The sequence below is a fragment of the Geodermatophilus sp. SYSU D01180 genome, from assembly GCF_054050415.1.
In genome coordinates this window covers 57,672-111,810 of record NZ_JBJGZH010000010.1, presented here as the reverse complement: position 1 = coordinate 111,810, position 54,139 = coordinate 57,672, and the positions used below count along the sequence as shown (strand labels likewise).

General features: G+C 77.0%; 63 protein-coding genes, 1 tRNA gene and 1 riboswitch (2 of these 65 only partly in view). Of the genes, 38 read left to right on the top strand and 26 right to left on the bottom strand.

Annotation, left to right across the window (positions count from 1 at the left end):
- Positions 1-547, top strand: the 3' portion of a protein-coding gene (locus tag ACI8AA_RS11730) for a cobalt-precorrin-5B (C(1))-methyltransferase (RefSeq protein ID WP_457044588.1). The gene continues 536 nt to the left of window position 1, outside the view; 547 of the gene's 1,083 nt are visible here — the last part of the coding sequence; its start codon lies beyond the left edge, outside the window; its stop codon occupies positions 545-547.
- On the opposite strand, the gene cobM is transcribed toward ACI8AA_RS11730, so the two are convergent.
- Genes cobM through def form a run of 3 tightly spaced genes read right to left on the bottom strand, consistent with a single transcriptional unit; the run spans position 544 to position 3,135 of the window.
- Entirely contained in the window at positions 544-1,287 is a 744-nt protein-coding gene (gene cobM / locus ACI8AA_RS11725) for a precorrin-4 C(11)-methyltransferase (RefSeq protein ID WP_457044587.1), read from the bottom strand. The two genes, ACI8AA_RS11730 and cobM, sit on opposite strands and share 4 nt — an antisense overlap.
- 40 nt (positions 1,288-1,327) lie before the next feature.
- Positions 1,328-2,581: a precorrin-6y C5,15-methyltransferase (decarboxylating) subunit CbiE gene (gene cbiE, locus ACI8AA_RS11720; RefSeq protein WP_457044586.1), complete on the bottom strand. Its 1,254-nt coding sequence runs from the start codon at positions 2,579-2,581 to the stop codon at positions 1,328-1,330.
- The gene (def, locus tag ACI8AA_RS11715) at positions 2,578-3,135 is read right to left on the bottom strand and encodes a peptide deformylase (protein ID WP_457044585.1); all 558 of its coding nucleotides are present in this window, start codon (positions 3,133-3,135) and stop codon (positions 2,578-2,580) included. Before def ends, cbiE begins: the two co-directional genes overlap by 4 nt.
- A gap of 40 nt (positions 3,136-3,175) precedes the next feature.
- On the opposite strand from def, the gene ACI8AA_RS11710 reads away from it, so the two are divergent.
- The 5 genes from ACI8AA_RS11710 (at position 3,176) to ACI8AA_RS11690 (ending at position 9,030) form a co-directional block, all read left to right on the top strand.
- On the top strand, positions 3,176-4,123 hold the full coding sequence (locus ACI8AA_RS11710; protein ID WP_457044584.1) for a cobalamin biosynthesis protein: 948 nt from the start codon (positions 3,176-3,178) through the stop codon (positions 4,121-4,123).
- 265 nt (positions 4,124-4,388) lie between these two features.
- Complete coding sequence (yczR, locus tag ACI8AA_RS11705; protein ID WP_457044583.1) at positions 4,389-5,834, top strand: MocR-like transcription factor YczR; 1,446 nt, start codon at positions 4,389-4,391, stop codon at positions 5,832-5,834.
- Between the two features lie 278 nt (positions 5,835-6,112).
- The gene (locus ACI8AA_RS11700; protein ID WP_457044582.1) at positions 6,113-6,745 is read left to right on the top strand and encodes an ANTAR domain-containing protein; all 633 of its coding nucleotides are present in this window, start codon (positions 6,113-6,115) and stop codon (positions 6,743-6,745) included.
- Positions 6,746-6,862: 117 nt separating this feature from the next.
- Complete coding sequence (locus ACI8AA_RS11695; RefSeq protein ID WP_457044581.1) at positions 6,863-7,528, top strand: lysophospholipid acyltransferase family protein; 666 nt, start codon at positions 6,863-6,865, stop codon at positions 7,526-7,528.
- Positions 7,525-9,030 (top strand): cobyric acid synthase, encoded by a 1,506-nt coding sequence (locus ACI8AA_RS11690; RefSeq protein WP_457044580.1) that lies wholly within the window; start codon positions 7,525-7,527, stop codon positions 9,028-9,030. Before ACI8AA_RS11695 ends, ACI8AA_RS11690 begins: the two co-directional genes overlap by 4 nt.
- A 95-nt stretch (positions 9,031-9,125) precedes the next feature.
- Here the strand turns inward: ACI8AA_RS11690 and ACI8AA_RS11685 are convergent, their stop codons facing one another.
- Both ACI8AA_RS11685 and ACI8AA_RS11680 read right to left on the bottom strand, forming a co-directional pair.
- Positions 9,126-9,641, bottom strand: coding sequence for a cupin domain-containing protein (locus ACI8AA_RS11685; RefSeq protein WP_457044579.1), 516 nt, complete (start codon positions 9,639-9,641; stop codon positions 9,126-9,128).
- 146 nt (positions 9,642-9,787) lie between these two features.
- Complete coding sequence (locus tag ACI8AA_RS11680) at positions 9,788-10,186, bottom strand: acyl-CoA thioesterase (RefSeq protein WP_457044578.1); 399 nt, start codon at positions 10,184-10,186, stop codon at positions 9,788-9,790.
- Positions 10,187-10,218: 32 nt separating this feature from the next.
- On the opposite strand from ACI8AA_RS11680, the gene ACI8AA_RS11675 reads away from it, so the two are divergent.
- Positions 10,219-10,815: an MSMEG_1061 family FMN-dependent PPOX-type flavoprotein gene (locus ACI8AA_RS11675; RefSeq protein ID WP_457044577.1), complete on the top strand. Its 597-nt coding sequence runs from the start codon at positions 10,219-10,221 to the stop codon at positions 10,813-10,815.
- Between the two features lie 34 nt (positions 10,816-10,849).
- Complete coding sequence (locus ACI8AA_RS11670; protein ID WP_457044576.1) at positions 10,850-11,275, top strand: VOC family protein; 426 nt, start codon at positions 10,850-10,852, stop codon at positions 11,273-11,275.
- Between the two features lie 4 nt (positions 11,276-11,279).
- On the opposite strand, the gene ACI8AA_RS11665 is transcribed toward ACI8AA_RS11670, so the two are convergent.
- On the bottom strand, positions 11,280-11,474 hold the full coding sequence (locus ACI8AA_RS11665) for a hypothetical protein (RefSeq protein WP_457044575.1): 195 nt from the start codon (positions 11,472-11,474) through the stop codon (positions 11,280-11,282).
- 158 nt (positions 11,475-11,632) lie between these two features.
- On the opposite strand from ACI8AA_RS11665, the gene ACI8AA_RS11660 reads away from it, so the two are divergent.
- A complete protein-coding gene (locus tag ACI8AA_RS11660; RefSeq protein WP_457044574.1) occupies positions 11,633-12,139 on the top strand; it encodes a type II toxin-antitoxin system PemK/MazF family toxin in 507 nt (168 codons plus the stop codon).
- Positions 12,140-12,146: 7 nt separating this feature from the next.
- On the opposite strand, the gene ACI8AA_RS11655 is transcribed toward ACI8AA_RS11660, so the two are convergent.
- From ACI8AA_RS11655 to ACI8AA_RS11640, 4 genes are read right to left on the bottom strand one after another with little or no spacing between them, the layout of a single operon-like run.
- Positions 12,147-12,434, bottom strand: coding sequence for a hypothetical protein (locus tag ACI8AA_RS11655; protein WP_457044573.1), 288 nt, complete (start codon positions 12,432-12,434; stop codon positions 12,147-12,149).
- Positions 12,435-12,465: 31 nt separating this feature from the next.
- A complete protein-coding gene (locus tag ACI8AA_RS11650) occupies positions 12,466-13,533 on the bottom strand; it encodes an AbrB family transcriptional regulator (RefSeq protein WP_457044572.1) in 1,068 nt (355 codons plus the stop codon).
- Positions 13,530-13,823 (bottom strand): transcriptional regulator, encoded by a 294-nt coding sequence (locus tag ACI8AA_RS11645; protein WP_457044571.1) that lies wholly within the window; start codon positions 13,821-13,823, stop codon positions 13,530-13,532. Before ACI8AA_RS11645 ends, ACI8AA_RS11650 begins: the two co-directional genes overlap by 4 nt.
- Positions 13,820-14,266 (bottom strand): hypothetical protein, encoded by a 447-nt coding sequence (locus ACI8AA_RS11640; RefSeq protein ID WP_457044570.1) that lies wholly within the window; start codon positions 14,264-14,266, stop codon positions 13,820-13,822. The genes ACI8AA_RS11645 and ACI8AA_RS11640 overlap by 4 nt, the downstream gene beginning before the upstream one ends.
- Before the next feature lie 104 nt (positions 14,267-14,370).
- A riboswitch (cobalamin riboswitch) is annotated at positions 14,371-14,454 on the top strand.
- A gap of 61 nt (positions 14,455-14,515) precedes the next feature.
- Here ACI8AA_RS11640 and ACI8AA_RS11635 point away from each other — a divergent pair.
- From ACI8AA_RS11635 to ACI8AA_RS11570, 14 genes are read left to right on the top strand one after another with little or no spacing between them, the layout of a single operon-like run.
- Entirely contained in the window at positions 14,516-16,510 is a 1,995-nt protein-coding gene (locus ACI8AA_RS11635) for a putative cobaltochelatase (protein ID WP_457044569.1), read from the top strand.
- Positions 16,511-16,512: 2 nt separating this feature from the next.
- Complete coding sequence (cobO, locus tag ACI8AA_RS11630; protein ID WP_457044568.1) at positions 16,513-17,127, top strand: cob(I)yrinic acid a,c-diamide adenosyltransferase; 615 nt, start codon at positions 16,513-16,515, stop codon at positions 17,125-17,127.
- Between the two features lie 46 nt (positions 17,128-17,173).
- Positions 17,174-18,556 (top strand): cobyrinate a,c-diamide synthase, encoded by a 1,383-nt coding sequence (locus ACI8AA_RS11625; protein ID WP_457044567.1) that lies wholly within the window; start codon positions 17,174-17,176, stop codon positions 18,554-18,556.
- A complete protein-coding gene (locus tag ACI8AA_RS11620; protein ID WP_457044566.1) occupies positions 18,543-19,229 on the top strand; it encodes an energy-coupling factor ABC transporter permease in 687 nt (228 codons plus the stop codon). Before ACI8AA_RS11625 ends, ACI8AA_RS11620 begins: the two co-directional genes overlap by 14 nt.
- Positions 19,226-19,540 (top strand): energy-coupling factor ABC transporter substrate-binding protein, encoded by a 315-nt coding sequence (locus ACI8AA_RS11615; protein WP_456938091.1) that lies wholly within the window; start codon positions 19,226-19,228, stop codon positions 19,538-19,540. The genes ACI8AA_RS11620 and ACI8AA_RS11615 overlap by 4 nt, the downstream gene beginning before the upstream one ends.
- Positions 19,537-20,271: a cobalt ECF transporter T component CbiQ gene (gene cbiQ, locus ACI8AA_RS11610; protein WP_457044565.1), complete on the top strand. Its 735-nt coding sequence runs from the start codon at positions 19,537-19,539 to the stop codon at positions 20,269-20,271. The genes ACI8AA_RS11615 and cbiQ overlap by 4 nt, the downstream gene beginning before the upstream one ends.
- Positions 20,268-21,119 (top strand): energy-coupling factor ABC transporter ATP-binding protein, encoded by an 852-nt coding sequence (locus ACI8AA_RS11605; RefSeq protein WP_457044564.1) that lies wholly within the window; start codon positions 20,268-20,270, stop codon positions 21,117-21,119. Before cbiQ ends, ACI8AA_RS11605 begins: the two co-directional genes overlap by 4 nt.
- A complete protein-coding gene (locus tag ACI8AA_RS11600) occupies positions 21,110-21,457 on the top strand; it encodes a cobalamin biosynthesis protein (RefSeq protein ID WP_457044563.1) in 348 nt (115 codons plus the stop codon). Before ACI8AA_RS11605 ends, ACI8AA_RS11600 begins: the two co-directional genes overlap by 10 nt.
- Positions 21,454-22,572: an Rv2231c family pyridoxal phosphate-dependent protein CobC gene (cobC, locus tag ACI8AA_RS11595; RefSeq protein WP_457044562.1), complete on the top strand. Its 1,119-nt coding sequence runs from the start codon at positions 21,454-21,456 to the stop codon at positions 22,570-22,572. The genes ACI8AA_RS11600 and cobC overlap by 4 nt, the downstream gene beginning before the upstream one ends.
- Positions 22,569-23,816 (top strand): uroporphyrinogen-III C-methyltransferase, encoded by a 1,248-nt coding sequence (cobA, locus tag ACI8AA_RS11590; protein WP_457044561.1) that lies wholly within the window; start codon positions 22,569-22,571, stop codon positions 23,814-23,816. The genes cobC and cobA overlap by 4 nt, the downstream gene beginning before the upstream one ends.
- A 3-nt stretch (positions 23,817-23,819) precedes the next feature.
- The gene (locus ACI8AA_RS11585; RefSeq protein WP_457044560.1) at positions 23,820-24,527 is read left to right on the top strand and encodes an SGNH/GDSL hydrolase family protein; all 708 of its coding nucleotides are present in this window, start codon (positions 23,820-23,822) and stop codon (positions 24,525-24,527) included.
- Between the two features lie 49 nt (positions 24,528-24,576).
- On the top strand, positions 24,577-25,506 hold the full coding sequence (locus ACI8AA_RS11580; protein WP_457044559.1) for an ABC transporter ATP-binding protein: 930 nt from the start codon (positions 24,577-24,579) through the stop codon (positions 25,504-25,506).
- A complete protein-coding gene (locus ACI8AA_RS11575; protein ID WP_457044558.1) occupies positions 25,503-26,357 on the top strand; it encodes an ABC transporter permease in 855 nt (284 codons plus the stop codon). The genes ACI8AA_RS11580 and ACI8AA_RS11575 overlap by 4 nt, the downstream gene beginning before the upstream one ends.
- Positions 26,354-26,635 carry a helix-turn-helix transcriptional regulator gene (locus ACI8AA_RS11570; protein ID WP_457044557.1) on the top strand — a complete coding sequence of 94 codons (282 nt, stop codon included), beginning with the start codon at positions 26,354-26,356 and terminating at the stop codon, positions 26,633-26,635. Before ACI8AA_RS11575 ends, ACI8AA_RS11570 begins: the two co-directional genes overlap by 4 nt.
- Here ACI8AA_RS11570 and ACI8AA_RS11565 read toward each other — a convergent pair.
- The 4 genes from ACI8AA_RS11565 to soxR all read right to left on the bottom strand — a co-directional run bounded on the left by ACI8AA_RS11565 (position 26,632) and on the right by soxR (position 29,678).
- On the bottom strand, positions 26,632-27,312 hold the full coding sequence (locus ACI8AA_RS11565; protein WP_457044556.1) for a class F sortase: 681 nt from the start codon (positions 27,310-27,312) through the stop codon (positions 26,632-26,634). The two genes, ACI8AA_RS11570 and ACI8AA_RS11565, sit on opposite strands and share 4 nt — an antisense overlap.
- Positions 27,296-28,138 (bottom strand): hypothetical protein, encoded by an 843-nt coding sequence (locus tag ACI8AA_RS11560; protein ID WP_457044555.1) that lies wholly within the window; start codon positions 28,136-28,138, stop codon positions 27,296-27,298. The genes ACI8AA_RS11565 and ACI8AA_RS11560 overlap by 17 nt, the downstream gene beginning before the upstream one ends.
- A 141-nt stretch (positions 28,139-28,279) precedes the next feature.
- Entirely contained in the window at positions 28,280-29,131 is an 852-nt protein-coding gene (gene ygiD, locus ACI8AA_RS11555) for a 4,5-DOPA-extradiol-dioxygenase (protein ID WP_387987394.1), read from the bottom strand.
- A gap of 79 nt (positions 29,132-29,210) precedes the next feature.
- Entirely contained in the window at positions 29,211-29,678 is a 468-nt protein-coding gene (soxR, locus tag ACI8AA_RS11550) for a redox-sensitive transcriptional activator SoxR (RefSeq protein ID WP_457044554.1), read from the bottom strand.
- 46 nt (positions 29,679-29,724) lie between these two features.
- Between soxR and ACI8AA_RS11545 the strand changes: the two genes are divergently transcribed.
- The gene (locus tag ACI8AA_RS11545; protein ID WP_457044553.1) at positions 29,725-30,471 is read left to right on the top strand and encodes an SDR family NAD(P)-dependent oxidoreductase; all 747 of its coding nucleotides are present in this window, start codon (positions 29,725-29,727) and stop codon (positions 30,469-30,471) included.
- Complete coding sequence (locus ACI8AA_RS11540; RefSeq protein WP_457044552.1) at positions 30,468-31,493, top strand: S-adenosylmethionine:tRNA ribosyltransferase-isomerase; 1,026 nt, start codon at positions 30,468-30,470, stop codon at positions 31,491-31,493. Before ACI8AA_RS11545 ends, ACI8AA_RS11540 begins: the two co-directional genes overlap by 4 nt.
- Here the strand turns inward: ACI8AA_RS11540 and ACI8AA_RS11535 are convergent.
- The gene (locus ACI8AA_RS11535) at positions 31,448-32,167 is read right to left on the bottom strand and encodes a response regulator transcription factor (RefSeq protein WP_457044551.1); all 720 of its coding nucleotides are present in this window, start codon (positions 32,165-32,167) and stop codon (positions 31,448-31,450) included. The genes ACI8AA_RS11540 and ACI8AA_RS11535 overlap by 46 nt on opposite strands.
- Positions 32,164-33,381, bottom strand: coding sequence for a sensor histidine kinase (locus ACI8AA_RS11530; RefSeq protein WP_457044550.1), 1,218 nt, complete (start codon positions 33,379-33,381; stop codon positions 32,164-32,166). The genes ACI8AA_RS11535 and ACI8AA_RS11530 overlap by 4 nt, the downstream gene beginning before the upstream one ends.
- A gap of 288 nt (positions 33,382-33,669) precedes the next feature.
- On the opposite strand from ACI8AA_RS11530, the gene ACI8AA_RS11525 reads away from it, so the two are divergent.
- The 3 genes from ACI8AA_RS11525 (at position 33,670) to ACI8AA_RS11515 (ending at position 36,879) form a co-directional block, all read left to right on the top strand.
- On the top strand, positions 33,670-34,161 hold the full coding sequence (locus ACI8AA_RS11525) for a hypothetical protein (protein ID WP_457044549.1): 492 nt from the start codon (positions 33,670-33,672) through the stop codon (positions 34,159-34,161).
- 109 nt (positions 34,162-34,270) lie between these two features.
- Positions 34,271-35,419: a GTPase HflX gene (gene hflX / locus ACI8AA_RS11520; RefSeq protein WP_457044548.1), complete on the top strand. Its 1,149-nt coding sequence runs from the start codon at positions 34,271-34,273 to the stop codon at positions 35,417-35,419.
- A gap of 110 nt (positions 35,420-35,529) precedes the next feature.
- Positions 35,530-36,879 carry an esterase gene (locus ACI8AA_RS11515; RefSeq protein ID WP_457044547.1) on the top strand — a complete coding sequence of 450 codons (1,350 nt, stop codon included), beginning with the start codon at positions 35,530-35,532 and terminating at the stop codon, positions 36,877-36,879.
- Between the two features lie 84 nt (positions 36,880-36,963).
- Here the strand turns inward: ACI8AA_RS11515 and ACI8AA_RS11510 are convergent, their stop codons facing one another.
- On the bottom strand, positions 36,964-37,671 hold the full coding sequence (locus tag ACI8AA_RS11510) for a (2Fe-2S)-binding protein (RefSeq protein ID WP_457044546.1): 708 nt from the start codon (positions 37,669-37,671) through the stop codon (positions 36,964-36,966).
- Positions 37,672-37,793: 122 nt separating this feature from the next.
- On the opposite strand from ACI8AA_RS11510, the gene acs reads away from it, so the two are divergent.
- From acs to ACI8AA_RS11495, 3 genes are all read left to right on the top strand, one after another.
- Entirely contained in the window at positions 37,794-39,746 is a 1,953-nt protein-coding gene (gene acs / locus ACI8AA_RS11505) for an acetate--CoA ligase (RefSeq protein ID WP_457044545.1), read from the top strand.
- A 156-nt stretch (positions 39,747-39,902) separates the two neighbouring features.
- Entirely contained in the window at positions 39,903-40,406 is a 504-nt protein-coding gene (locus ACI8AA_RS11500) for a phage holin family protein (RefSeq protein ID WP_457044544.1), read from the top strand.
- A 140-nt stretch (positions 40,407-40,546) separates the two neighbouring features.
- Positions 40,547-41,347, top strand: coding sequence for an alpha/beta fold hydrolase (locus ACI8AA_RS11495; protein WP_457044543.1), 801 nt, complete (start codon positions 40,547-40,549; stop codon positions 41,345-41,347).
- Positions 41,348-41,440: 93 nt separating this feature from the next.
- On the opposite strand, the gene ACI8AA_RS11490 is transcribed toward ACI8AA_RS11495, so the two are convergent.
- Genes ACI8AA_RS11490 through nth form a run of 5 tightly spaced genes read right to left on the bottom strand, consistent with a single transcriptional unit; the run spans position 41,441 to position 45,223 of the window.
- Positions 41,441-42,622: a MarP family serine protease gene (locus ACI8AA_RS11490; protein WP_457044542.1), complete on the bottom strand. Its 1,182-nt coding sequence runs from the start codon at positions 42,620-42,622 to the stop codon at positions 41,441-41,443.
- A 3-nt stretch (positions 42,623-42,625) separates the two neighbouring features.
- On the bottom strand, positions 42,626-43,093 hold the full coding sequence (locus ACI8AA_RS11485; RefSeq protein WP_457044541.1) for a cupredoxin domain-containing protein: 468 nt from the start codon (positions 43,091-43,093) through the stop codon (positions 42,626-42,628).
- Positions 43,090-43,860 carry an NUDIX hydrolase gene (locus tag ACI8AA_RS11480; protein WP_457044540.1) on the bottom strand — a complete coding sequence of 257 codons (771 nt, stop codon included), beginning with the start codon at positions 43,858-43,860 and terminating at the stop codon, positions 43,090-43,092. The genes ACI8AA_RS11485 and ACI8AA_RS11480 overlap by 4 nt, the downstream gene beginning before the upstream one ends.
- Positions 43,857-44,444, bottom strand: a complete 588-nt coding sequence (locus tag ACI8AA_RS11475; RefSeq protein WP_457044539.1) for a TlpA family protein disulfide reductase — start codon at positions 44,442-44,444, stop codon at positions 43,857-43,859. The genes ACI8AA_RS11480 and ACI8AA_RS11475 overlap by 4 nt, the downstream gene beginning before the upstream one ends.
- Positions 44,441-45,223 (bottom strand): endonuclease III, encoded by a 783-nt coding sequence (gene nth / locus ACI8AA_RS11470; RefSeq protein WP_457044538.1) that lies wholly within the window; start codon positions 45,221-45,223, stop codon positions 44,441-44,443. The genes ACI8AA_RS11475 and nth overlap by 4 nt, the downstream gene beginning before the upstream one ends.
- Positions 45,224-45,317: 94 nt before the next feature.
- On the opposite strand from nth, the gene ACI8AA_RS11465 reads away from it, so the two are divergent.
- A complete protein-coding gene (locus ACI8AA_RS11465; RefSeq protein ID WP_456928388.1) occupies positions 45,318-45,557 on the top strand; it encodes a hypothetical protein in 240 nt (79 codons plus the stop codon).
- Between the two features lie 192 nt (positions 45,558-45,749).
- Positions 45,750-46,427 (top strand): Crp/Fnr family transcriptional regulator, encoded by a 678-nt coding sequence (locus ACI8AA_RS11460; protein ID WP_456928387.1) that lies wholly within the window; start codon positions 45,750-45,752, stop codon positions 46,425-46,427.
- Between the two features lie 60 nt (positions 46,428-46,487).
- Here the strand turns inward: ACI8AA_RS11460 and ACI8AA_RS11455 are convergent, their stop codons facing one another.
- Genes ACI8AA_RS11455 through ACI8AA_RS11445 form a run of 3 tightly spaced genes read right to left on the bottom strand, consistent with a single transcriptional unit; the run spans position 46,488 to position 47,939 of the window.
- Positions 46,488-47,279 carry an NUDIX hydrolase gene (locus tag ACI8AA_RS11455; RefSeq protein ID WP_457044537.1) on the bottom strand — a complete coding sequence of 264 codons (792 nt, stop codon included), beginning with the start codon at positions 47,277-47,279 and terminating at the stop codon, positions 46,488-46,490.
- Positions 47,276-47,755, bottom strand: a complete 480-nt coding sequence (locus ACI8AA_RS11450; RefSeq protein ID WP_457044536.1) for a RidA family protein — start codon at positions 47,753-47,755, stop codon at positions 47,276-47,278. The genes ACI8AA_RS11455 and ACI8AA_RS11450 overlap by 4 nt, the downstream gene beginning before the upstream one ends.
- A gap of 10 nt (positions 47,756-47,765) precedes the next feature.
- Positions 47,766-47,939: a hypothetical protein gene (locus ACI8AA_RS11445; protein WP_456942940.1), complete on the bottom strand. Its 174-nt coding sequence runs from the start codon at positions 47,937-47,939 to the stop codon at positions 47,766-47,768.
- Between the two features lie 95 nt (positions 47,940-48,034).
- Between ACI8AA_RS11445 and ACI8AA_RS11440 the strand changes: the two genes are divergently transcribed.
- The 3 genes from ACI8AA_RS11440 to ACI8AA_RS11430 are packed head-to-tail and all read left to right on the top strand — an operon-like array spanning position 48,035 to position 52,519.
- The gene (locus tag ACI8AA_RS11440) at positions 48,035-49,024 is read left to right on the top strand and encodes an ArsA-related P-loop ATPase (protein ID WP_457044535.1); all 990 of its coding nucleotides are present in this window, start codon (positions 48,035-48,037) and stop codon (positions 49,022-49,024) included.
- A complete protein-coding gene (locus tag ACI8AA_RS11435) occupies positions 49,021-50,253 on the top strand; it encodes an ArsA family ATPase (RefSeq protein ID WP_457044534.1) in 1,233 nt (410 codons plus the stop codon). Before ACI8AA_RS11440 ends, ACI8AA_RS11435 begins: the two co-directional genes overlap by 4 nt.
- A 40-nt stretch (positions 50,254-50,293) precedes the next feature.
- Complete coding sequence (locus ACI8AA_RS11430) at positions 50,294-52,519, top strand: transglycosylase domain-containing protein (RefSeq protein ID WP_457044533.1); 2,226 nt, start codon at positions 50,294-50,296, stop codon at positions 52,517-52,519.
- Between the two features lie 40 nt (positions 52,520-52,559).
- Here ACI8AA_RS11430 and ACI8AA_RS11425 read toward each other — a convergent pair whose 3' ends face one another.
- Complete coding sequence (locus tag ACI8AA_RS11425; RefSeq protein ID WP_457044532.1) at positions 52,560-53,012, bottom strand: GatB/YqeY domain-containing protein; 453 nt, start codon at positions 53,010-53,012, stop codon at positions 52,560-52,562.
- Between the two features lie 74 nt (positions 53,013-53,086).
- Between ACI8AA_RS11425 and ACI8AA_RS11420 the strand changes: the two genes are divergently transcribed.
- Both ACI8AA_RS11420 and ACI8AA_RS11415 read left to right on the top strand, forming a co-directional pair.
- A complete protein-coding gene (locus tag ACI8AA_RS11420) occupies positions 53,087-53,998 on the top strand; it encodes a metallophosphoesterase (protein WP_457044531.1) in 912 nt (303 codons plus the stop codon).
- A gap of 91 nt (positions 53,999-54,089) precedes the next feature.
- A tRNA-Pro gene (locus ACI8AA_RS11415) sits at positions 54,090-54,139 on the top strand (it continues 24 nt past the right edge of the window).

Genomic DNA, 54,139 nt, shown 5'->3' with positions numbered 1-54,139 from the left:
CGGCGTCGTCGTGCCCTACTCCTGCTCGTCGTGGATTGACTCGATCCGCCGCGGCATCGACGTCGCCCGCGCCGCCGGGCACGCGCACGTGGCCGGGTGCACCGGGTCGACCAGCGAGAAGACCGTGCAGGAGCTCTACGGCCTGCCCGAGGACGCGCTGCTGGACATGGGCGACTTCGCCGGCGCGGTGCTCAAGTACCTGCGCCGCCACCCGGTGCCGCGGCTGACCGTCGCCGGCGGCATCGGCAAGCTGGCCAAGCTCGCCGACGGCCACCTCGACCTGCACTCGGGCCGCTCGCAGGTGTCCTTCGACTCGCTCGCCGCCCGGGTGGCCGGCGCGGGCGGCTCCCCCGACCTGGTCGCCGGCGTGCGGGGGGCGAACACGGCGCTCGACGCGCTGCGCCAGTGCCAGGCGGCCGGGCTGCCGCTGGGCGACCTGGTGGCCGCCGGCGCCCGGGAGACGGCGCTCGGCGTGCTGCGGGGAGCCCCGGTCGCGGTCGACGTCGTGGTGATCGACCGCGCCGGCGCGGTGGTCGGACGCGCCTAGCCGCGGCATCTCGTCGTCGAGTAGAGGTGGCTGTCGGGGAACTGCCCCGCGGTGAGCACCGGGCCCACGACCACGATCGCGGTCCGCCTCACCCCCGCGGCCTCGACCTGGCCGGCGATGTCGGCGAGCGTGCCGCGCAGCACCAGCTCGTCGTCGCGGCTGGCCCGGGCGACGACGGCGACCGGGCCGTCGTCGCCGTAGTGCTCGGCCAGCTGCGGCGCCAGCTCGGCCATCCGCTGCACGGCCAGGTGCAGCACCAGCGTCGCGCCGGTGGCGGCGTAGGCGGCCAGCTCCTCCCCCGGCGGCATCGGCGTGGACCGGGCGCTGGTGCGGGTCAGGACGACGGTCTGCCCCACCCCGGGCACGGTCAGCTCCCGCTTGAGCGCGGCGGCCGCGGCGGCGAACGCCGGCACCCCCGGGACGACGTCGTAGGGCACGCCCGCGGCGTCGAGCCGGCGCATCTGCTCGGCCATCGCGCTGTAGACCGAGGGGTCGCCGGAGTGCAGCCGGGCGACGTCGTGGCCGGCCTCGTGCGCGGCGACGAGCTCGGCGGTGATCCGGTCGAGGTCGAGGTCGGCGGTGTCGACCAGCCGGGCGCCGGGCGGGGCGGTGTCGAGCAGCTCGCGGGGCACCAGCGCGCCCGCGTACAGGCAGACCGGGGCGCTGGCGATGACCCGCGCCGCCCGCAGCGTGACCAGGTCCGCGGCCCCGGGCCCGGCCCCGATGAAGTAGACGGTCACGGTCCCGCCTCCCGCGCGCGAGAGGCCGAACGGGGACCGGTCACCAGCGGGTCACCGACCAGATCGTCACCGGCATCGCCGGCTTCCAGCCGGTGAACGACCCGACCGGCTCGGCGCGCTGCACCTCCACCCGCACCAGCTCCCCGCCGACCCGGGCGTGCCACTGGGCGAGCACCGCCTCGCTCTCCACCGTGACCGCGTTGGCCACCATGCGGCCGCCCACCGGCAGCGCGTCCCAGCAGGTCTCCACCAGCAGCGGCGTGGTGAGCCCGCCGCCGATGAACACCGCATCCGGGGCGCCCAGCCGGGAGAGGACGTCCGGCGCGTGCCCGTGCACCACCCGCAGGTACGGGACGCCGAGGCGGCCGGCGTTGCGCGCGATCCGCTCGGCCCGCTCGGCGGAGGCCTCGACGGCGACGGCGCGGCAGGTCGGGTGCGCGCGCATCCACTCGATGCCGATCGAGCCGGCGCCGGCCCCGACGTCCCACAGCAGCTGCCCGGGGACGGCGGCCAGCCGGGCGAGGGTGATCGCGCGGACCTCCGACCTGGTCAGCTGCCCGTCGGACTCGTAGGCGCCGTCGGGCAGGCCGGGGGTGGTGGGCAGCGGCATGGTGCCGCGGTCGGCCCGGCACTCGACGGCGGTGACCACCAGCGCCGGCGCCGGCTGCGACCAGGTGGCCGCGGTGCCGGTGCGCACCTCCTCGTCCGGGCCGCCGAGCCCGCCGAGCACGGTGATCAGGCTCTGCCCGTAGCCGCGGCCGGCCAGCAGCGCGGCGACCTGCGCCGGCGTCTCGCCGTCGGAGCCGAGCACCAGCAGCCGCCGGCCGGGCTGCACGTGCGGGTGCAGCAGCTCGATCGGCCGGCCGACCAGGCTGACCACCTCGGTGTCCTCGACCGCCCAGCCCAGCCGCGCGCAGGCCAGCGACACCGACGACGGCGCCGGCAGCACCCGCACCCGCTCGGCGCCCAGCAGCCGGGTCAGCGTGGTGCCGATGCCCGACAGCATCGGGTCGCCGCTGGCCAGCACCACCAGCGCGCGGCCGGCGTGCTGCTCGACCAGCCCGGGCAGCGCCTCGGTGAGCGGCGAGGGCCACGGCACCCGCTCGGCGGGGACCTCCCCCGGGACCAGGTCGAGCTGGCGGGAGCTGCCGAGCAGCACCTCGGCCCGCTCCACCTCCGCCCGCGACGTGGGGGCCAACCCGTCCCAGCCGTCCGCGCCGATCCCGACGACGACGATCGGGGTCGGCGCGGTCTCCTCCACCTGCACCGCCTCCACCTGCTGGGCCTCGCTCATGCCGGCAGCTCGCCCTCGGGCCCGGCGGCCTCGGCGAGCAGCCGCTCGCGCAGCTCCTCGGGCAGCCGGTCCACGTAGACGACGCCGTCGAGGTGGTCGACCTCGTGCTGCAGGCAGCGCGCGGCCATGCCGGTGGCCTCGATGGAGACCGGCTGCCCCTTCACGTCGACGCCGTCCACCCGGGCGCGGAAGGCGCGGGCGAGCTCCGCGTAGGGGCCGGGCACCGACAGGCAGCCCTCCTCGGTGACCTCCTCGGCCGGCTCGCCGCCCGTCGGCTCGAGCAGCGTGAGCCGCGGGTTCACGGCGTAGCCGACGACGTCCTCGCCGTCGGCGTCCGGGCAGTCGATGACGAACACCCGCGCGTCGACGCCGATCTGGTTGGCCGCCAGCCCCACCCCGTCGGCCTCGCGCATCGAGGCGAACATGTCGAGGACCAGCCGGCGCAGCCGCTCGTCGAACTCGGTGACCGGGGCGGTCGGGCGGTGCAGCACCTCGTTGCTGCCGTAGGTGACGATCGGCCGGGCGACGCCGTCGTAACGGCCGGGCAGGCGCATGGCCGCGATCCTAGGAAGCCCGCTCGGCAGGATGGCCGCCGTGCCCGCCCGACCCGACCTGTCCACCGCCCTCGGCCTGGCGCTCGGCGCGGCCGCCGACCTGCTGCTCGCCGATCCCGCGCGGCGTCACCCGGTGGCCGGGTTCGGCACGGTCGCCGCAGCGCTGGAGCGGCGGGTCTGGCGCGACTCCCGCCGGGCGGGCGCGGGGTACGCGGCGGCGCTCGTGGCGGGCGCGGCCGGGCTGGGGGCGGCGGTGGACCGCGCCACCCGCGGCCGGCCGGCGGTGCGCACCGCCGCCGTCGCCGCCGGCACGTGGGCGGTGCTGGGCGGCACGTCGCTGGGCCGGGCGGCGACGGCGATGGCCGGCGCGCTGGAGGCCGGCGACCTGCCCGCGGCCCGGGCGCTGCTGCCCACGCTCGCCGGGCGGGACCCCTCGGCCCTCGACGAGGGTGAGCTGGCCCGGGCCACCGTCGAGTCGGTCGCGGAGAACACCTCCGACGCCGCGGTCGCGCCGCTGGTGTGGGGCGCGCTGGCCGGGCTGCCCGGGCTGCTGGGGTACCGCGCGGTCAACACCCTCGACGCGATGGTCGGCCACCGGTCCCCGCGGTACGCCCGGTTCGGCTGGGCCGCCGCCCGCGCCGACGACGGCGCCAACTGGCTGCCCGCCCGGCTCACCGCGGCGCTGACCGTGGCCTGCGCCCCGCTGGCCGGTGGCTCGGCCCGCGACGCGCTGCGGGTGTGGCGCCGCGACGGCGCCGCCCACCCCAGCCCCAACGCCGGCCGCTGCGAGGCCGCGGCGGCCGGCGCGCTGGGACTGCGGCTGGGCGGGCGCAACGTCTACGGCAGCCGGGTGGAGGACCGGCCGGTGCTCGGCGACGGAGCGGCACCGGCCAGCAGGGACGTCGCGCGCGCGGTGCGGCTGTCGCGCGCGGTGTGGCTGGCCGCCGCGGCCCTCGCGGCCGCGGCGAGGGCCGCCCGCGGCCGCTGAGGGGACCGGGTCCGCGGCCCGCGCCCGTGCAGGGCGCCGCGCGGCGCCGGCGGCACGGGGAAGCCGGACGGGTCGACCCGGAGGTGGCTGGCCGGCGGGTCGGCCGGGCCGCGGCCGCCGCGGACGGCGACCACCAGCGTGGTCACGGCCAGGGCGGCGAGGCCCAGCAGGAACAGCAGGACGAGGACGGCACCAGGAGTCATGCACAGGACAGTGGCACCATCCGGCCTGGACGGAATCGATCCAATCCGGCATGGTGGCCTGCATGCCACCGAGCGTTGAGCAGTCCACTGCCCCCGAACTGGCCGGGCTGGTCGGGCCACTCGGCGACCTGCCGGGCCCGCGGTACGCCGCGCTGGCGCGGCGCATCCGCGAGCTGGCGGCCCTCGGACAGCTCGCGCCGGGCACCCGGCTGCCGGCCGAGCGCGACCTCGCGGCGGCGCTCGCGGTCAGCCGGGTGACCGTCGCCTCGGCCTACCGGCTGCTGCGCGAGGAGGGGCACGCGAGCACCCGGCACGGCGCGGGCACCGTCGTCGAGGCGCCCGCGGCCGACCCGGTGTGGACCGCCCCGACCACCGACCCGGCCGTGCTCGACCTCGCGCACGCCGCACCGGAGGCGGCGCCGCAACTGCTGCCCGCCTACCGGGAGGCGCTGGAGCGGCTGCCCGCCGTCGCCGCCGGCCACGGCTACGCGCCGGGCGGGCTGCCCGAGCTGCGCGCGGCGATCGCCGACCGGTACACCGCCCGCGGCCTGCCCACCGACCCCGAGCAGGTGGTGGTCACCGCGGGCACCGGGGACGCGACCGCGCTGGTGTTCGAGACGCTGCTGCAGCCCGGCGACCGCGTCCTGGTGGAGCACCCCACCTACCCGGGGGCGCTGGGCCTGGTCACCGCGGCCGGCGGGCGCTGCGTGCCGGTGGCCGTGGACGCCGCCGAGCCCGACGCGGTCGTCGGCGCCGCGCACATCGCCGTCCGGCAGAGCAGCCCGCGGATGGCGTTCCTCATGCCGGACTTCTCCAACCCCAGCGGCGCCCGGCTGTCGGCCGCCGGGCGCCGCCGCCTGGCCGCGACGCTGTGGCAGCAGGGCGTGCTGACCGTCGTCGACGAGGTCACCGCGGAGCTGCACCTCGACGACGGGCCGCTGCCGCCGTACGCCGCGGGCCTGCCCGACGCCGCGACGATCACCGTCGGCGGGCTGTCCAAGACGGTGTGGGGCGGACTGCGGGTCGGCTGGCTGCGGACCGACGCCGCCCTCGCCGGCTCGCTCGGCGCCGCGCTCGGCCGCCGCCAGCTCTCCGTGGGCCTGCTCGACCAGCTCGCCGCGGCGACCCTGGTGCGGGACCTCGACGCGGTCCTCGACCAGCGGCGGGCGCTGCTGCGCGGGCGCCGGGAGGTGCTGCTGGCCGAGCTGGCGGCCCGCCTGCCGGCGTGGACCGCGACGCCCCCGCGCGGCGGCCTGTCGGTCTGGTGCGCGCTCCCGCCGGGCACCGGCTCCGCCGCGCTGGCGGCCGCGGCCGCCCCGCTCGGGCTGCTGCTGGCCGAGGGCCGCGCGTTCGGCACCGGCACCGCCTTCGACGAGCACCTGCGGGTGCCGTTCACCCTCCCCGCGGCGGACCTGCGCAGCGCCGTCGCCACCCTCGCCGCCGTCGACGCCGCCCTGCGCCGCGATCCGGTGGTGCGACACCCGGCGCGAGCCCTCACGGTCGTGTGACACCTACCGGGACCGGGGCCGTCCGATGGCCGTGCGCCCCCGGTCCCGGGGGACTAACGTCATGGAGGTCCCCGAGCGGCCGGGAACTCCCCCGGCGATCCGCAGATGGTCGAACAGCCGGCTGCGCGGCGCTCTCGCCGGGCCCCGGTCCGGCGCGCGTTCACTCGGAGCCCGCCATGACGTCGACCCAGTCGCGTGTCGCCTCCAGACACCACCCGCCGGCCGGGCGGGCGACCGCCCCGTCCCTCCCCCGTCCCCCCACCGCGACGCCGCTGCCCGTGCGGCGCGCCACCGTGGCCGGCCGCTGGCGCTACGACCGCGCCAGCGGGGACTGGTGGTGGTCGGCGGAGATGGCCGCCCTGCACGGCCTCGCCGACGACGGCCCCGGCCCCTCCACCGAGGTGCTCGTGGGCGCCCAGCACCCCGACGACCGGGCGCGGACCATCGACGCCCTCTCCGCGGCGGTGACCGGGGGGCAGGCGTTCTGCCTGGAGGTCCGGCTGCGGTCCGGCGAGGGCCACCGGCCCGTCGTGTTCCTCGGCGAGCCGCGGGCGGACGACGACGGCCGGGTGGTCGCGGTCGAGGGCCTGATGGTCGAGGCCCCGCGGCCGGCGGTGCCGTCGGCCGAGGACCGCGTCGCGGCCCTGGAGACCGAGGTGGCCCAGATGCGCACGGCGATGGCCAGCCGGGCGCCGATCGAGCAGGCCAAGGGCGTGCTGATGCTGCTGACCGGGTGCGGCGACCAGGTGGCCTTCGACCTGCTGGCGCACATCTCCAGCCACGTGCACCGCAAGGTCCGCGACGTCGCCCTCGACCTCGTCGCCTCCGCCTCGGGGGCCCGGCCCCTGGCACCCGAGGTGCGCGCCATCCTGCGCGACGCCTGCCCGCCGACGGGACACGTCGAGCGCTGACCCCCACCCCGCCCGCGCGGCCCTGCCTCCCGGACCGCGCGGGCGTCGGGGGAGGATGCCCGGGGTCCGGGCCGGCGGGCAGACGCCGGCCCCGGTCCCTGGGAGGGGGCGGACGGCGTGTTCTACCTGCTCGCGCGGTTCCTGCTGCGGCCGCTGTTCCGGGTCGTGTTCCGGCCGCGGGTCACCGGGCGGCAGCACGTGCCGGCCACCGGCGCGTTCATCATCGCCAGCAACCACCTGTCGTTCATCGACAGCATGGTCATCCCCCTGTCGGCGCCACGCCGCGTCCGGTACCTGGCCAAGGACGAGTACTTCACCGGCCGCGGCCCGGGCGGCTGGTTCACCCGCACCCTGTTCACCGCGCTGGGCGCCATGCCCGTGGAGCGGAAGGCCTCCCGCGCGGCGCAGGAGGCGCTGGACACCGCGCTCGGCGTGCTGCGCACCGGTGAGGGCTTCGGCATCTACCCCGAGGGCACCCGCTCCCGCGACGGCCGGCTCGCGCGCGGCAAGACCGGTGTCGCGTGGCTGGCGCTCACCGCCGGCTGCCCCGTCGTGCCGGTGGCCGTCACCGGCACCGACCGGGTGCAGCCGGTCGGCGCCCGCTGGCCGCGGCCGCACCGGTTCTCCATCGAGTTCGGCGAGCCGATGACCTTCCCCGAGCACGCCGGCCAGGCGCGCAACGGCCGGGCCCGCCGCGAGGTCACCGACCGGATCATGGAGACCATCGCCGGGATGTCCGGGCAGGAGAAGGCGGGCTGGGGCAGCCCGCGCCCGGCCGCGTGAGCGGGGCGCTGCTGGTCGCCGGGACGACGTCGGACGCCGGCAAGTCCGTCGTCACGGCGGGCCTCTGCCGCTGGCTGGCCCGCCAGGGCGTGCGGGTCGCGCCGTTCAAGGCGCAGAACATGAGCAACAACTCGGTGGTCACCGCCGACGGCGCCGAGATCGGGCGGGCGCAGGTCATGCAGGCCGCGGCGGCGCGGGTCGAGCCCGAGGCGGCGATGAACCCGGTGCTGCTCAAGCCCGGCGGCGAGGACGCCAGCCAGGTGGTGGTGCTCGGCCGGCCGGTCGCCGACGTCACCGCGCTGTCCTACCGGCCGATGAAGGCGGCGCTGCTGGAGCAGGCGCTGGCCTGCCTGGCCGACCTGCGGTCGCGCTTCGACGTCGTCGTCTGCGAGGGCGCCGGCTCCCCCACCGAGATCAACCTGCGCGCCGACGACATCGCCAACATGGGCCTGGCCACCGCCGCGGGGCTGCCGGTGGTCGTCGTCGGCGACATCGACCGCGGCGGGGTCTTCCCCGCCCTCCACGGCACCGTCGCGCTCATGCCGCCGGCCGACCAGCGGCTGGTCGCCGGGTTCCTGGTCAACAAGTTCCGCGGCGACGTCCGGCTGCTGCGGCCCGGCCTCGAGCAGCTCACCGCGCTCACCGGCCGGCCGACGCTCGGCGTCCTGCCCTGGCTGCCCGGCGCGGCGCTCGACGTCGAGGACTCCCTCGGCATCCCCACCGGCGTCCTCCCCGCCGGGCCGCCGCACGGCGAGGAGGTGCTGCGGGTCGCCGTCGCCCGGCTGCCCCGGCTGTCCAACTCCACCGACGTCGACGCGCTGGCCGCCGAGCCCGGCGTCCTGGTCCGGTTCGTCACCCGCCCCGAGGAGGCCGCCGACGCCGACCTGCTGGTGCTGCCCGGCAGCCGGGCGACGGTGTCCGACCTCGCCTGGCTGCGCGCGACCGGCCTGGCCGACGCGGTGGCCCGCCGCGCCGCCGAGGGCCGGCCGGTGCTCGGCATCTGCGGCGGGCACCAGATGCTCGCCCGCACCATCACCGACGACGTCGAGTCGCGGGCGGGCACCGTGCCCGGGCTGGGGCTGCTGCCGGCCGACGTCCGGTTCGCGCGGGAGAAGACGCTGGGCCGCCCGTCCGGGGAGGCCCTGGGCCACCCGGTGCGCGGCTACGAGATCCACCACGGCGTCGTCACCTACGGGGACGGGGCCGAGCCGTTCCTGGACGGCGGCCGGGCCGGGTCGGTGTGGGGCACCACCTGGCACGGGGCGCTGGAGAACGACGGGTTCCGCCGCGCCTTCCTCGCCGAGGTCGCCCGGGCCACCGGCCGCCGGTTCACGCCGGCGCCGGGGACGTCCTTCGCCGCGGTCCGCGAGCAGCGCCTGGACGCGCTCGGCGACCTGGTGGCCGAGCACGCCGACACCGGCGCGCTGTGGCGGCTGCTGGAGGAGGGCCCGCCGGCGGACCTGCCGCTGCTGCCGCCCGGCGACGCGCTCGGCCCGCGCTGAGCCCGGCAGCGAGGTGCGGAGGGTGGGGACCGGTCACCCGCCCCGCCCGGGAGGCTGCAGCCGGCGAGCGCTGCGACCGGCCGCTCGGAGTGCGGTCACCAGGACGGCGGGGTGAGGCCGTAGCGCCGGATCACGTCGGCCTGCCAGTCGGGCTCGGCCACCTGGAGGCCGTACTCGTCCGCGAGCGCGAGGAACGTCGCGGCGTCGGTCTCGCCGGCATCCGCGAGGTCGGCGACGTCGCGGAAGAAGCGCTCGAACCCGGCCGGGCTGATGATCTCGATCATCCGCGCGGGCGCCGAGCCGGCGTTCCACATGGCGTGCAGCTCCCCGCGGGGCTTGGTGACGTAGCCCCCGGGGCCCAGCACCACCTCGCGGTCTCCCGAGCGGAAGCCGATCTCTCCCTCGACGACGATCGAGTACTCGTCCTCGCGCGTGTGCAGGTGGGCGGACACGTACGCACCGATGGCGAACGGGTGCTCGACCACCGCGATCGACCCGTGGGTGTCCTCCCCCCACAGCTTGAACGCGACGCCCACGCCGTCCGGGGTGTCCACCACCCGCCCCTCGCCCGGTCGCACGATCGTCAGCGGCGGCGGGGTGCTCTCGTCCATGCCGTCCTCGCTCTGGCCCTCCGGGCGTGCATGGTCCCGCTCCCGGCGCCGGGAGTCGAGAGGCGCCGTGCCCCGTGCCCCGGAGCCCGGCACGCGCTCCGGCGGGCGTGCCCGGTGGAGGCCGCTCCCGAGACCCGTTCCCCGGCTCAGCCCGCGCCGAGCGCGGCCTCCAGCCGCTCCCGGACGTCGTCGGGCCACGGCACGGCCTGCCCGCCGGCGCGCGCGACGTAGGTGTTGCGGACGACGCAGCAGACCCGCTCCCCCACGCGCACGGTGAACCGCACGGTCACGCTGGTGCGCCCCAGCCGCTCGGCCTGCGCGTCGACGTCGACCGTGTCGCCCCAGCCGGCCGACGACGACCACTCGAGCGTGCTGGCCTTGACCACCGGGTCCACCCGCGGCGCCAGCTCGTCCCACGGCAGCCCGATCGACGCCCACCACGCGGTGGAGGCCTCGTCGGCCCAGACGAGGTAGTGCGCGTTGAAGACGACGCCCTGCTGGTCGCACTCGACGAAACGGACCGGGGAGCTCCACGTGACCGGCACGGCGCGACGCTAGCGGGGGCTACCGTCGTCGCGTGCAGCCCGACCCGGTCCTCGCCTCCTACCGCCCGCCCTCGCAGCTGGTGCTGGACAAGGAGATCGACCACCTCGACGTCCACTGCCGGGCCCTGATCGGGCTGTCCCCGTTCCTCACCCTCTCGACGGCCGACGCCGACGGCTGGCCGGAGGTCTCCCCGCGCGGCGGGGACCCGGGCTTCGTCAAGGTGCTCGACGAGCACCGGCTGGTGCTGCCCGACCGGCAGGGCAACAACCGGCTCGACAGCCTGCGCAAGGTGGCGGTCAACCCGCGGGTGGCGCTGCTGTTCTTCGTGCCCGGCCTCGAGGAGACGCTCAAGGTCTTCGGCACCGCCGAGCTGCTGCCCGCCGACGCCCTCGACCTCGACCTCACCGAGTTCGGCCGGGAGCCGCGCTCGGTCATGGTGGTGACCGTGCAGCGGGCCTACCTGCACTGCGCCAAGGCGGTCATGCGCTCGGGGCTGTGGGACCCGGCGAGCCGGATCGACCGCGGTGCCCTCCCGCCGTTCGGCACGATGATCCGCGACCACTGCGGGCTGGAGACCCCGTTGCCCGACGACGCCACCATCCGCGCGGACCTCGCCCTGGAGCTGTGAGCGTCCTGTCACCGCGCCCTGCCAGGCTGCGGCCATGGCGACCGAGTTCCAGGTGACGATCGACGCCGCCGAGCCGCACGTGCTCGCCGACTGGTGGGCCGAGGCGCTGGGCTGGCGGGTGGAGCCGCAGGACGAGGCGGTCATCCGGCGCGCGGTGGAGGCCGGGCACGCGAGCGAGGACCAGACGACGACGCACCGCGGCGCGCTGGTGTGGGCCGCCGGCGCGGCGATCACCTCACCGGACCCCGGCCGGCCGCGCGTGCTCTTCCAGGCCGTGCCCGAGGCGAAGACGGTCAAGAACCGCGTGCACCTGGACCTGCGGGTCGGCGACGAGCGGCGCGAGACCGAGGTGGCGCGGCTGCTCGGGATGGGCGCCACCGAGCTGTGGCGGGCGTCGCAGGGCCCGTTCTCCTGGGTGACGATGGCCGACCCGGAGGGCAACGAGTTCTGCGTGACCTGAGGGCCTAGACCGGCAGGTCGCGGGCGAGGCGCCGGGTGGCGACCGTGCGCCGGGCCACGCGGCGGACCCGGTTGCGCCGGGGTCTGCGCTCGGTGCCGAGGTACCGGGCGTCCTCGACGAGCTGGAACGCGGCGAGCACGCTGGCGCGCGGTTCCCGCGTCAGTGGGACGGCGGGGATCACGGGCTGGGCCGAGGTCATGGGAGCCCCCTCTCCCGGGACGCGGTGCTGGCGTCCCGTGACGCAATGGTGCCCGCGATCGACGCGTCGTAACCGGAACCGGGCCGGATTGGTACCGGTGTGACGAACGAGGCAGATGGGACGGCGTGTCCGCTGGCGCCTCCGTACGGTTCCTGTCCATGGACCGCCCGCGCCGCCTCGTGGCCGCCGTCCGCTCGCTCGTGCGCGCCGTCGCCGCGCCGTCCGCCCGCCGCGCCGCGCGCCGCCCGGCCCCGGCGCCGCCGGCCGCCGCCCGGCCGGCGGCGGTCGACGTCGGCTACCGGCCGCGGGCCGACGGCCGGCCCGACCCGGGCGAGGTCGTCTGGGCCTGGGTGCCCTTCGACGAGGGCGACGGGCGCGGCAAGGACCGCCCGGTGCTGGTCATCGGCCGCCGCGGCGAGGACCTGCTCGGCCTGATGCTCACCAGCAAGGACCACGACCGCGACGCCGCCGACGAGGCCCGGTACGGGCGCAGCTGGATGGACGTCGGCACCGGTGCGTGGGACGGCCGGGGCCGGCCGAGCGAGGTGCGGCTGGACCGGCTGCTGACCCTGGACCCCGCGCGGGTGCGGCGGGAGGGCGCGGCGCTGGACCGGGCGCTGTTCGACCGGGTGGTCGACGCCGCCCGGCGCACGCAGGGCTGGTGAGCGCGGGTCAGTCGCCGCGGCGCGGCCGGGGCTCGCGCTGCCGCAGGTGGTAGACGCCGGCCCGGCCGGGCAGCGACTGCAGGTCGTAGCGCGAGACGACCTTCGGCCCGCCGTGCAGGTGCACGTGCGTGACGGTGGGCAGCGGCGCGCCGTGCCGGGCGGCGCGGACCTCCACCCGCCCGTCGAGGGGGCCGCCCACGAACAGCAGGACGGCGTCCTGCTCGTCGGCGGTGGCGTCCACGATGGCAGTCTCCACGTCGGACAGCTCGGTCTCCTCCTCCGGCGCACGGCTCACCCGGTCGAGGGTAGGCGCGCGGCGCCACCGCTCAGGACGGCCGGCGGCGCAGCCGACGGGCGATGAGCGGCGCCGCGAGCAGCATCACGAACAGCCGCAGCACCTGGACGGCGAGCACGAAGGTCGCGTCCGCGCCGGTGCCGGTGGCCGTGGCGAGGACGGCGTAGAGGCCGCCGGGCGTCGTCGCGAGGTAGGCGTCGAGCTCGCTGACGCCGGTGGCCGCCGAGAGGACGACGCCCAGCCCGGCGCACGCGACGACGAGGCCGACGATCACCGCCAGCGCCGGCAGCAGCGCCCGGCCCACGGTGCGCAGGCTCGCGACGGTGAACCGCAGCCCCACCTGCAGCCCGATGAGCACGAACGCCGCCGCCTCGACCGGACCGGGCACGGTGGCGCCGCCGGAGAGCCCGCCGAGGTCGGCCGCGGCGGCCACCAGCAGCGGCCCGAGCAGTGCCGGCACCGGCAGGTGCACCAGCCGGGCCAGCACCGCGCCCACGACGCCGCAGGCGGCGGTGAACAGCAGCCCGGCGGGCCAGCCGGGCCCGGCCGCCACCGGGAGAGCGCCTCCGGCGCCGGGGTCCGCGCCGTACACCGTCGTCGCCACGACCGGCATCGCGACGACGATGAGCAATACGCGCAGGTACTGCAGGACGGCGACCATCCGGTCGTCGGCGCCGAGGTCGCGGGCCATCGCGGTGATGCCCGACGCGCCGCCGGCGATCATCGCGAACGCGCCGGTCACCGGGCTGATCCCCGGCTGGCGGCGCAGCAGCAGCCCTGCGCCGACGGTGAGCAGCAGCGTGGCGACGGTGACCAGGAGGACCGGCGCCCAGTCCTCGCCGATCGCGGCCAGGGTGTCGGGGTCGACCAGCGCGCCGATCGAGATGCCGACGACCGCCTGCGCCGCGGCCGCTGCGGGCCGCGGCACGTCGAGCGGCGCCCGCCCGGCCAGGCCGCGCACCAGGCCGGCGAGCAGCCCGCCGAACAGCGCGGCCGACGGGACGTCCACGAGGGCGAGCAGCCACCCGGCCGCGGCGGCGCCGGCGAGGACGAGGGCGGCGTCGGCGAGCCGGCGCGGGTCGGGGCGGCGTGCCCTCACAGACCGGCGATGCGGCGCAGCTCGGCCACGTGCGCGTCGAAGGCGCGGCGCCCGGTCCGGGTCAGCGACAGGCTGGTGCGCTGGCGGGACGCGACGGTCGCCTTGCTGACCTGCACGTACCCGGCCTCCTCCAGCTGCTTGACGTGCTTGGACAGCACCGAGTCGCTCACGCCGACCCGGTCGCGCACGGTCGCGAACTCCATCGTGTCGACGGCGGCCAGCAGCCCGCAGATCTGCAGCCGCGGCGGCGGGTGGATGACGGCGTCGAAGTGCGGCGCGACCGCGGTCACAGCCCGCTCCGCAGCCCGGCCACCCAGCGGCGGCCCCACACCCGGCTGAGCACGCCGGCCGCGACGCCGAGCACCGCGCCGGCCACCACCATCGCCCAGTGCCGGTCGTACCCCTCCGCCAGCACGAACGCCGGCACGAGGACGACCAGCACGACCGCCCCCCAGGCGGCCGCCACCCGCGGCGGGGTGTTCACCCAGACCCCGGTGATCCGCCGGTAGGCCGTCACCAGCGCGCCCAGGCCGGCGGCGAACAGGGCCAGCGCCGGGAAGGTCACCCACGGCGAGTCGAGGGCGTAGCTGGCGAGGAAGGCGAACAGCAGCAGGCCGAGCGCGACGTCGTACCACCACGGCTGCAGGACGCGGTCGGCCAGCGCCTCCCGGTCGGCCTGCAGCGCGGCGAGCTGCGCGGCGGCGGTGTCGCGGTCGATCGCGTCGTTTTCCATGCCGGAAAGCGTGGACCGTCTCTTTCCGATCCGTCAAGTTCCCGCCCGGCCTCCCGGTCCGCCGGATCGCGTGGTTCCATGACCGGGCCACAGCGACGGCAGTGGAGGAAGCCCGGTGCGACTCCGGCGCGGTCCCGCCACTGTGACCCGGAGGCCTCGACCGCGAGGTGCCGGGGAGTCAGGAACTCCCGCCGTCGCCTCCTGCCACCTCCGGGCGTGGACACCCGGGGAGAGGACCCGTGCACCCGCATGACGTATCCCTTCGGCGCCGTCGTCGGCATGGACGACATGCGGCTGGCCCTGCTGCTCAACGCCGTCTCCCCCGCCATCGGCGGCGTGCTCGTGCGCGGGGAGAAGGGCACGGCCAAGTCGACGACGGTGCGCGCGCTGGCCGCCGTCCTCCCGCCGGTCGCCGTCGTGCCCGGCTGCCGGTTCGCCTGCGCCCCCGCCGCCCCCGACCCGGCCTGTCCCGACGGGCCGCACGACACCGGCGGGCCCGCGCAGACCCGGCCCGCGCGGCTGGTGGAGCTGCCGGTGGGCGCGTCGGAGGACCGCGTCGTCGGGTCGCTGGACCTCGAGCGGGCGCTCACCGAGGGCGTGAAGGCCTTCGAGCCCGGCCTGCTCGCCGCCGCGCACCGGGGCGTGCTCTACGTCGACGAGGTCAACCTGCTGCACGACCACCTCGTCGACCTGCTCCTCGACGCCGCCGCGATGGGCACCGCCTACGTCGAGCGCGAGGGCGTCTCGGTGCGGCACGCGGCGCGCTTCCTGCTGGTCGGGACGATGAACCCCGAGGAGGGCGAGCTGCGCCCGCAGCTGCTCGACCGGTTCGGGCTCACCGTGGAGGTCGCCGCCCCGCGGGACCCGGCCGAGCGCGCCGAGGTGGTCCGCCGCCGGTTCGCCTACGACGCCGACCCCGCCGGGTTCGCCGCGGCGTGGGAGGCCGAGGAGGCGGAGCTGGCCGCCCGGATCGCCGGCGCCCGCGCCCGCCTGCCGCACGTCGTCCTCTCCGACGACGCGCTGCGCCAGGTCACCGCCGTGTGCGCCGCCTTCGACGTCGACGGGCTGCGCGCCGACCTGGTCACCGCGCGCACCGCGATCGCGCACGCCGCCTGGTCCGGCCGCGGCGCCGTCACCGAGGACGACGTCCGGGTCGCCGCCCGGCTGGCCCTCCCCCACCGCCGGCGCCGCAACCCCTTCGACGCGCCCGGCCTCGACGACGACACGCTCGAGCAGGCGCTCGAGGACAGCCGCCCCGACGACGGCCCGGACGAGGACCCGCCGCCTCCCCCGGACGGCCCCGGCGACGGCGGCGCTCCCCCACCTCCCCCCTCCGGCGCCGGCTCCGACGGCGGCGAGGACAGCCGTTCGCGCGCGGATGGCGAGAGCAGCGGCGGCGCGCCGGCCTCCGAGCGGGCCGCGGTCGCGCCGTCGGACCCGTTCCGCACCCGCCGGCTCGAGGTGCCCGGCGTCGGGGCGGGCGCGGCCGGGCGGCGGTCCAAGGCGCGCGCCGAGCGCGGGCGGGTCGTGGGCTCCACCCGCCCGTCCGGGCCGGTGACCCGGCTGCACCTGGTCGACACCGTGCTCGCCGCCGCGCCGCACCAGGTGGCCCGCGGGCGCACCGGCCCCGGCCTGCGCGTGCAGCGGGGCGACCTGCGCCAGGCCGCGCTCGAGGGCCGCGAGGGCAACCTCGTGCTGTTCGTCGTCGACGCCAGCGGCTCCATGGGCTCCCGGGCGCGGATGGGCGCGGTCAAGGGCGCGGTGCTGTCCCTGCTGCTCGACGCCTACCAGCGCCGCGACAAGGTCGGCCTGGTCACCTTCCGCGGCACCGACGCCGCCCTCGCGCTGCCGCCCACCTGGTCGGTCGAGGCCGCCGCGGCGCGGCTGCGCGAGCTGCCCACCGGCGGGCGCACGCCGCTGGCCGCGGGGCTGCTGCGCGCGGAGGAGACGCTGCGGGTGGAGCGGGTGCGCGACCCGCAGCGGCGCCCGCTGCTGGTCGTGGTCACCGACGGCCGGGCCACCGGCGCGCGCGGCTCGGACGCGCTGGGCGCCGCCCACACTGCCGCCCGGCGGCTGGGCGGGGCGGGCACGGCGGCGGTCGTCGTCGACTGCGAGTCCGGGCCGGTGCGCCTGGGCCTGGCCGGCGTCCTCGGCACCCACCTCGGGGCGCAGACCCTCCGGCTGGAGGAGCTCGCCGCCGACTCGCTCGCGGCCACCGTCCGCTCCGTGCGACAGGCGGCCTGACGATGCCGAAGGGGCAGGTCACCGTCGTACCGCAGGACGGCCTGACGACCCGGCAGCGCCGCAACCGGCCGCTGCTGGTCGTGCACACCGGCGAGATGAAGGGCAAGTCCACCGCCGCGTTCGGCATGGCGATGCGGGCGTGGAACCAGGGCTGGCCGGTCGCGGTCTACCAGTTCGTCAAGAGCGCGAAGTGGCGGGTCGGCGAGGAGAACGCGCTGACCGCGCTGGGCCGGCTGCACGAGCAGACCGGCGAGGGCGGGCCGGTGGCCTGGCACAAGATGGGCTCGGGCTGGAGCTGGTCGCGCCGGCAGGGCACCGAGGTCGACCACGCCGCCGACGCCGCCGAGGGCTGGGCGCAGATCAAGCGCGACCTGGCCGCCGAGGCGCACCGCTTCTACGTCCTCGACGAGTTCACCTACCCGATGAAGTGGGGCTGGGTGGACGTCGACGACGTCGTCGAGACCCTCACGGACCGGCCCGGCACCCAGCACGTGGTGATCACGGGGCGGGACGCGCCGCAGGCGCTGGTCGACGCCGCCGACCTCGTGGTCGAGATGACCAAGGTCAAGCACCCGATGGACGCCGGCCAGAAGGGCCAGCGGGGGATCGAGTGGTGAGGGGGGCAGAGATGGCCATTCCTGCCACGTCCGGGGGGACGGCGTGGTGAGCGTCCCGCGCGTGGTGGTCGCCGCCCCGAGCAGCAACGCGGGCAAGACGTCGATCGCCACCGGGCTGGTCGCCGCGCTGACCGCCCGCGGGCTGGCGGTCTCCCCGCACAAGGTCGGCCCCGACTACATCGACCCCGGCTACACCGGCCTCGCCGCCGGCCGCCCGGGCCGCAACCTGGACCCGGTGCTGCAGGGCGAGGAGCGGGTCGTCCCGCTGTTCCTGCACGGCGCGCGCGGGGCCGGCGTCGCCGTCGTCGAGGGCGTGATGGGCCTGTTCGACGGCGCCACCTCCCCCGACGTCGAGCCCGGCTTCGCCTCGACCGCCCACGTCGCGCGGCTGCTGCGGGCGCCGGTGGTGCTGGTCGTCGACGTGGGCGCGCAGGCGCAGAGCGTGGCCGCGCTGGTGCACGGCTTCGCCACCTTCGACCCGCGGGTGCGCCTGGGCGGCGTGGTGCTCAACCGCGTCGGCAGCGACCGGCACGAGACGATCCTGCGCGAGGCGCTGGACGCGGCCGGGGTGCCGGTGCTCGGCGCGGTCCGGCGGCTGGACGCCCTCGGCACGCCGTCGCGGCACCTGGGGCTGGTGCCTGCCGCCGAGCGCTCGGCCGAGGCGCTGGCCACCGTGCGCCGCCTCGGCGAGGTCGTCGGCACCGCGGTCGACCTCGACGCCGTCCTGCGGCTGGCCCGGTCCGCACCCGACCTCGACGGGACGCCGTGGGACCCGGCCGCCGAGGTCGCCGCGGTCGCCGGGCGGCCGCGGATCGCCGTCGCGGGCGGGCCGGCGTTCACCTTCGGCTACGCGGAGAACGCCGAGCTGCTCGCCGCGGCCGGCGCCGAGGTGGTGACCGTCGACCCGCTGCGCGACGAGGCGCTGCCCGCGGGGACCGCGGGGCTGGTCGTCGGCGGCGGGTTCCCCGAGGTCTACGCCGACCAGCTGTCGGCCAACACCCCGCTGCGGGACGCCATCGCGGCCCTCGCCGCCCGCGGTGGCCCGGTGGCCGCCGAGTGCGCCGGGCTGCTCTACCTCTCCCGCGAGCTCGACGGCGCGCCGATGTGCGGCGTCCTCGACGTCGCGACGGCGATGACGCCGCGGCTGACCCTCGGCTACCGCGCCGCGGTCGCCCTGTCCGACAGCGTGCTGGCGCCGGCCGGCACCCGGGTGCGCGGGCACGAGTTCCACCGCACCCACGCGCTGCCCGGCGCCGGCCCCACCCCGGCCTGGCGGTGGCCCGGGGGCGCGCCCGAGGGGTTCGTCGCCGGCTCGGTGCACGCCTCCTACCTGCACCTGCACTGGGCCGGCTCCCCGGCCCTGGCCGAACGGTTCGTGGCCGCCTGCGCGGCCGCCGTCCCGGAGGGGGCGCGCCATGCACATCGCTGAGGGGTTCCTGCCGGCGCCGCACGCGGTCGGCTGGACCGTCGCCGCCGCGCCGTTCGTCGTCCACGGCGCCCGGGCGGTGGTGACCGAGGTGCGCGAGCACCCGGAGTCCACGCTGCTGCTCGGCGCGGCCGGGGCGTTCACCTTCGTGCTCAGCGCGATCAAGCTGCCCTCGGTCACCGGCAGCTCGAGCCACCCGACCGGCACCGGCGCGGGGGCGGTGCTGTTCCGGCCGCCGGTGATGGCGCTGCTCGGCACGGTCGTGCTGCTGTTCCAGGCGCTGCTGCTGGCCCACGGCGGGCTCACCACGCTCGGCGCCAACGCGTTCTCCTTCGCCGTCGTCGGGCCGTGGGCCGGCTACGGCGCCTACCGGCTGGCGCGGGCACTGGGCGCCGGCCTGCTGCCCGGCGTCTTCGCCGCTCTCGCCCTGGCCGACCTCGCCACCTACGTCACGACGTCGCTGCAGCTCGCGCTGGCCTTCCCCGACGCCGACGGCGGCCTCCTCGCCGCGGCGGTCAAGTTCCTCGGCGTCTTCGCGGTCACCCAGGTGCCGCTGGCGGTCGGCGAGGGCCTGCTCGGCGTGCTGCTGTTCCGGGTGCTCACCGTCAACGCCCGGCCGGAGCTCGAGCGCCTCGGCCTGCTGCGCCCGGCGACCACTCCGGAGGGGGCCCGGTGACCCGCCGCCGCCTGGTCACCGCCCTGCTCGTGCTCGCGGTGGTGGCGCTGTTCGCCCTCCCGCTGGCCCTCGACGGCGGCGCCTCCGACTACGCCGGCAGCGACAGCCGGGCCACCGAGGTCATCGAGGAGTCCGGCTACACGCCGTGGTTCGAGTCGGTGTTCAGCCCGTCGTCGGCGGAGGTCGAGTCGGGGCTGTTCGCGCTGCAGGCCGCGCTCGGCGGCGGCGTGCTCGGCTACGTGCTCGGCCGGCTGCGCGGCCGGCGTCAGGCGCGGGAGCAGCAGGCCGCCCCGCCCCCCGAGGCGCCGTGACGGGCCTGGCGGTCGACGACGCCGCCTGGGCCAGCGCCTGGCGGACCCGCTCGCCGGTGGACAAGCTGCTGCTCACCGGCGGCCTGGTCGTCTGCGCGCTGGTGCTGCCGGTGTGGCCGGGCGGCGTGCTGGTCGCGGTCACCGCCGCCGTGCTCGCGCTGGGCCCGGCGCGGGTGCCGGCGCGCACCTTCGGCCGCGCGGTGCGCTGGCCGCTGGCCTTCGTCGCCGTCGGGGCACTGACCGCCGTCGTCTCCGTGGACGACGGCGGGCTCGGCTGGGCACCGGACGCCGCGGAGCGGGCCGGCGCGCTGGTCGGCCACTCGGTCGCCGGGGGCGCGGCGGTGCTGCTGCTGGCCACCACCACCCCGATGACCGACCTGCTGGCCGCGCTGCGCCGGCTGCGGGTCCCGGCGGCCGTCGTCGAGGTGGCCGGGGTGACCTACCGGCTGCTGTTCGTGCTGCTGGCGAGCCTGCGCACGATCCGCGAGGCGCAGACCGCCCGCATGGGGCACTCGACCTGGCGCCGCTCCTACCGCTCCTCGGGGGCGCTGGCGGCCGCGGTGCTCACCCGTTCCTTCGACCGCGCCCGCCGGCTGCAGGAGGGCCTGGCCGGCCGCGGGATGGAGACCGGGCTGCGGGTGCTGCCGGAGTACCGGCCCTCGTCGCCCGGCTTCCTGGCCGCCACCGCCGCGGGGCTCGCCGCGCTGGTCGCCGTGGGCGTCCTGGCATGAGCCACCGCACGCTGACCGCGGAGGGGCTGGTCGTCGGCTACGAACGCGGGCGCCGGGTGCTGGAGGGCGCCTCGCTCACCGTCCCGGCCGGGCGCCGGCTGGCGGTGCTCGGCGCCAACGGCTCGGGCAAGACGACGCTGCTGCGCTGCCTGTCCGGCGCGCTGCGCCCGGACGCCGGCGGGGTCGCCGTCGACGGCGCGCTGCTGCACCACACCCGCCGCGGCCTGCGCGCGCACCGGCAGGAGGTGCAGCTGGTCCTGCAGGACCCCGACGACCAGCTGTTCAGCGCCTCCGTGGCCCAGGACGTCTCCTTCGGCCCGCTCAACCTCGGCCTGCCCGAGGAGGAGGTGCGCACCCGGGTGGCCGAGGCGCTGGCGCTGCTCGCCGTCGACGGCCTGGCCGGGCGGCCCACCCACCAGCTGTCCTACGGCGAGCGCAAGCGCGTGGCGATCGCCGGCGCGGTCGCCATGCGCCCCTGCGTGCTGCTGCTCGACGAGCCCACCGCCGGCCTCGACCCCTCCGCCGTCGCCGAGGCGCTGGCCGCGCTGGACCGGCTGCAGGCGTCGGGCTCCACGGTCGTGATGAGCACGCACGACGTCGACCTGGCGCTGGCCTGGGCCGACGAGGTGGCCGTCGTCGTCGACCGGCGGGTGGTGCAGGGCCCGCCCGAGGAGCTCCTCGCCGACGACGACCTGCTCGCCCGCGCCCGCCTCGACCGGCCCTGGGCGCTCACCGTCGGCGCCCGGCTGCGCGAGCTCGGCCTGCTGCCCGGCGGGCCGCTCCCCCGTGACGCCGCCGCGCTGCTCGCCGCGCTCCCCGACCGGCCGGGCGTGACCCCGTGGAGGTGACCGTCGGCGTCGGCGCGGTCCCCGGGGTGAGCGCGCACGAGGTGCTCACCGCCGTCGACGCGGTGCTGCCGCCGGGGGCGCACGTGACCGGCCTGGCCACCCTCGACGTGCGCGCCGCCGAGCCCGGCCTGGTCGCCGCCGCGGCCGCCCGCGGCTGGCCGCTGGCCGGCCACCCCGCCGCGGCGCTGGCCGCGGTCGCCGTCCCCTCGCCGTCGGCGCGGGTGGCCGCCGCGGTGGGCACCGCGTCGGTGGCCGAGGCCGCGGCCCTGCTCGGCGGCGCCCGGCTGGTGGTGGGCAAGACCGTGCACGGGCGGGTGACCGTGGCGGTGGCCGCGTGAGCGGGCCCGACCTCGACCACCACGGCGACCTCGAGCTCGCCCCGGGACTGGTCGACCTCGCGGTCAACGTGCGCGCCGGCACCCCGCCGCCGTGGCTGCGGGCGGTGCTGCGGCGGGCCCTCGACGACGTCGCCGCCTACCCCGACGCCCGCCCGGCCCGCGCCGCGGTGGCCGCCGCGCACGGCCGCGACCCCGCCGAGGTGCTGCTCACCGCCGGCGCCGCCGAGGCGTTCGTGCTGCTGGCCCGGGCGGTCCGGCCGCGGCGGGCGGTGGTGGTGCACCCCTCGTTCACCGAGCCGGAGGCGGCGCTGCGCGCGGCCGGGCACCCGGTGGAGCGGCTGCTGCTCGAGCCGCCGTCCTACCGGCTGCGGGACGTGCCCGACGACGCCGACCTCGTGGTCCTGGGCAACCCGACCAACCCGACGTCGGTGCTGCACCCGGCCGCCGCCGTCGCCGCGCTGGCCCGCCCCGGCCGGGTGCTGCTGGTCGACGAGGCCTTCGCCGACACCGTGCCCGGCGAGCCCGGGTCGCTGGCCGGCCGCACCGACCTGCCCGGCCTGCTCGTCGTGCGCAGCCTGACCAAGACGTGGGGGCTGGCCGGACTGCGGGTCGGCTACGCGCTGGGCCCGGCCGACCTGGTCGCCGCGATGGCCGCCGCCCAGCCGCACTGGCCGCTGTCCACGCCCGCGCTGGCCGCGGCGGTCGCCTGCACCACGCCCGCCGCCCGCGCCGAGGCCGACGCGGCCGCCCGCGAGCTGGAGGCCCACCGCGCCGCGCTGCTGGCCGCGCTCCCGGCCGGCGTGACCGTCCTCGGCGAGCCGCGGTCGTCGTTCGTGCTGCTGCGGGTGCCCGGCGGCGGGCGGGTGCGCGCGGCGCTGCGGGAGCGCGGTTGGGCGGTGCGCCGCGGCGACAGCTTCCCCGGCCTGTCCCCCGACCACCTCCGCGTCGCCGTGCGCGACCCGGCGACCTCGCGTGCGTTCGCCGCCGACCTCGCTGCGATCCTTGGAGCCGAGACCCCCGACGCCGACGACGTCGTCGCGACCGGCCGCCGTCCCGGAGGAGCACCGCTGAGCACCCACCCGACCCCGTCCGCGGGCCGCGGACAGGTCCCGTGAACGCGACGCCCGTCGACCCCGGGTCCGGGGTCGTCTACCCCGTCGGCCTGCGCCTGCTCGACCGCCGCGTCGTCGTGGTCGGCGGCGGGCAGGTGGCGCACCGCCGGGTGGCCGGGCTGCTCGAGGCCCGCGCGCGGGTGACCGTCGTCAGCCCGGAGGTCACCCCGGCGCTGGAGGCGCTGGTCGCGCCCGGCTCGCTGACCTGGGTGCGCCGCGGCTGGCGGCCCGGCGACCTCGACGGCGCCTGGTACGCGGTGGCCGCCACCGACGACCCCGCCGTCAACGCCGCGGTCGCCGGGGAGGCCGAGCGGCTGCGGGTGTTCTGCGCCCGCGCCGACGACCGGTCGGCCTCCAGCGTGTGGACGCCGGCCGTCGGCCGGCAGGGCGACCTGGTGATCGGCGTGCACGGCGGCGGCGACCCGCAGCGGGCGGTCGGCGTGCGCGACGCCGTCGTCGCGGGGCTGGCCGACGGCAGCATCCGCGACCGCGCCGCCCGCGAGCCGGAGGGCGGACGGGCCGGCAGCGTGGTGCTCGTCGGCGGCGGGCCGGGCGACCCCGGGCTCATCACCGTGCGCGGGCAGCAGGCGGTCGCGCAGGCCGACGTCGTGCTGGCCGACCACCTGGCGCCGCAGTCGCTGCTGGCCTCGCTGCCCCCGGAGGTCGAGGTCATCGACGCCTCGAAGCTGCCCCGCGGCCGGTACATGGCGCAGGAGCAGATCAACGCGCTGCTGGTCGAGCACGCGCTGGCCGGGAAGCGGGTGGTGCGGCTCAAGGGCGGCGACCCGTTCGTCTTCGGCCGTGGCATGGAGGAGCTCGAGGCGTGCGTCGCCGCGGGCGTGCCGGTCGAGGTGGTGCCCGGCGTGACCAGCGCGACCGCGGTGCCCGCGCTGGCCGGCATCCCGGTCACCCACCGCGGGCTGACCCACGAGTTCGTCGTCGTCTCCGGGCACGTGCCGCCGGGGCACCCGCAGTCGCTGGTGGACTGGGCGGCGCTCGGGCGGCTGCGTGGCACGGTCGTCGTGCTCATGGGCGTGGACACCGCCGGGGCGATCGCCGCGGCGCTGGTCGAGCACGGCCGGGCGCCGGACACGCCGGTCGCCGTGGTCGCCGACGGGTCCACGGCCACCCAGCGTGCGGTCCGGACCACGCTGGCCGGGCTGGCGGGGACGCTGGCCGACGAGGGCATCCGCCCGCCGGCCGTGTGGGTCGTGGGGGAGGTCGTCGCCCTGGGGACGCGGCTGTAGCCCGTGCGCGCGCTCGCGGCCGCCCTGGCGCCGGTGCTGCTGGTGCAGGGCGCGGGCGTCCGCCGCCGCACGCCGGTGCTGCCGGAGGCGCCCGGGCCGCGCGCCGGCGTCGTCCCGGGCGACGGGCCGCCGCTGACCGTGGCGGTCGTCGGGGAGTCGCCGGCCGCGGGCGTCGGGGTCGCCACGCAGGAGGACGGGCTCGCCGCCCAGTTCGCCGCCGCGCTGGCCGGGCGCAGCGGCCGGGAGGTGCGCTGGCGGCTGTCGGCGCGCACCGGGACGACGGTCGCGCAGGCGCCCGGGCTGCTGGTCCCCGGGCTGGCCGGCCCGCCCGCCGACGTCGTCCTGGTCGCGTTCGGCGTCAACGACACGCTGCGGCTGCGCTCGCGGTCCGCCTGGCGCCGCGACGTGACCGCGCTGCTCCGCGCCCTGGCACCGCTCACCGCACCCGGCGGCGTCGTCGTGCTGGCCGGCCTGCCGGACCTGGGCCGCTTCCCCACCCTGCCGCAGCCGCTGCGCGGGGTCCTCGGCCGCCAGGCCCGGGCCCTCGACGCCGAACTGGGGCGCCTGGCCCGGCCGGGCATCCGGCACGCCCCCGCGCCGCCGCTGGACGGCCCCGGGCTGTTCGCCGAGGACGGCTTCCACCCGGGCGCGACGGCCTGCTCGACCTGGGCCGAGGCGCTGGCCACCACAGCACTTCCGCTGCGGATGTAGCAGACCTACTATCGCGGGACACCCCGGCTCCCCTCCCGCGGAGGCCCCCGTGCCCCTTCCCCCAGCGACCGATCCCGTCGTCGAGGTGCGCGGCCTGCGCATGGCCTACGGCCCGAACGAGGTGCTGACGAGGGTCGACCTCACCGTCTCCGCCGGCGAGGTGGTCTGCCTGCTCGGCCCCAACGGCGCCGGCAAGACGACGACGATCGAGATCCTGGAGGGCTTCCGGGTGCCCTCGGCCGGGGAGGTGCGCGTGCTGGGCGAGGACCCGGTCCGCGCCGGGGACGCCTGGCGGGCGCGGGTGGGCGTGGTCCTGCAGTCCTGGCGCGACCACGCCCGGTGGACGCCCCGCCGGCTGCTGACCCAGCTCGGCGGCTACTACACGCCGTACTCCACGCCCGAGCGCCCGCGCCCTTACGAGGTCGACTGGCTCCTGGACACCGTCGGGCTGACCGGGCACGCCGACCACAAGATCGTCGGCCTCTCCGGCGGCCAGCGGCGGCGGCTGGACGTGGCGGTGGGCATCATCGGCCGCCCCGAGCTGCTCTTCCTCGACGAGCCGACCGCCGGGTTCGACCCGCAGGCCCGCCGCGACTTCCACGACCTGGTGCACCGGCTGTCCGACCTCGAGGGCACCAGCATCCTGCTGACCACGCACGACCTCGCCGAGGCCGAGAAGCTGGCCGACCGCATCCTGATCCTGGCCGGCGGCCGGATCGTCGCCGACGGCAGCGCGGAGGAGCTGAGCCGGCAGGTCGCCGGCACCGCGGAGGTGCGCTGGGCGTGCGGCGCCGAGCGCTTCGTGCACCCCACCACCGACGTCGTCGCCTTCGTCCGCCGGCTCTTCGAGGAGCACGGCGACGACCTGACCGACCTCGAGGTCCGGCGGGCCAGCCTCGAGGACACCTACCTGGCCATGGTGCAGCGGTTCGAGTCCGGCGCCCGGACCGAGCCGGTGCTGGAGGAGGTCGCCCCGTGAACCCGACCCGGCACGCCGTCGCCCTCGGCCTGCGCCGCGGCTGGACGGAGTTCCTCAACAGCGTGCGCAGTCCGCAGGACCAGGGCTTCTACCTGTTCACCGCCGTCGGCACACTGCTGCTGCTGTGGTTCAACCGGGACAACGAGATCGGCGACAGCGGGATCTCCTACCCGACGTACGCGCTGCCGAGCATCCTCGGCGGGCTGCTCGCCTTCGGCGTCGTGATCGGCCCGGCCTTCGCCCTCGCCATGGAGCGCGAGGACGGCACCCTGCTGCGGCACAAGGCGCTGCCGCACGGCATGCAGGGCTACGTGACCGGGCAGCTCACCTACCACTCGCTGAGCCTGGCGCCCTCGCTGCTGACGATCCTCGTGCCGAGCCTGCTGCTCTTCGACGGGCTGATGCAGGGCGGGGTCGCCGGCTGGCTCACGGTGGCGTGGGTCCTCGTCCTCGGCCTGCTGGCGACGCTCCCGCTCGGGATGGTCCTCGGCTCGGTCGTGCCCAGCACGCAGAAGGTGGGCACCTGGGGCATGCTGCCCGTCCTCGTCCTCACCGCCATCTCGGGGATCTTCTTCCCGCTGCAGGCGCTGTGGGGCTGGGTGCAGGTGGTCGCCCAGGTCTTCCCCGTCTACTGGATCGGCCTCGGCCTCCGGTCGGCCTTCCTGCCCGAGGCCGCGGTGACCCTCGAGGTCGGCGACTCCTGGCGCACCGGGGCGACGGTGCTGGTGCTCGCCGCCTGGGCGGCGGCCGGGGCGCTGGTCACCCCGCGGGTGCTGCGCCGGATGGCCCGCCGGCAGTCCGGCTCGCAGGTCGAGGCCGCCCGCGAGGCCTCGCTGCAGTGGGTGCGGTGACCGCGGACCGGGGCCCGGACGCGGTCTACAACCGGATCGCCCTGCTGCGGGCCGAGCAGGGCGTGACCCGGCGCGAGCTGGCCGACGCCCTCGGCGTGCACTACCAGACGGTGGGCTACCTGGAGCGCGGCGAGTACAACCCCAGCCTGCACCTGGCGCTGCGTATCGCCGAGTTCTTCGGGCTCCCGGTCGAGGTCGTCTTCTCCACCCGGCCGTTCCCGCGGATCAGCGACGCCGCCCGCCCGGCCGAGGGCGGCCCCCACGCGGCGACCGGCTAGACGACCCGGGCGAAAACGACGGTGTTGTCCTCGCTGGCGCCGGCGGACTCGTCGAACTCCCCGCCGCAGGTGACCAGCGCGAGGTCGGCGCCGGCCGGGTGCCCGTTGAGCGTGTCCGCGAGCGCCGAGGTGGCCTTGTCCAGTCCGGTCACGGGCTCGCCGAGCACCTCCAGCCGCAGGTAGGCCCCGCCGGCGTCGACGAGCAGCACCTCGTCGCCCGGGGACAGCTCGGGCAGCCGGTCGAACACCGCGCCGCCCTCCGCGCCGGCGTGGCCGAGCAGGACGGCCATCCGCCCGGACCCGGGCGCGGGCCCGTCGGACCACCACGCCGTCGTCCGCATCGACTGCGGCACCCCGTAGCCGTCGACGGCCTCGCCGGTGAACGGGTTCTCGTACCGCACCGTCCCACGGGACTCGACCGCGGTGTCGACGCCGATCGCCGGGACGGCGATCCGCGCCGGCACGACCGGGCCCCCGGCCGGGGTGACGGCGGCCGGCAGGGCGGGCACCTCACCGGTCGCCGGCACCGCCACCAGCGAGGTGGCGGGGGGCGCCGCGGCGGCGTCGGCCGCCGGGCGCCCCGTCCACACGAACACGCCGGCCCCGGCGAGGACGACGACCAGGAAGACCAGCAGCGGCAGGCGCTGGCCCGACAGCTCCCTAGCGACCGACCGCACGGGACCGCGCCCGGGAGACGGCGGCACCGGCGCCGCCGGCGACCAGGAGGCCGCCCAGGGCGGCCAGCGGGACGACGGCGCCCGGACCGTCGGACTCCACGCCCTCGTCCCCGCCGGTCGGCGCGTAGCCCAGGTACTGCACGGGCTGCTCGGCCACGGGCGCGGCGACCGGCGCGGCGTGCGGCGCCCCGGGGGTGGGCTCCGGCGCCGGCGCGGGGGGCTCGGGCGCCTCCGGGAGGGCCGGCAGGCAGGCCTGGAACGCCGCGAGCAGGGCCTCGACGTCGGCCGCGACGTCCGCGGCGCCGCTCCCGAGCACGGCCGGGTCCAGCGCGGGCGGCTGCCCGGAGGCCAGGCCGGTCAGCGCTCCCTGCAGCCCGGCGGCCAGCTCCTGCACGGCCGCCGCGGGGTCCTGGGACAGCACGCCGTTCAGCAGGTCCTGCACGCCGTCGGCCACCCCCTGCACGCAGTGCTCCGGCACGCCGAGCGGGGTGAGCGCGGACTGCAGGCCCTGCACGAGCGCCTCCGGCAGCGGCGGGACCGGACCCTCCTCCGCGGGGGCCGGCCCGGCGGGCGCCTCCTGGCCGGCGCCCGGCAGCGGGAGCGCACCGGTGCCGGGCGGCGCCGGGGGCTCGGTGGCGTCCCCGCCCTGCCCGGTCACGGCCTGCTCGAGCGTCGTGACGACGTCCTCCAGCGGGTCGGTGGGGGCGTCGCCCGGAGCGGCGGCGGCCACCCCGGGCGTCGCGACCGCCGCGGCGACCAGGCCGGCGACGAGCAGCGCCCGGCGGCCACGGGGCCTGCGGGACGGGGAACGGCGAGCGGACGACAACGGGACCCCCCGGGGATGTCAGGACAGGAGCGGCGTCACTGTCCGGGGGGAACGACCGTGACATCGAACGGTGACGGACCCCTCCGTCGCGTCGGCTCGCCGTCACGCTCCGGAGTGAACCGGTCACCGCTCCGGCGGGGGTCAGATGTTGGCGCCGTCCGGCGGGGGCCCCTCGGGCAGCGGCGCCGCGAAGCCGCCGCCCTCGGCACCGGGCGCGGGCATGCCGACGGTGTAGGAGGTCATCGACAGCGACCCGTAGGCGTAGCCGTCGACCAGCACGTCCGCCGTCGTCCCGGTGGCCCCGGCCATGCCGGCGACGTACAGCAGCGGCAGGAAGTGGTCGGGCGTGGGGACGGCGAGGTCGAAGTCCCGGTGCCCGTCCAGGCGGCCCACCGCGCCCGGGTCGGTGAGCATGGCCTCGCGCGCGGCCTGGTCGAAGCGCTGCGCCCAGTCGAAGCCGGCGTCGGGCAGGGCGCGGCTGACCCCACCGAGGTTGTGCACCACGTTGCCGCTGCCGATCACCAGGACGCCGTCCTCGCGCAGCGGCGCCAGGGCCGCGCCCATCTGCAGGTGGTAGTCGGGGCCCTTGAGCGCGTTGATCGACAGCTGCACCACCGGGACGTCCGCGTCGGGGAAGGCGTGCACCAGCACCGACCAGGCGCCGTGGTCGATCCCCCAGCTGTCGAGGTCGGCGCCCACCCAGGTCGGGGACACGACGTCGGACACCTGCTCGTGCAGCTCGGGCAGCCCGGGGGCGTCGTAGGAGACGTCGAAGAGCCGGTCCGGGAAGCCGAAGAAGTCGTGGATGGTGCGCGGGCGCGGCATCGCCGTCACCGCGGTGGCGTGCACGTACCAGTGCGCGGAGACGACGAGGATCGCCCGCGGCCGGGGCACCGCGCGGCCGAAGGCCCGCCAGGCGTCGGTGTAGCGGTTGCGCTCCAGGGCGTTCATCGGGTTGCCGTGGCCGATGAAGGCGGCGGGCATGAGGGTCATGCGGCTGTCCTCCCCGGCGGCGTCCCGCGACGCGCTCCCGTCCGGATCATGCCCGCCCCCGGCGGGTGCCGCGAGGCGCTCAGCCCGGGCGGCCGGCCGGCGGCACCCGGCGCAGCAGCGGGGACAGCCGCCGGGCGCCGGGGCCCTCCGCCGCCGCGGCGTCGCCCGGGTTGGACAGCGCGCAGGACGTCAGCGACAGGCAGCCGCAGCCGATGCACGAGCTCAGCCCGTCGCGCAACTGCTCGAGCGCGGCGATCTGCGCGTCGAGCCGCTCCCGCCAGCCGCGGGACAGCCGCGCCCAGTCGCGCGCCGACGGCGTGCGCCCGTCGGGCAGCGTGGCCAGCGCCGCGCGGACCTCCGGCAGCGACAGCCCGACGTTCTGCGCCGCGCGGACGAACGCCAGCCGGCGCAGCACCGAGCGGGGGTAGCGCCGCGCGCCGCCGGGGGTGCGGCTCGCGGTGATGAGCCCCTCGGCCTCGTAGTGGCGCAGGGCCGACGGCGCGAGACCGGACCGGGCGGCCACCTCCCCGATCGCGAGCAGCTCCACGGCGCCCCCTTGACCTCAAGTCGACTTCAGGTCCCACGGTAGCCGCATGACACCCACCGCACTGGTCACCGGGGCCTCCCGCGGCCTCGGGCTCGCCCTCGCCACCGAGCTGTCCCGCCGCGGCTGGCGGCTCGTCGTCGACGCCCGGGACGCCGGCCGGCTGGCCGCCGCCGTCGCCGGGCTCCCCCGCCCCGACCTGGTCACAGCCGTGCCGGGCGACGTCGCCGACCCGGCCCACCGCACCGCGCTGGCCACCGCCGCCGGCGACCGCCTCGACCTGCTGGTCAACAACGCCTCCGCGCTCGGCCCCGTCCCGCTGCCGCGGCTGGCCGACCTCCCGCCGGCGGCGCTGGAGGACCTGCTGCGGACCAACGCCGTCGCGCCGGTCGCGCTGGTGCAGGCGGTGCTGCCCGCCCTGGAGCGCGCCCGCGGGACGGTCGTGTCGGTCAGCAGCGACGCCGCCGTCGAGGCCTACGCCGGCTGGGGCGGCTACGGGGCGGGCAAGGCCGCGCTCGACCTGCTCACCGCGGTGCTCGCCGTCGAGCACCCGGCGCTGCGCGTCGTCGCCGTCGACCCGGGCGACATGGCCACCGACATGCACGCCGCCGCGGACCCCGGCGCCGACCCGGCCGACCTCGCCGACCCCGCCGACGTCGCCCCGGCGCTGCTGACGCTGCTCGAGGGGGCCCTGCCCGGCCCGCGCGTGCGCCTGGCCTCCGCGCAGGGGTCCGCCGCGAGCTCGCGAGCGGTGGGGGGCGGGGAGGTCCTCCCGCTGACGGCGGTGGACCGGTGACCGCCGTCGCCGTGCCGATGGGGGCGGAGGCCGGCGAGCCGCCGGAGCGCCGCGGGCTCGCCCGGGACGGCGTGCGGCTGATGGCCGTCCGCCCGGGCAGCCTCACCCACGCCCGGTTCCGCGACCTGCCCGGCCTGCTCGAGCCCGGCGACCTGGTCGTGGTCAACACCTCGGCGACGCTGCCGGCCCGCCTGCCCGCCCGCCGCGCCGACGGCTCCCGCACGCCGGTGCACGTCTCGGCCACGCTCGACGACGGCACGTGGGTGGTCGAGGTGCGCCGACCCGCCGACGACGGCCCCGAGACCGGGCTCGAGCCCGGCGCCGCGCTCCTGCTGCCCGGCGGGGTCCGGCTGGTCCTGCGCGCCGGGTTCCCCGATCCCGCGCGCCCCGGCCGGCTGTGGCGGGCGGTCGCCGGGCCGGCCGTCGACGTCCCCGCTTACCTGGCCCGGCACGGCGAGCCGGTCCGCTACCGCCACCTGCGCGGGCCGGTGGCGCTCGACGACGTCCGGAACGTGTACGCCACCGAGCCGGGCAGCGCGGAGAACGCCAGCGCCGGCCGCCCGTTCACCGACCACCTGCTGGTCCGCCTGATGACCCGCGGCGTGCCGGTGGTGCCGCTGGTGCTGCACGCGGGCGTCTCCAGCCCCGAGCTGCACGAGCCGCCGGCGCCGGAGCGCTACCGCGTGCCCGAGGTCACCGCGCGTCTGGTCACCGCGACCCGGGCGGCCGGGCGGCGGGTGGTCGCCGTCGGCACCACCGTCACCCGGGCGCTGGAGACGGTCACCGGCGAGGACGGCGTCACCCGGCCCGGCGAGGGCTGGACCGACCTCGTGCTCGGCCCGGACCGGCCGGCCCGCGCGGTGACCGGGCTGGTCACCGGGCTGCACGCGCCCGAGGCCAGCCACCTGCTGCTGCTGGAGGCGGTGGCCGGCCGGGAGCTGGTCGCGCGCGCCTACGAGGCGGCCGCGGCCGGCGGCTACCTGTGGCACGAGTTCGGTGACTCCATGCTCTTCCTGCCCTGAGGGAGGCCACCTCCCGCGTGCCGGGTCGGGGGCCCGACGAGCCCGGCCTCGTGGGCGAGGACGACCAGCCGGATCCGGTCACGGGCACCGAGCTTCTCCAGCAGCCTCGCCACGTGGGTCTTGACCGTCGCCTCGCTGATCCCGAGCTCGACGGCGATCTCGGCGTTCGTGGCACCTCCGGCGACCACCCCGAGCACCTCGGCCTCCCGCCGGGTGAGCCGGTCCAGGAGCCGCCGGGCGGCCGGGGTGGCCGGTCCCCGCAGGTGGTGGTGCACCAGGCGGCGGGTGATCCCGGGGTCGAGGAGGACGTCCCCCTCCGCGACCGCACGGACCGCCGCGAGCAGGGACTGACGCGGCGTGTCCTTGAGCAGGTAGCCGCTCGCACCGGCCGCCAGCGCGTCGAGGACGTGCTCGTCGAGGTCGTAGGTGGTCAGCACGAGGACGCGGCAGCCCGGCACCGCGTCCTGGATCCGCCGGGTGGCCTGGATGCCGTCGAGCCGGGGCATCCGCACGTCCATCAGGACGACGTCCGGGACGAGCCGCCGGCACAGGGTGACCGCCTCGACGCCGTCGGAGGCGGTCCCGACGACGGCGACGTCGGGCTGGGCGCCGAGGATGAGGGCCAGCCCCTCGCGCACCAGCTCCTGGTCGTCAGCGATCAGGACGCGGATCACCCGGCACCACCCGCCTCACCGCGCAGGGGCAGCTCCGCCGCGACGGTGAACCCGCCCGTGGGGTCCGGCCCCGCGGAGAACACGCCCCCGACGGCCGCGACCCGCTCCCGCATCCCGCGCAGGCCGTGCCCACGGCCGCCGGAGCGGTGCCGCGCCGGTCCGGGACCGGGGTCGTTGTGCACCTGAACGGCGAGCCGGCCGTCGGCCACGACCAGCCGGACCTGCGTCGGAGGCCGGCCGGCGTGCCGCAGGACGTTGGTGAGCGCCTCCTGCACCACCCGGAGGGCGACGGCGCCGGTCGCCGGGTCCACCGTCCCCGGCTCGCCGCTCACCACGAGGGAGAGCGGCACGCCCGCCGCACGCACGGCGCCGACGACCGCCTCGATCTGCTCGACGACCGGCTCGACCTGCTCGACGACCGGCTCGGCCCGCTCGACGACCGGCCGCCGCGGTCCCCCGCCGCCCGGGCCAGCCGGTCCGCGCAGGGCCTCCAGCACCGCACGGACGTCCCGCATCGCCGAGCGGCCCGTGTCCTGGACGTGGGCGAGCGCCCGGTGGGCACGGTCCGGGTCGGACTCGAGCAGTTCGTCGGCGACGCCGGCCTGGACGAGCATGACGACCAGGTCGTGGGCGAGCACGTCGTGCACCTCGCGCGCGATGCGCACCCGGTGCTCCGCGGCGGCCGCGGCGGCTCGCGCCTCGGCCTCCGCCCGCGTCCGCTCGACGGCGCCGGCCTGCTGGCGCACCCACGCCCCGAGGGCGTAGATCCAGATCGGGTTGAGCGCCCACGCCCAGGACGAGGCCACGGTGGCGAGCGGGTCCCAGGCGAGCTGGAGCAGCACGGCGGCGGATCCGACGGGGATCCCGAGCAGGGCCCGGGGCTCGCGCCCGTGGCGGCCGCACGAGTAGACGCCGACGGCGATCACCGCCGCCTGGGCGGCCGACTGGGAGGCGCCGTCGAGGGCGGCCGGGAGCAGGAGCAGGCCGCAGGCGACGACCAGGACGAGGACCGGTGCCCGGCGGCGGGTCGCGAGCGTGAGCGCGGCGACGCCTCCGGCGGCCGCGTCCGCGACCGGGTGGCGGGAGGCCGACCCGAGGAGGGCCTCGGCGACGCACAGCCCGGCCAGCACCACGGCGGGGACCCACTCTCCGGGGGACGTCCCGGGCAGCCCCGTCCCCGCCGGCCGGCGGTCCAGCACCCGCTGCCGGGTCACGGGGGAACGGTAGCCGCCCGCGCTCCCCGGCTGATCCGTCCGCGGAGTGATGGGGATCGGCCGGGGGACGGAGGCGGACCCACCGCCCGTCCGATGTGCCGGCCCATCCCCACCGGGAGGCTCGGCCCGTCCGCCCACTCACCCGTGGAGGTCCCGATGACCACCCGTTCCCAGCTCTCGCGTCCTGGACCGGCGGCCTCCGACCGGACCGGTGCCGAGCGGTCCCGTCGCCCCGCGCGCCCTCACCGCGGACGCGTCGCACTCGTGGCCGGGTTCACCGCGGCCGGGATGGCGGTCCCCTCCGCCGCCTGGGCGGCGCCGCGGTCCACCGACTACGTCGTGACGATCCCCGTCCGGGAGACCCACGAGGCCACCGGCGCGGAGGGGGACACCGGGGTGTGCACACCGCAGGAGACCGCCGTCTACACCGGCACCCGGACGATCCGGCTCCGGTCGACGGTCGCCGGCCTGACCGACGCGCAGGTGATCGCCCTGACCGAGAGCGACGAGGTCGACCCCACCGTGCTGGACGCGCGTGCCGAGTCGCGAGGGACCCTGGTGGTCCACTCCGGCGCGCACACGTACACCACCCGGTACACCGACCGGTGGGCCGTGCGACCGCGCGACGGCGTCGTCACCACGACCAGCAGGTTCCTCGCCGTCGGCCGGTCCGAGCAGGGGACCCCGTTCACCATCTCGGCCACGGGACTGGTCGTCCAGGCCGGCGACCGGACCCTGGCCGACGAGGACCAGCTCTCCGTCCAGGGGTGCCTGCCCTGAGCGGCCACGCTCCCGGTGGCGACCGGGCGTCCCGGCGGGAACGCTGGACCGGCCGGGACGACCGGGCCAGGACGGCCCACCTCCCCGGCCGCACGCCGGGGAGGCCGGGATGCCAGGCACGTGGCTGCTCGGGGCGCAGCAGGAGGGGACGGCGGCCGGGGACGGCGCGGAGCCACCCCGGGCGGTGCTCCTGGGACTGCACGCCGACCACGAGGACGCGGTCGACCCGCTCGACGAGCTGGAGCGGCTCGCCGACACCGACGGCGTGGCCGTGGTCGGCCGGATGGTGCAACCGCGCCAGCACCCCGACCCGGCGACCTACCTCGGGTCGGGGAAGGTCACCGAGCTCGCCGACCTGGTCCGCGACCGCCGAGCCGGGCTGGTCATCGCCGACGGCGACCTGTCCCCGGCGCAGGTGCGCAACCTCGAGGACCGGGTCGGCGCGCGCGTGGTGGACCGGACTGCGCTGATCCTCGACGTCTTCGCCCAGCACGCGCGCAGCAGCGAGGGCCGCGCCCAGGTGGAACTCGCCCAGCTCGCCTACCAGCTCCCGCGACTGCGGGGGCAGGGGACGGAGCTCTCGCGGATCGGCGGCGGCCGGAGCGCCGGTGCTGCGGGGACCGGGGTGCGCGGCCCGGGCGAGCAGCGGCTGGAGTCCCAGCGGCGCCACCTGCGCCGGCGCATGACCCTGCTGCGGCGTCAGGTGGAGCAGACCGCCGCCCGGCGGCAGCGCACCCGCAGCCGCCGCCGCGACAACCGGGTGCCCTCGGTGGCGCTCACCGGCTACACCAACGCCGGGAAGTCCGCGCTGCTCAACCGGCTGACCGGGGCCGAGGTCCTCGTGCAGGACGCGCTGTTCGCCACGCTGGACCCGACCGTCCGCCGAACCGTCACCCCCGATGGCCGGCCCTACACGCTCACCGACACCGTCGGCTTCGTCCGCCACCTCCCCCACCAGCTGGTCGACGCCTTCCGCGCCACGCTCGAGGAGGTCGCCGAGGCCGACCTGGTGCTGCACGTCGTCGACGCCTCGGCGCCCGACGCCATGTGCCAGGTGACGGCGGTGCGCGGCGTCCTCTACGAGATCGGCGCGCGCGACCACCCGGAGCTGCTCGCGCTCAACAAGGCCGACGTCGCCCCGCCCGCGTGGATGGCGGCCCTGTGCACCGCGTACCCCGACGCGGTGCCGGTCTCGGCCCTGACCGGGGAGGGCGTCGACGACCTGCGCTCCGCGATCGCCCGCGCGCTGGAGCGCTGACCCGACGCGTCCGGACGCGACCCGGCGTGAGCTGGAGCACACCCCGTGTGAACCCGTGCAACAGGGGCGCCTACTGTTCCCGCACCGTCACCGATGCCGGGAGGCCCTCCGTGAGACGACCGCTCCGCCTGCTCCTGCTCCCCGTCGCCACGGCGCTGGCCGTGACCGCGACCGCCGCGCCCGCGGCGGCCGCACCCCCGCCGCGCTACCCCGTGCCCGCGCCGGTCGAGTACTTCGTCGACGAGGCGAAGCTGCCGTTCACCGCCCTGCCCGGGACCACGACGACCCGCGAGTGGGGCGTGCTGGACGACGGCGCCGGCTACCGCATCGAGGTCCCGGCGAACTGGAACGGCGACCTGGTCGTCTACGCGCACGGCTACCGCGGCACCGGCGCCGAGCTCACGGTCAGCAATCCCCCCGAGCGCGACTTCCTCGTCGGCCAGGGCTACGCCTGGGCGGCCTCCAGCTACAGCGAGAACGGCTACGACCCGGTGTCCGGCGTGAAGAGCACCCACCGCCTGGCGCAGTACTTCGACGCCACCTACGGCGCCCCCGAGCACCGGTACATCACCGGCGACTCGATGGGCGGGCACGTCATCGGCGTCACCATCGAGCAGTACCGCAACCAGTACGACGGCGCCCTGCCCCGCTGCGGCGTCATGGGCGACCGCCGGCTGTTCGACTTCTTCCTCGACTACAACCTGGCCGCCCAGTCGCTGGCGGACGTCCCGCAGGTGTTCCCCGCGCCCGCGGACTACGTGGCGACGGTGACGCCGACCCTGCGCACGGAGCTGGGCATCAGCGCGGCGCCCACCCCGTCCGCGCTGACCGAGGCGGGGCAGCAGCTCCGGGCGCTGACCGAGCTGCGCTCCGGGGGTGAGCGCCCGCTGGCCGAGGCCGGCTTCGCCTCCTTCGACGAGTTCCTGCTGACCGTCCACCCGCAGTACCCGGGCTACGGCGAGGAGCCGGCCCCCGAGTCGGTGCCCGGCAACGCCGATCGCGTCTACCAGCTCGACGCCGACCCGGCGCTGAGCGCGGCCGAGCGGGAGCTCAACGCGGAGGTCCTGCGCGTGCAGGCCTCGCCGGGCGGCAACGGGCTGTCGGGCGTCCCGACCATCAGCGGCACCTTCGACGTCCCGGTGCTCTCGCTGCACGGCCTGGGCGACCTGTTCGTGCCGTTCAGCATGGAGCAGCTGTACGCGCAGGACGCCGCCGCCCACGGCAACTCCGACCTGCTCGTGCAGCGCGCCATCCGCTCGGTCGGGCACTGCGACTTCACCGCCGCCGAGCGCAACCAGGCCTTCACCGACCTGGTGAACTGGGTGGAGAACGGCGTCCGCCCGGCCGGGGACGACGTCCTCGACCCCGCCGTCGTGGCCGACCGCGCCTACGGATGCCGGTTCACCAGCGGCCCGCACGCCGGTGACGCCGACTACGCGCGGGCCTGCGCCGCCGGCTGAGGCAGGTCCCCGACGGGGCGTCCGGACTCCGGTCCGGGCGCCCCGTCGCCGTCCCGGCCCGGGGGCTCACCACAGCCCGGCGGCTCACCACAGCCCGGCGGCGGCCTCCAGCAGCACCTGCCGGTCCGCCGGCGGCCGGCCGGGGCAGGCGCTGCACAGGGCCTCGCCGGGCAGCCGGTGGAGCAGGCAGCAGGAGGCGCGGCGGACGAACCGGACGCCGCCGACGTCGGTGTACCGGGGTGCGGGCATCGGGTCGCCGACGGCCGCGGCGAGGGGCGCGGCCAGCGCGGTGACCGTCTCCACCTCGCCGAGCGCCCGCCCGACGGCGAGCAGCCGGCCGGCCAGCGAGTCGGTGGCCACCGCCCACAGCGGCCGCTCGCGGACCCCGCCGGCCGCGGCCACCGCGGCGATCGCCGACCCCAGCGCCTCCCGCAGCTCCCCCGCCGGGTCCGGGCCCGCGGGCGCGCGCGAGACCGCGGCCAGCACCGTGCCGCCGGCGACCTCGTACAGGGTCGTGTCGGCCGGCCGCGCGGACAGCGGCCGGCCGGTGGCCAGCCCCGCGGCCACCGGCGTCAGCAGCACGGCCGACGCCGAGTACCACCACACCGTGGCCAGCACCCGCCGGTCGGTGCTGCGGTACCGGCGGCCCAGCGCGGCGACCCGCTCCGCCGTCCAGTCCGGATCGGCCAGCAGCGTGGCCGGGAACGGGCGCGCCGACGGCGGGGCGAGCAGGCCGAGGCCGGCGGCCCCGGGCACCCGGGCCGCCACGACCGCCTGCGGTCCGCCGTCCACGGCCCCAGTCTGCTGCAACGACGTTGCGGCCCCCGGCCCCGCGCGCCGCCCGGGCCCCTACGGTGTGTGCTGGGACACGCCGCCGGCACGGCGTGCGCAGCGACGAGACGGAGGGAGTGCACGTGAGCGAGTCGACCGGGTCGGAGGGCCGCCGGTTCCCGGCGCCGGAGCAGCTGGCCGCGTCCGCCAACGTGGGCCCGGACGTGTACGAGCAGGCCGAGGCCGACCGGCTGGCGTTCTGGGAGACCCAGGCGCGCCGGCTGAGCTGGGCGCAGGAGTGGGACGAGGTCCTCGACTGGACCAACCCGCCGTTCGCCAAGTGGTTCGTCGGCGGGAAGCTCAACGTCGCCTACAACTGCCTGGACCGGCACGTCGAGGCCGGCCACGGCGACCGGGTCGCCTACCACTGGGAGGGCGAGCCGGGCGACACCCGCACGATCACCTACGCCCAGCTCACCGAGGACGTCTGCCGCGCGGCCAACGCGCTGCTCGAGCTCGGCGTGCAGGCCGGCGACCGGGTCGCCATCTACATGCCGATGATCCCCGAGACGATCGTCGCGATGCTCGCCTGCGCCCGCATCGGCGCCGTCCACATGGTCGTCTTCGGCGGCTTCTCCGCCGACGCGCTGGCCAGCCGGATCACCGACGCCGGCGCCGTCCTGGTGATCACCGCCGACGGCGGCTACCGGCGGGGGGCGCCCAGCGCGCTCAAGCCCGCGGTCGACGACGCCGTCGGCCGCACCGAGGGCGTCCGCAACGTGCTGGTGGTCCGGCGGACCGAGCAGGACGTCGAGTGGACCGAGGGCCGCGACCTGTGGTGGCACGACGTCGTCGACCGGCAGTCGCCCGAGCACACGCCCGAGGCCTTCGACGCCGAGCACCCGCTCTACATCATGTACACGTCCGGGACGACGGCGAAGCCGAAGGGCATCCTGCACACCTCCGGCGGCTACCTCACCCAGGTCGCCTACACGCACTGGGCGACCTTCGACCTCAAGCCGGACACCGACGTCTACTGGACCGCCGCCGACGTCGGCTGGGTCACCGGCCACAGCTACATCGTGTACGGGCCGCTGGCCAACCGGGCGACGTCGGTGATGTACGAGGGCACCCCGGAGACCCCGCACCGCGGCCGCTGGTTCGAGCTGATCGAGAAGTACCGCGTCTCGATCCTCTACACCGCGCCGACGGTGATCCGGACCTTCATGAAGTGGGGCGAGGACATCCCCGCCGGCTTCGACCTCACCTCCCTGCGGGTGCTCGGCTCGGTCGGTGAGCCGATCAACCCCGAGGCGTGGCTCTGGTACCACCAGAACATCGGCGGCGGCCGCTGCCCGATCGTCGACACCTGGTGGCAGACCGAGACCGGAGCGCACATGATCACGCCGCTGCCCGGCGTCACCGACCTCAAGCCCGGCTCGGCGCAGACGCCGTTCCCCGGCATCTCGGCCAAGGTCGTCGACGACGAGGGCAACGAGCTCGGCGACGACACCACCGGCCTGCTGGTGCTCACCCAGCCCTGGCCGTCGATGCTGCGCACCATCTGGGGCGACGACGACCGCTACGTCGACACCTACTGGTCGCGGTTCGGCAAGGAGGTCTACTTCGCCGGCGACGGGGCCAAGAAGGACGCCGACGGCGACATCTGGCTGCTCGGCCGGGTCGACGACGTCATGAACGTGTCGGGCCACCGGATCTCCACCACGGAGGTCGAGTCCTCGCTGGTCGCCCACCCCGCCGTCGCCGAGGCCGCGGTCGTCGGGGCGTCGGACCCGACCACCGGGCAGGGCATCGTCGCGTTCGTCATCCTCCGCGGGTCGGCCCAGGACTCGGGTGAGGACCTGGTGCAGCAGCTGCGGACCCACGTGTCCAAGGACATCGGCCCGATCGCCAAGCCGCGCCAGATCATGGTCGTGCAGGAGCTGCCCAAGACCCGCTCGGGCAAGATCATGCGGCGGCTGCTGCGCGACGTGGCCGAGAACCGCGAGCTCGGCGACGTCACCACGCTCACCGACTCCTCGGTGATGAACCTGATCAAGGACAAGCTGCCGGCCACCAGCGGCTCCGAGGACTGAGACACCGGAGGTCCGCCCCGCGCCACGGCGCGGGGCGGACCTCCGGCGTCCCGGCCGCCCGATCGGGTTCCGGGTGCGTGATCCGGGCGGTCACGGGGCAAGATCCTCCCCAGGCCGTCCGCGGCCGTCCGCCAGTCCGACCAGGGAGGAGCCCCCGTGGCCCACAGCGCGTCGACCACCCAGCCCGCCGGGCGGCATGCCGTCAGCGCCGACCCCTCCGTGGGCGTGCTGGTGCAGAGCGCCATGGCCGACGTCTCCACGCTGATCCGCGGGGAGATCGAGCTGGCCAAGACCGAGATCGGCCGCTCGGCGAAGAAGGCCGGCATCAGCGGCGGGCTGTTCGCCGCCGCCGGCGTGCTCGTGGCCTTCGCCGGCATCTTCCTGTTCATCATGCTCGCCGAGCTCTTCACCTGGCTGGGCCTGCCCCGCTGGGTCTCCTACCTCATCGTCACGGCGGGCCTGCTGCTGATCGCCGGCCTCGTCGCGTTCATCGGCATGCGCATGATCAAGCGGATCGACAAGCCGGAGCGGACCCTGGAGTCGCTGCGCGAGCTGCCCGACGTCATGCACCGCGAGCAGCCGGGCCAGCGGCGCCGCGCGCTGCCGACGGTGAGCAACGGGCGCGTCGAGCGGCGCTCCCCCGACAGCTACCTGGTCTGAGCGTCGCGAGGTCCGGGGGCGCTCCTGCCGACGAGCGCCCCGACGCCACCAGCGTCCTGCTGCCCGGCTCCTGGATCCACCGCGACGTCTCCGCCAACGGCGTCCGGCTGCACCTGGCCGAGGCCGGCGAGGGCCCGCTGGTGCTCCTGCTGCACGGCTTCCCGCAGTTCTGGTGGACCTGGCGCGCGCAGCTGCCGGTCCTCGCCGCCGCCGGCTTCCGGGCGGTCGCGCCGGACCTGCGCGGCTACGGCGCCAGCGACAAGCCGCCGCGCGGCTACGACCTGCCGACGGCGGCCGGCGACGTCGCGGCGCTGGTCCGCGCGCTCGGCGAGCGGGACGCCGTCGTCGTCGGGCACGACTGGGGAGGGCTGGTCGCCTGGACGATGGCCGCCCTGCACCCGCGCAGCGTGCGCCGCCTCGTCGTCGTCTCGATGGCCCACCCGCGGCTGCTGCGCGCCGGTCTGCGCGACCCCGCCCAGCGGCGGGCGCTGCGGCACGTGCTGGGCTTCCAGGTGCCGCGGCTGCCCGAGCGGCGGCTGACCCGCACCGACGACGACCCGGTCGCCGAGTTCCTGCGCAACTGGGCCGGGCGGGACTGGACGCACACCGCCGACTTCGCCGAGGCCGTCGAGCGGTACCGGTCGGCGGCGCGGATCCCGCAGGCGGCCTACGGCTCGATGGAGTACTTCCGCTGGGCCGGTCGCTCCCAGCTGCGGCCCGACGGGCTGCGCTACGCCCGCCGCATGGCCGCGCCGGTCACCGCGCCGACCCTGCAGCTGCACGGCGACGCCGACCCGCTGGTGCTGCCGCGGACCGCCCGCGGCTCGGGCCGCTACGTGGCCGGCGCCTACGAGTGGCGCGAGCTCCCCGGCATCGGCCACTTCCCGCCCGAGGAGGCCGCCCCCGAGGTCACGACGGCGATCACCGACTGGGCCACGTGACGTCCTGGAACGGCCTCCGGTGACGTGCTGGAACGGCCTCCCCGCAGGGACCCGCCACGAGCGGAGCGAGTGGTGGGGGGCGGGGAGGTCCTTCTACTCGCAGGGGCCGGTGTCCACCTCGGCGGTGGCGGTGGCGCCGGCGGTGGCGGCGGGCGCGACCTGCTGGGCGGTGAGCGCGTAGCCGGTGGCGGGGTCGTCGATCGCCGAGGCGAACACGACGCCGAGGACCTGCCCGGCCGGGTCGAACAGCGGACCGCCGGAGTTGCCGGCGCGCACCTCGCCGTAGAGCGCGTAGACGTCGCGCTGCACGGTGCGGGTGTTGCGGAAGTCCGGGCCGCTGATCGGGCCCTCGTCGCGCACCCGGGCCGGGCCGATGAACAGCTCCCCGCCGCCCGGGTAGCCCATGATGATCGCGTCGTCCCCGGTGCCCGCGACCTCCGGGGCGAAGGCCAGCGGCACCTGCGGGAGGTCCGGGACGGCGAGCACCGCGACGTCGACCTCCTCGTCGACGTACACCGGCGTCGCCTCGTACTCCTCGCCCTCGGCCTCGACGACGGGGGCGTCCACGCCGGCGAGCACGTGCGCGTTGGTCATCACCCGGCCGGGCGCGTAGACGAACCCGGAGCCGTCGATCTGCCGAGAGCACGACGGCGCGATGCCGCTGATCTTCACGACCGACCCCTGCACCTGCCCGACGACCGGGCTCGCGGCCAGCGTCGCGTCCGGCGCCTCGACCTCGCGCGCCTGGGTGGGCGTGAGCGGGTCCAGGACGTCGGGCAGCCCGCGCCGGTCGATCGCCTCGCGCAGCGAGTCGTACACCGCCCGGACGCCGTCGGGCACCGCCCGGTCCACCGCCTGCACCAGCGCCGACTTGCGCACCTGCCCGGCCAGCCCCGGGAACGGCGCGGTGGCCAGCGGGGTGGCGACCATCCACGCCACGAGCAGCACCGCGATCGCCGACACCACGGCCCCGGCGACCGAGTCGAGCACCTCCGCCGGCTCCCAGGTGACCCGGCGGCGCACCGCCCGCCCGATCGCGCCGGCCAGCACCTGCCCGAGCAGCGCCCCCGCCAGGACGACGACGAGCGCGGCGAACACCCGGGTGACCGGTGAGCCGTCGAGCCGGTCGGCGACCGGCCCGGACAGCTGGGCGCCGAGCACGGCGCCGCCGAGGAAGCCGAGGAACGAGGTGGCCGACACCAGCAGCCCCTGCCGGAAGCCGGAGAAGGCGAAGACCAGGGCCAGCGCGATGAGGACGAGGTCGACCAGCGACATGGGTCAGCCGCGCACCGTCATGACGCCGGTCTGGCCCAGCTGGACGTGGAAGCTGCACTCGAACGGGTGGTCGCCGGGGGCGGTGACCTCGAACTCGATGGTCTCCGTCGCCCCCGCGGCCAGCAGCGGGATCTCCTCGGGGATCTCCTCGACGCCGGCGCCGGGCGTGAAGCGGAAGTTGTGGGTGGCCTGGGTGGCGGTGCTCTGCACGGTCAGCCGGACCCGGCCGGGCGCCACGGTGAAGGTGTCGGGGACGAACACGTAGTCGTCCGGCGTCTGGATGGTGACCTCCTGGACGCCGTCCTCGGCCGTGGTGACCGTGCCGAGCGACGCGTCGGGGTTCGGCTGCGCCGTGGCACCGCCACCGCCACCGCCGCCGTCGTCGCCGGAGCCGCAGCCGGTCAGCACCCCGGCCGCCAGCGCCGCGCCGGTCAGCGCCGCGGGGAGGCGGCGCGTCCAGATCCTGCTCATCGCCGCGGAACCGTACTTGTCGCGGCGTCCCCGGTGGCGCCGTCGGCCACCGTCGGCGCGGCGGCGTCCTCGGCGCCGCCCTCCCCCAGCGACCCGGGCGCGGCCGCCGGCCGTGCACCGGCCGCCGCCAGCGGGCGCACGTCGTGGGCGTCCCACGGCCGCGCGAGGCCCGCGGCCTCGAGGACGGCGTCGAGCAGCGCCGCGGTGAAGCCCCACACGACCATCCCGGCGACGCCGAACGCCGGGCCGACGTACCCCGCCGGGTGCCGCACGCGGAACCGGTTGGCCGGGTCGGTGAGGTCGGCCAGCGGCACCCGGGCCACCCGGGCCACCTCCCGCGGGTCGCCGACCGCGACGTCGCGGGGGTCGTCCCACCAGGCCACGACCGGGACGACGAGGTTGTCCGACGGCCCGAGGAACAGCTCGGGCAGCGTGGCGAGCACCCGGACGCCGGCCGGGTCGACGCCGGCCTCCTCGTGCGCCTCCCGCAGCGCGGTGGCCACCGGGTAGTCCTCCCCCGGGTCGGCGCCGCCTCCGGGGAAGGCCGGCTGCCCGGCGTGTGTGCGCAGCCGCGCGGACTTCTCGATGAGCAGGACGTCGGCGCCGCGCGGGCCCTCGCCGAAGAGGATGAGCACCGCCGACCGGCGCGCGGTGTCGGTGGCCGCCTGCATCCGGTGCCGCAGCGGGAGGTCGGCCGCCGCGGTCACCAGCCGCAGCAGGTAGTCCGGCAGGCCGGAGGTGTCGGCGCCGGGCAGGAGCCCGGTCACAGCTGCACCCCGAGGTGCTCGGCGACCAGGCCGCGCAGCTCGTCGAGGGACTCGACGGCGCCGGTCCGGACGAAGGCCACCGACCCGTCGGCGGCGAGGAACACCGTGTGCGGGAGGCCCCGCAGCCCGAGCGCCGCGGCGACGTCGCCGTGCCCGTCGAACGCGCCGGGGACGGTCACACCGGCGTCCTCCGCGAAGGACGCCGCCTGCGGGACGCCGTCCTGGCTGATCACGCCGACGACCCGGACGCGGTCGCCGGCGGCGTCGGCGAGCTGCTGCACCAGCGGCAGCTCCTCCCGGCACGGGCCGCACCAGCTGGCCCACAGGTTGAGCACGGTGGGCACGCCCGGGGCGCGGCCGAGGTCGAGGGTGCCGCCGCTGAAGCACTCGATGGGCGCGACGCCCGACAGGTCGCTGCCGGCGGCCGGCTCGTCGGGCTGCTCCGGGCAGGCCGCCAGGTCCGTCCGCGTCCCCGCGACGGTGGCCCGCTCGGGCGCCTCGGGCTCGTCGGCCGAGGCGGTGCAGGACGACAGCAGCAGCCCGAGGCCGAGCAGCAGCGCGGCCGCACGCCGCCCGGCGCTCACTCGGTGTCCGACGCCGCGGGCGTCTTGACCAGCTTCGTCGCCGCCTCGGGGTCGGTGGGGCCGATGCCGTAGGACGGGCACCAGCGGGCCAGCCCGCACGCCCCGCAGGCGGCCTTCTTGGCGTGGCAGACGCGCCGGCCGTGGAAGATCACGCGGTGGCTGAACATGGTCCAGTCGCGCTTGGGGACCAGCTCGGCGATCTCGGCCTCGACCTTGACGGGGTCCTCCTCGGCGGTCCAGCCGAAGCGGCGGACCAGCCGGCCGAAGTGGGTGTCGACGGTCAGCCCCGGGACGCCGAAGGCGTTGCCGAGGACGACGTTCGCCGTCTTGCGGCCCACGCCGGGCAGCGTGACCAGGTCGGCCATGCGGCCGGGCACCTCGCCGTCGAAGCGCTCGACCAGCGCCTGCGCGAGGCCCAGCACCGAGTTGGCCTTGGCGCGGAAGAAGCCGGTGGGCTTGAGGATCGCCTCGAGGTCGGCCCGGTCGGCCCCGGCGAGCGCCACGGCGTCGGGGTACGCCGCGAACAGCGCCGGCGTGACCTTGTTCACGGTCTTGTCGGTGGTCTGCGCCGAGAGCACGGTGGCCACGAGGAGCTCGAAGGCGTTGGTGAAGTCGAGCTCGCAGTGCGCGTCGGGGTGGATGACGGCCAGCTCACGGGCCATCCGGCGGGCGCGGCGGGTGCGGGCCAGCGGCGTCTCGTCCGGGTCGAAGGGCACGGCGGCCGGACGGCGGGCGGGAGCACGGCGCGCGGCGGGGCGCGCGTAGGCCGGCGTGGACACGCGGTCGAGGGTAGGCGTCACCGGCGACACCCTCCGGGCCGTGCCACCATGGCTGCACTGGCCCGCTCAGCAGCGACCGGACCCGGGAGGTGACGTGGTCGCGCTCATCGTCATCCTCTTCCCCCCGATGGTCATCGCGTTCCTGCTGGTCATGGAGCGCGTGGAGGAGCCCCTGCGCCGCCCGACGTCGCCGCGCGAGGTGGCCGAGTTCCTCGAGTCGGCGACCCCCGGCGAGGTGGACACGCTGGCCGCCTCGGGCATCCGCCGGGCGATGGCCCGCTGGCGCCGCCGTCGCCGGTCGCGGGTCCGCCAGAGCACCGAGACGCTGGTCTGACGAAGGCCCCCACGCCTCGCGAGCCCGGCGCGGGCCCCTGCAGGGTGGCCGCCGCGAGGGGCCGACTCACCCCGCGGGGGCACCCCGTGCGTCTCCGAACGGGTGACCGTGCGCACAGCCGCCTAGACTCCGTGTGGATGCGGGGCCCACGCCCCGCAGGTCGAACGCGGAACGGTGGGGTGGAGAGAAATCGTGGTGGACGAGGTGCTGGCCCAGTCGGGGCTCTTCCAGGGACTCTCGGAGGACGCCGTCGACCCCGTCGCCAGCCGTCTGGAGACGATCACCCTGCCCCGCGGTCGGGTCGTGTTCAACGAGGGTGAGCCGGGCGACAGCCTCTACATCGTGCTGAGCGGCAAGATCAAGCTGTCCCGGCGCTCCCCCGACGGCCGCGAGAACGTGCTGGCCGTCATGGGCCCCTCCGACCAGTTCGGCGAGCTGTCGGTGTTCGACCCCGGCCCGCGCACGGCCACGGCCACCGCGGTCACCGACGTCAAGCTGGCCAAGATGCCGCAGTCGGTGCTGCGCCCGTGGATCGAGGCGCACCCCGAGGTCGGCGAGCGGCTGCTGCACGTGCTCGCCCGCCGGCTGCGCCGCACCAACGACTCGGTGGCCGACCTGATCTTCACCGACGTCCCCGGCCGGGTGGCCAAGGCGCTGCTGCAGATGGCCGACCGGTTCGGCAGCCGCGAGTCCGACGGCCTGCGGGTCAAGCACGACCTCACGCAGGAGGAGCTGGCCCAGCTGGTCGGCGCCTCGCGCGAGACGGTCAACAAGGCGCTGGCCGACTTCGTGCACCGCGGCTGGATCCAGCTGCAGGGCAAGTCGGTCGTCGTCCTCGACGAGGACCGCCTCCGCCGCCGCGCGCGCTGACGCGTCCGAACGCGAGAGGCCCAGGACCCGGCGGGTCCTGGGCCTCTCGCGTTCACCGCCTCACGAGGGGAGCGGCACCACGAGGCCGATGCGGGTGCCGTCGGGGAGCTCGGCGAAGCGCCCCTCGGGCGTGGTCCGCAGCTCGGGCATGATCGGGTGCAGCGGCTCCGGCGGGGACCCGGCCAGCGCGGCGGCCACGTCCGGGAAGGCCGACAGCTGGCGCAGCGTGTGGATCGTCGGCGGCAGCATCGGCCGGGTGCCGGCCCGCATCTCGGTCAGCGCGGCCTCCGGCGTCAGCCAGCTGGCCTCGTCGGCCTCGCCGGAGACGTCGCGGGCCTCCTGCCCCACCGGCAGCGCCGCGACGAAGAAGCGGGTGTCGTAGCGGCGGGTCTCCTGCGGCGGGGTGATCCAGTGCGCGAACGGCCGCAGCAGGTCCGCCCGCAGCGCCAGCCCGCGCTCGGCCAGCAGCCCGGCCAGCGACAGCTCGCGGGTGAGCAGCGCCTGCCGCTGGGCCTCCCAGTCGTCCCCGGACACGTCCGGCACGACGTCGCTGCCGTCGGGCGAGCCGGCCAGCAGGACGCCGGCCTCCTCGAAGGTCTCGCGGACGGCGGCGCACACCAGCTCCCGCGCCACCCGCTCGTCGCAGCCGAGCGCCTGAGCCCACTCGGCGGGCGGCGGCCCGGCCCAGGCGACGGCGGTGTCGCCGTCGCGCGGGTCCACCCCGCCGCCGGGGTAGGCGGTCATCCCCCCGGCGAAGGGCATCCCGCGGGTGCGGCGCAGCAGGTGGACCTCGAGCCCCTCCGCGCCGTCGCGGAGCAGCAGGACCGTCGCCGCCGGGCGGATCGCCGTCATCCGCGCAGTTCGACCGTCAGCTCGATCTCCACCGGCGCGCCCAGCGGCAGCTCGGCCACGCCGACCGCGCTGCGGGCGTGCCGGCCGGCGTCGCCGAAGACCTTCCCGAGCAGCTCGCTGGCGCCGTTGACCACCCGCGGCTGGCCGCTGAAGCCCTCCGCGCTGGCCACGTAGCCGACGACGCGCACGATCCGGGCCACCTGGTCCAGGCCGACCAGCTCGTCGACGGCGGCCAGCGCGTTGAGGGCGCACAGCTTGGCGTCGGCGGCGGCGTCCTCGGGGTCGACCGAGCCGCCCACCTTGCCGGTGCGCCGCAGCCCGCCGTCGACGAACGGCAGCTGACCGGAGGTGAACACCAGGGCCCCGGTGCGCACGGCCGGCACGTAGGAGGCGACCGGCGCGGCCACCGGGGGCAGCCGGATGCCCAGTTCGCGCAGCCGCGCGTGCCAGCTCTGGGCCTGCATCCCCTGCGTCATGGCCGCCGCCTCAGTCCAGCGGGCGCTTGAGGTAGGCGACCGGCTGCTCGGGGCCGGTCGGGCCGGGCAGCACCGTCACCAGCTCCCACCCGTCGGTCCCCCACGAGTCGAGGATCGCCTTGGTGTTGTGGATGAGCAGCGGGATGGTGGCGTACTCCCACCTGCGGCGGGCCGGGTCACTCATGAGGGACGACGCTAGCGCAGCGCCGGCGGCCCGGCGGCGGGTGCGCTGCGGCCGCGGCGGGCCGCGATCCCCGGAGTGCTCCTAGGCTGGTCAGGGTGAGCCCCGACTTCCCCGTGCGCTGCCACGTCGTCACCGGGAAGGGCGGGACCGGCAAGACCACCGTCGCCGCCGCCCTGGCCCTGGCCCTGGCGTCCGAGGGCCGCACCGTCCTGCTCGTCGAGTGCGAGGGCCGCCAGGGCATCGCCCAGCTCTTCGACACCCCACCGCTGCCCTACGAGGAGCGCCGGGTCGCGGTCACCCGCCACGGCGGGGAGGTGCGGGCCCTCGCGATCGACGTCGAGGAGGCCCTGCTCGAGTACCTCGAGATGTTCTACAACCTCCGCCGCGCGGGCCGGGCGCTGCGCAAGATGGGCGCCGTCGACTTCGCGACGACGATCGCCCCGGGCCTGCGCGACGTCCTGATCACCGGCAAGATCAAGGAGGCGGTGACCCGGCGCAAGGACGGCCGGCGGGTCTACGACGCGGTCGTCGTCGACGCCCCGCCGACCGGGCGGATCACCAAGTTCCTCAACGTGACCAACGAGATGGCGGGCCTGGCGCGCTCCGGCCCGATCAAGACCCAGAGCGACGGCGTCATGGCGGTGCTGCGCTCTCCGCAGACGGCGGTGCACCTGGTGACCCTGCTCGAGGACATGCCGGTGCAGGAGACCGCCGACGCCATCGCCGAGCTCACCGAGGCCAAGCTGCCCGTCGGCTCGGTGATCGTGAACATGGCCACCGAGCCGGTGCTGCCCGAGCCGGCGCTGGTGCGGGCCGCCGAGGGCGCGGTCACCGGCGCCGACCTGGTGCCCGGGCTGACCGCCGCGGGCCTGCCCGCCGACCCCGCGCTGGCCGACGCGCTGGCCGCGGAGGCGGTCGAGCACGCGCAGCGGTGGGCGGCGCAGGACGCGCTGCGCGCCCGGGTGGAGTCCTTCGACCGGCCGACGGTCGAGCTGCCGCTGCTGCCCGGCCCGATGGACCTCGGCTGCCTGTTCGAGCTGGCCGACCGGCTCGAGGAGCACCTCGGCGCGGAGGTGGCGGCGTGAGCGCCGCGCGCGCCGCCGCGTCGCCGGCGGCCGACCGGCACGCGCCCCCGATGGACCTCGCCGCCCTCATCGAGGACCGCCGGACCCGGATCGTCGTCTGCTGCGGCTCCGGCGGGGTCGGCAAGACGACGACGTCGGCCGCGCTCGGCCTGGCCGCCGCGGAGGCCGGCCGCCGCGTCGTCGTCCTGACCATCGACCCGGCCCGCCGGCTGGCGCAGTCGCTGGGCCTGGTGGAGCTGGACAACGAGCCGCGGCGGGTCGACGTCCCGGGGGCCGCGGGCGAGCTCCACGCGATGATGCTGGACATGAAGCGGACGTTCGACGACATCGTGTCCGCGCACTCGACGCCCGAGCGGGCCGAGCAGATCCTGGCCAACCCCTTCTACCAGACCCTGTCCTCGTCGTTCTCCGGGACGCAGGAGTACATGGCGATGGAGAAGCTGGGCCAGCTGCGGGCGGCCGACACCTGGGACCTGATCGTCGTCGACACACCGCCGTCCCGGTCGGCGCTGGACTTCCTCGACGCGCCCAACAAGATGAGCCGGTTCCTCGACGGCACGATGATCCGGCTGCTCACCGCGCCGGCCCGCGCCGGCGGCCGGGCCGGGCTGCGGGTCGCCGGCGCCGGACTGATGTTCTTCAGCCGGATCATCAGCAAGGTCCTCGGCGGCCAGCTGCTGCGCGACATCTCCGCGTTCGTCACCGCGCTGGACACCATGTTCGGCGGCTTCCGCGAGCGGGCCACCGCCACCTACGAGCTGCTGCGCCGCCCGGGCACGTGGTTCGTCGTCGTCGCGACCCCGGAGCCGGACGCGCTGCGCGAGGCCTCCTACTTCGTCGACCGGCTCTCGGCCGAGGGGATGCCGCTGGCCGGGCTGGTGCTCAACCGCACCCACCCGCCGGCGAGCACGCGGCTGTCGGCCACCCGCGCCGAGGCGGCCGCCGAGGCCGCCGCGGAGAACGGGGACGGCGACCCGGCCGCGGCGCTGGCCGCCGGCGCCCTGCGGGTGCACGCCGAGCGGATGACCGTGGCCGCGCGCGAGCAGCGGCTGGCCGACCGGTTCACCAGTGCCCACCCGGAGGTGGCGATGCGGGCGGTCCCGGCGGCCGCCGGCGACGTCCACGACCTCGACGGGCTGCGCAGCATGGCCGAGGCGCTGACCGGTCCCGACGACGACACGCCGACGGGCGTACCGCGCACCCGCGTGCTGCCCGCGCGCCGCGCCTGATCACCCGTCCGGGCGACGCCGGGCCCGTACATTGGCAGCGATGTCTGCTGCCTCCCGCGCCCGAGTCCTGGGCAAGCTCGTCGCGATGATCGTCGTGGCCGGCGCGCTCGTCGCCGGCCTGCTCTTCCCGCTCGTCGGCGGCAGCGGGCTGGTCGCGCGCAACTCCGCGTCCCTGCTCGACGCGCTGCCGGTGGAGCTCACCGACGCGACCCCCGCGGGCAACTCCCGCGTGCTCGCCGCCGACGGCTCGCTGATCACCAACTTCTACGCCCACAACCGCACGGTGGTGGCGTCCGACCAGATCGCCGACGTGATGAAGCAGGCGCTGGTCGACATCGAGGACTCGCGCTTCTACGACCACAACGGCCTGGACGTGCAGGGCACGCTGCGTGCCGCGGTGACCAACGTGGCCGCGGGCTCGGTGCAGGAGGGCGGCTCGACGATCACCCAGCAGCTGGTCAAGCAGACCCTGCTGGAGACCGCCGACAGCGCCGAGGAGCGGCAGGAGGCCATCGAGCAGGACGGCGTCGAGGGCCTGTCCCGCAAGCTGCGCGAGGCCCGGCTGGCCCTGGCGCTGGAGGAGACCTACTCCAAGGACGAGATCCTCACCCGCTACCTCAACATCGTGTACTTCGGGCAGGGCGCCTACGGCATCCAGGCCGCCGCCCAGAAGTACTTCAGCGTCAACGCCGCCGACCTGACCCTCCCCCAGGCGGCGATGCTCGCCGGGCTGGTGCAGAGCCCCACCAACGACGACCCGATCACCCAGCCGGAGAACGGCCAGACCCGCCGCAACCAGGTCCTGCAGCGGATGTTCGACCTCGGCCACCTCGACGGGACGACCGAGGAGCAGCTCGCCGCGCTCATGGCCGAGCCGGTGCAGGTGGCGCCGGGCATCAGCCCGCCCAACGGCTGCATCGACGCCGCGATCGGCGGGTTCTTCTGCGCCTTCATGCAGCAGTACCTGACCCAGGTGCTCGGCATCAGCCAGGAGCAGCTGGACAACGGCGGCCTGACCATCCAGACGACGCTGAACCCGCAGCTGCAGACCCTCGGCGACCAGGCGGTCCTCAACACGCTGCCGATGGGCGCCCAGCTCGCCGGCATGTTCACCGCCGTGCAGCCGGGCACCGGCGCCGTCCTGGCGATGAGCGTCAACCGGCAGTACGGCTGCGCGGACCCGCAGTGCGAGTCCGTCGTCCTGCACACGGCGGCCAGCAAGGGCTCCGGCTCGACCTACAAGGTGTTCACCGCCGCCGCGGCGCTGGAGGCCGGCATCCCGGCCAGCACCGTGATCAGCACGCCGGGCAACCAGTACACCTCGCGGGTCTTCCGCGGCCCCTCCTGCGGCGGCGACCGGTCCCGGTCGACCGGCATGTACTGCGTCGAGAACGCCGGCAACTACCCCGACACCCTCGACATGGTCGGCGCGCTGGTCCGCTCGTCGAACACCTACTTCCTCGCGCTGGAGGACCGGCTGGGCAGCGTCGAGGGCCCGGTGCGCATGGCCGAGCGGATGGGCATGAGCTTCGACCAGCCCACCCAGAACTCCGCCGACGAGATCATCGACGGCAACTTCGGCTCGTTCACGCTCGGCGCCGAGGCCACCAGCCCGCTGGACCTGGTCACCGCCTACTCCACGCTGGCCGCGCAGGGCACCCAGTGCGACCCGATCCCGGTGGTCCAGGTGTTCGACCGCGCCGGCCAGCCGCTCACCGGCGACGACGGCCGGCCCGTGGTCCGCGGCGACCAGTGCACGCCGAACGCGATCCCGGCGAACATCGCCAACACGCTGGCCAACATCCTGGTCGGCGACACCGCCAACCCCGAGGGCACCGGCACCCGGGCCGCCATCCCGGGTCACGCGATCGCCGGCAAGACCGGTACCGCGCAGGGCCGGGACTCGGTGGCCTTCGTCGGCGTCATGCCCGAGTACGCGGCCAGCGTCATGGTGTTCAACCCCAAGGAGCAGCAGGACGTCGGCGGCTACGGCGGCAACATGCCGGCCACCATCTGGCACGACGCCTTCGCGCCCTTCCTCGCCGACAAGCCCACCTCGGCGTTCCCGCCGGCCGACCCGGCGCTGCTGCAGGGGCAGCCGGCGCCCGCCCCGCCGGCGCCGAGCACCCCCGCGCCCACCCCCGACCAGGGGACGACGCCGGACCAGGGCGACGCCGGCCAGGGCAACGGCGACCAGGGCAACGCGAACGGCTGGCCCGGCGGCGGCAACTGGGGCGGCGGCAACGGAGGCCCGGGGGGCAACTGAGCCCTCGCCGGGCGGGCCCGCTCCCCGGAGCGGGCCCGGGTCAGCCGAGCTGGCGGCGGACCTCCGCGGCCACCCGGGAGCCCTCGGCCCGGCCGGCGACGGCCGCGTTGGCGGCGCCCATGACCCGGCCCATGTCCTTCATGCCGCTCGCGCCGGTGCGGGTGATCGCGTCGGCGACGATCGCGGCGAGGTCGGCGTCGTCGAGCTGGGCGGGCAGGTAGGCGGCCACCACCTCGCCCTCCGCGCGCTCGCGGCCGGCCTGCTCGGCGCGGCCGGCCCCGTCGAACGCCTCGGCCGCCTCGCGGCGCCTCTTGGCCTCGCGCCGCAGCACCGCGAGCACCTCGTCGTCGGACAGCTCCCGGGCCTCCTTGCCCGCGACCTCCTCCGCGCTGACCGCCGCGAGCACCATCCGCAGCGTCGCGGTGCGCAGCTCGTCGCGGCTCTTCATGGCGGTGGTGAGGTCGGCGCGCAGCCGGTCCTTGAGGTCAGACACGCCGCCCAGCCTGGCACGACGACCTCCCGTTCCCGGCCGGTGGGGCCGCGGGCCGGCCCGTAGGCTCGGGCACCGTGCGCTGGTACACCGCCCTGCCCACGGCCATCGTCGCCGCGGGCGCCTCGTCCGTCGCCTACGCGTCGCTGTACGAGCGCAACCGCTGGACGCTGCGCCGCTTCGACGTCCCGGTGCTGGCCCCCGGCTCGGCGCCGCTGACCGTGCTGCACCTGTCGGACCTGCACATGACCGCCGGGCAGCGGTCCAAGCGCGACTGGGTGGCGGCGCTGGACGGCCTCGAGCCCGACCTCGTCGTCGACACCGGGGACAACCTGGCCGGGACCGACGCCGTCCCGACGGTGCTCCAGGCGCTGGACCCGCTGCTGGACCGGCCCGGGGCGTTCGTCACCTCGTCCAACGACTACTTCGCGCCGCGGCCCAAGAACCCGCTCAGCTACCTGACCCGGCCCGACAAGCGGGTGCACGGCACCGAGCTGCCCTGGCGCGACCTGCGCGACGGGCTGACCGGCCGCGGCTGGCTGGACCTCACCAACGCCCGCGGCGAGCTGACCGTCGCCGGCCGGCGGGTCGTGTTCGCCGGCTGCGACGACCCGCACATCCGGCGGGACGACTACGACGCCGTCGCCGGGCCGGCCGACCCGACGGCGGACCTGCGCATCGGCGTCGTCCACTCCCCCGAGCCGCGGGTGCTCGACCGCTTCGCCGCCGACGGCTACGACCTGCTGCTGTGCGGCCACACCCACGGCGGGCAGCTGCGGGTGCCGTTCTACGGGGCGCTGGTCACCAACTGCGGCATCGACCGGGACCGGGTCCGCTGGCTGCACCGCTGGGCCGAGCCCGCGCCGGGGCGCCCGAACGGCACCTGGCTGCACGTCTCGGCGGGCCTGGGCACCAGCCCCTACGCGCCCGCCCGGTTCGCCTGCCCGCCCGAGGCGACGCTGCTCACGCTGACCGCGCGGCCCGCCTGAGGAAGGACCCCTCTGCCCCCGCCACTCGCGGGCTCGCGGCGGGACCCTGCAGAGGGGCCACGGGAACGGGACGGTACAGTGGTCCAGGCACCGGGGTGTGGCGCAGCTTGGTAGCGCGCGTCGTTCGGGACGACGAGGCCG

Coding starts and splice junctions, on each gene's coding strand:
- ACI8AA_RS11430 (WP_457044533.1), top strand. CDS start 50,294: ATGTCTGCTGCCTCCCGCGCCCGAGTCCTGGGCAAGCTCGTCGCGATG.
- def (WP_457044585.1), bottom strand. CDS start 3,135: ATGCGCCTGCCCGGCCGTTACGACGGCGTCGCCCGGCCGATCGTCACC.
- ygiD (WP_387987394.1), bottom strand. CDS start 29,131: ATGACCCTCATGCCCGCCGCCTTCATCGGCCACGGCAACCCGATGAAC.
- ACI8AA_RS11445 (WP_456942940.1), bottom strand. CDS start 47,939: ATGAGTGACCCGGCCCGCCGCAGGTGGGAGTACGCCACCATCCCGCTG.
- ACI8AA_RS11525 (WP_457044549.1), top strand. CDS start 33,670: ATGGCGGTCCCCTCCGCCGCCTGGGCGGCGCCGCGGTCCACCGACTAC.
- ACI8AA_RS11485 (WP_457044541.1), bottom strand. CDS start 43,093: ATGAGCAGGATCTGGACGCGCCGCCTCCCCGCGGCGCTGACCGGCGCG.
- ACI8AA_RS11450 (WP_457044536.1), bottom strand. CDS start 47,755: ATGACGCAGGGGATGCAGGCCCAGAGCTGGCACGCGCGGCTGCGCGAA.
- ACI8AA_RS11640 (WP_457044570.1), bottom strand. CDS start 14,266: ATGGAAAACGACGCGATCGACCGCGACACCGCCGCCGCGCAGCTCGCC.
- ACI8AA_RS11635 (WP_457044569.1), top strand. CDS start 14,516: ATGACGTATCCCTTCGGCGCCGTCGTCGGCATGGACGACATGCGGCTG.
- yczR (WP_457044583.1), top strand. CDS start 4,389: ATGCCACCGAGCGTTGAGCAGTCCACTGCCCCCGAACTGGCCGGGCTG.
- ACI8AA_RS11620 (WP_457044566.1), top strand. CDS start 18,543: ATGCACATCGCTGAGGGGTTCCTGCCGGCGCCGCACGCGGTCGGCTGG.
- ACI8AA_RS11545 (WP_457044553.1), top strand. CDS start 29,725: ATGACACCCACCGCACTGGTCACCGGGGCCTCCCGCGGCCTCGGGCTC.
- hflX (WP_457044548.1), top strand. CDS start 34,271: ATGCCAGGCACGTGGCTGCTCGGGGCGCAGCAGGAGGGGACGGCGGCC.
- ACI8AA_RS11670 (WP_457044576.1), top strand. CDS start 10,850: ATGGCGACCGAGTTCCAGGTGACGATCGACGCCGCCGAGCCGCACGTG.
- ACI8AA_RS11490 (WP_457044542.1), bottom strand. CDS start 42,622: ATGTCGCTGGTCGACCTCGTCCTCATCGCGCTGGCCCTGGTCTTCGCC.
- ACI8AA_RS11605 (WP_457044564.1), top strand. CDS start 20,268: ATGAGCCACCGCACGCTGACCGCGGAGGGGCTGGTCGTCGGCTACGAA.
- ACI8AA_RS11665 (WP_457044575.1), bottom strand. CDS start 11,474: ATGACCTCGGCCCAGCCCGTGATCCCCGCCGTCCCACTGACGCGGGAA.
- cbiE (WP_457044586.1), bottom strand. CDS start 2,581: ATGAGCGAGGCCCAGCAGGTGGAGGCGGTGCAGGTGGAGGAGACCGCG.
- ACI8AA_RS11660 (WP_457044574.1), top strand. CDS start 11,633: ATGGACCGCCCGCGCCGCCTCGTGGCCGCCGTCCGCTCGCTCGTGCGC.
- ACI8AA_RS11685 (WP_457044579.1), bottom strand. CDS start 9,641: ATGGACGAGAGCACCCCGCCGCCGCTGACGATCGTGCGACCGGGCGAG.
- ACI8AA_RS11455 (WP_457044537.1), bottom strand. CDS start 47,279: ATGACGGCGATCCGCCCGGCGGCGACGGTCCTGCTGCTCCGCGACGGC.
- cobO (WP_457044568.1), top strand. CDS start 16,513: ATGCCGAAGGGGCAGGTCACCGTCGTACCGCAGGACGGCCTGACGACC.